Below are 57,671 nucleotides of genomic sequence, written 5' to 3'. Positions count from 1 at the left end.
TCGAGCACACGCTGCGGGAGGACCGCAGCCTCGGCTCGCTCGCCGTCGCGATCGGCGCCCTCGCCGTGATCATCACGACGGTGTCGCTGTCGTGGCGGTTCGGGATGCGCATCCTGCAGAAGGCCAACACGACCGAGGCGCACCGCTGGCGGGTGCGGGTCGCCGCCTGCGGGCTCCAGCCGGTGGCCAGGGACGTCGACCTCAAGTCCGGCGAGGTCCTGACCATCGCCACCGAGGACGCCGACCAGACCGCCGACATCGTCGAAGTCGTGCCGATGCTGATCAGCTCGCTGGTCGCGATCGTCGTCGCGGCCGTCGCCCTCGGCCTCGCCGACTTCCGGCTCGGCCTGCTCGTGATCGTCGGGACCGTCGCGATCCTGTCGGTCCTGAGCGTCATGTCCAAGCGGATCGGGTCCAGCACACACGAACAGCAGGCCCGGGTGGCGCGGGCCGGCGCGAAGGTCGCCGACCTGATCACCGGCCTGCGCCCGCTGCACGGCTTCGGCGGCAACCACGCGGCGTTCGGCTCCTACCGCAAGGTCAGCACGGAGGCCAAGCACCAGGCGATCACCGTCGCCAAGGTCAACGGCGTCTACGCGGGCGCCGCCCTCGCCCTCAACGCGGTCCTCGCCGCCGCCGTGACCCTCACGGCGGGCTGGCTGGCCTTCTCCGGTCAGATCAACATCGGCGAACTCGTCATGGCCGTGGGCCTCGCGCAGTTCATCATGGAGCCGCTGAAGCTGTTCTCGGAGATGCCCAAGTACGTGATGGTCGCGCGGGCGTCTGCCGAGCGGATGGCGCTGGTCCTCAACGCGCCGCCGGTGACGACCCCGGGGCCCGGGCAGCCGGCCGCGGGCGGCGACCTGGAGGTGGACTGCGTCCGGCACGGGCCGCTGCGCAAGCTCAAGTTCCAGGTGCCCGCCGGTGAGTTCGTGGCGATCACCGCCTACCAGCCGCGCGCGGCGGCCGACCTCGCGGCGATCCTCGCCGTGAACGTCCCGCCGCACGCGTACGAAGGGGTGGTCCGGGTCAGCGGGCAGGAGCTCGCGGACCTGTCGGTCGAGTCGGTCCGCTCCCACATGCTGGTGAACCCCTACGACGGGGAGATCTTCGCGGGCACCCTGCGCTCGAACATCGACCCCTCGGGCACCAGCCGCACGGTCCCCGAGGCCGTCGAGGCGTCCATGCTGACCGACGTCGTCGCCCTGCACCGCGACGGCCTCGACTACGCCGTCCGCGACCGCGGCGCGAACCTCTCGGGCGGCCAGCGCCAGCGCCTGTCCCTGGCCCGCGCCCTCGCCGCCGACACCGACGTCCTCGTCCTGCACGACCCGACGACGGCCGTCGACGCGGTCACCGAACAGCTCATCGCCCGCAACGTCGCGAAGCTGCGCCGGGGCCGCACCACGCTCGTGATCACCAGCAGCCCGGCCCTCCTGGACGCGGCCGACCGGGTCCTGGTCCTCGACGACGGGGTCATCACCGCCGAGGACACGCACCGGAACCTGCTGGCGAGCGACGAGGCGTACTGCTCGGCCGTGGCGCGGTGAGCCTCCGGGCTCAGTGCCAGTCGCCGACCACCCGTGTGTTGTCGACGCCCGACAGGAAGTAGAAGTAGTACTCCCCGCCGCTCAGGTGGTAGGTGGGGGTCGCCTTGCCGCCGCAGGCGATTCTGACGACGTTTCCGACGGGCCGGTCGCGGCCCCAGGTGACGTGGTAGAGCTGCCCGGCCACGATGTCGCTGTTGCAGTAGGCGGACAGCGTGACCTGCTGCTTGTCGCCCTGTGGGCGGTGTGTCTTCGGTGAGTAGCCGTACGTGTTGAACCGGACCTCGAAGTCGACGGAAGCGGCGGCGTGGTGCGGCGCGGTCGCGGGTGCGGCTGGCTGCTGCCGGGCCTCACCCGCGTGGGCCGGGGCGCCGGTGAGGCCCACGGCGAGGAGTGCTGTGGCGGCGGCGAGGAGAGTGCGCATGGGGAGGTCTCCGTTTTCTCTCTGGCGGAGTGTGGGAGCGCGGAAAGCGGGGGCGGGGCCGTGTCAGGCGCCGTCGGCGACGATGTGCGTGTTGTCGACGCCGGAGATGAAGTGGAAGTAGTAGAAGCCGCCCCGCAGTTGGTAGTTGAGGGTCTTGGGGGCCCGGTTGCAGGGGACGGAGAAGGCGCGGCCGACCGCGGGGTCGACCCCGGTCGTCGAGTGGTAGAGCTGCCCGACCAGGGCGTCGCTGTCGCAGTCCGCCTTGAGGGTGTAGCGGTGGGCTCCGAACTGGATGCTCAGGGTCGGTGAGGAGGCCTGTCCGTTGAACCACATGTCGAAGAGGACGCTCTTGGCGTGCCGGTGCGGGGCCCGGTCCGGGACCAAGGGCGCGGACGTCGATGCCGACGGGGTGGTGGGGGCGGAGGCGGCGGTCGGGGTGGCGAGGGCGGAGGCGGCTGCCGGGGTGGCGGGTCCGGTCGCCAACGCGGCCAGTGCGGCGACGGCTGCGGCGTATCGGTGCATGTGTGTCATGCCTTCCTGATGGGGTCGACGGGGGCTCGCGGGACCTGTGCAGCTGCCCCGCTCGAATCTCGTACGCGAGTTCGCCCAGGCGATCCTGCGGCTCTCGGAACGGTCGGCGGGGCAGGCGGAACGGTCGTGTGAGGAAGGCAGGCGCAGGTTCACTCGAACGGCTCTTCGTCGGCCCCCGTGCCGGCGAAGGCGTCTGCGCCTGCCTTCGGTTCGCCCCGTCCGGCCATGCCGCCGACGGGGCGTGACCAGAGTCTGCGGCGGGCCGCCCGACGCTCACAACCGCATCCCGTCCGCTTCCCGGAAGTCGGGATCCCAAGGGCTCTGACCTGCTGGGACACAGATGTCCCGGGACGGCCGGACTCCTGAGCGCGTGCCCAGGGCCGACCCTCCGGACAGGCCCTGCGCGCGTGCCCGGGGCCGTCCCCCTGACAGGTCCTAGGCGAGTGCCCAGGCGACATCCCGCAGCAGGGCCTGCCGCCACCCCGCACGGTCGTGGTCCGACGCCGACCGTGAGACCCGCACGGTCGCACCGGACTGTTCGGTCAGGGTCTCGACCACCTCGCAGTGGGGCAGCATCCGGGCCTCGTGTTCTCCCACGTCGAAGGCGACCCGGAGACCGGACAGGTCGGGGTGCTCCCGTAGTCGCGCGGCGATGGCACCCCCGACCGGTCCGCCCAGCGGGTCCGTCCGGTCCATCGCCTCGGGCGTCCACCAGAACGACGACGACTGGACGGCGATCCGGGACACCAGGTCAGGGAACTCCAGCGCCGCGTACATCGCGCTCAGCCCGCCGAGGCTCTGCCCGGCGACCACGAGCCGGTCCGGGTCGGCCGGTACGTCGGCCTCCGCGACCAGCGGAAGGAGTTCGTGCCGGACCGCCTCCCACAGCTCGGGGCGGCACACGAACTCGGCCTCCCTGTCCTTGGCGGGGAGGAAGACGAGGGTGGCCGGAGGCAGGTCGCCGTCGGCGGCGGCCGCGTCGAACGCGCTCATGGCCGGGTGCAGGTACAGCCAGTCGTCCCCGTCGAGCAGCAGCACCACGGGGCCGCCGCCGCCCACCGGGTGGACCCGCACGGTGCGTCGCCCGCCGAGCCGTTCGCTCGCCCAGCGGATCCGGGTGCGCGGGACGGGCAGGACGTCATCGGCGCCGATGACGGGCCAGTGCGGCTGGGCCGGGGCGTCCGGGGTCGCGGCGATGGACCGGTCGCCGCCCGCGCCGACCGGGTTCAAGGGGTCGGCGTACGCGACGTCGCCCGCGAGGAACCGGTAGGTCACCCGCAGCCGCGCGGGCATCCGCACCTGGGCGTACCAGCAGTCCGTGGTGCCCCAGCGGCGCAGGGGCACGGGCTTCGACCAGCTCTCGAAGTCGACGGTCGCCGCGGATCCGCGCCACAGGAACAGGGTGTCCCAGCCGCCGTCGGCGGCGGGTATCGACGCGGGTGTCCCCGCCGCCGCCCAGAACGCGTCGGTGCCGGGTACGCCGGACAGCCCGAACTCGGCGAAGGCCGGGGCCACTTCGGCACGCATGAAGGTCTCCTTGCGTAAGGGGAGAGGGAGAAGGGAGAGCTGAACCTGCCCTGATTAGGTGAGCCTAACTTCAGGGTGGCCGTCCCTTCCAGCCCCGATCCCGCTGCCGGAAGGGCCCGCGATGGCGGCCGTTGGGAATCAAGGGTGCCGGGCGCCCGGCACCTGGGAGCGGGCAGGCGCGCGGGCGTCCGGACGCCCGCGCGAGAGGCTGGCCGGAATTCGCCTTGCGGCGATCGCGGGACCCCGTTTCACCAACCCGTAAGGTTAGGCTAACCTTCGGGCGTGCATGTTGGTGAAGAGACCGCCGAGGCCACGCGCCCCCAGGGTCATGAACTGCTCGCCACGGGCGTCACCGTGGCGTACGAGGGCGTCGATGTCGTACACGACGCCTCCATGACGCTGCGCCCGGGCGAAGTGACCGTCCTGGTGGGGCCGAACGGCAGCGGGAAGTCGACGCTGCTGCGCACGCTCGCCCGGCTGCAGCGACCCCGGACCGCCCGAATCGTCATCGACGGAGACACCGACGGCCTCGCCCTCGGCCTCCGTGAGTTCTCGCGCCACGTCGCCCTGCTCACGCAGGGGCGCCCCACGCCCAGCGGGCTCACCGTCCGGGACGTCGTGGAATTCGGCCGCTACCCGTACCGGGGCCGCTGGGGCAAGGCCGACCCGGGCGGCCGGGCCGCGGTGGACCGCGCGCTCGCCCTGACCGGTGTCGCGGACCTCGCCGAACGCGGCGCCGAGCACCTCTCCGGAGGGCAGCTCCAGCGCGTCTGGCTGGCCGGCTGCCTCGCCCAGGAGACCGGCGTCCTCCTGCTCGACGAGCCGACCAACCACCTCGACCTCCGCTACCAGGTCGAACTCCTCGACCTCATGCGGGACCTGGCGGACGACCACGGCATCGCCGTCGGCGCCGTCCTGCACGACCTCGACCAGGCCGCCGCCGTCGCCGACCGCGTCGTCCTGCTCGACGCGGGGCGGGTCATCGCCGACGGCGACCCCGAAGACGTACTGACGCCGCAGCGGCTGACCGACACCTACGGCATCCGCATCGACGTCGAGACCGATCCGCTCACCGGTCGCCTGCGCACCCGCGCCATCGGCCGCCACCACTCGCGAAGCGAAAGGCTCAGCACCACCTCATGAAGCGCCTCCTGATCACCGCGGCGGCCGCCACCGCCGCGGCCCTCACCCTGTCCGCCTGCGGCACCACCGAGTCCGCCGACGACGAAGCGAAGAAGGGCGCCGAGACCCTCACGCTCACCGACGCCACCGGCGCGAAGGTGAAGCTGAACGGCCCCGCCAAGAAGGTCGTCGGCACCGAGTGGAACGCTGTCGAGAGCCTGATATCCCTCGGTGTCGACCCGGCCGGCGTGTCCGACGTCAAGGGCTACAAGGCCTGGGGCAGCGCCGTCCCGCTGAAGAACGACCCCAAGGACATCGGCACCCGTGGCGAGCCGAGCATGGACACCATCGCGTCCCTGAAGCCCGACCTCATCCTCGCCACCACCGACCTGCCCGCCGCCGCCGTGAAGCAGATGCGCGAGGTCGCCCCGGTCCTGACGGTCAAGGCCAGCGACGCCGCCGACCCGATCGGCCAGATGACGAAGAACCTCGACCTCATCGCCGAGGCCACCGGCACCACCGAGCAGGCCGAGAAGCTCAAGAAGGACTTCGAGGCGAAGCTCGCCGCGGGCAAGAAGAAGATCGCCGCCTCCGGTCACGGCGGCGCGAAGTACGCCTTCGCCGACGGCTACGTCACCGGCAACCAGACCTCGATCCGGCCGTACACCAGCGGCTCGCTCATCGGCGCCGTCAACGAGAAGCTCGGCCTGAAGAACGACTGGAAGGTCAAGGGCGACAAGGTCTACGGCCTCGGCACCACCGACGTCGAGGGCCTCACCAAGCTCGACGAGGACGTGGAGTTCGCCTACATCGGCAACGACGACGACAAGGGCAGCAACCCGTTCGCCGGTGTCCTGAAGAAGGACAAGGTCTGGACGTCGCTGCCGTTCGTGAAGAAGGGCAACGTGCACCGGCTGCCCGACGGCATCTGGATGTTCGGCGGTCCTGAGTCGATGAACCAGTACGTCGACTCCGTCGTCGACGCCCTGAAGAAGTAACGCCATGGCCGTCACCGCGACCACCCCCGCCACCCGTCCGTCGACAGTCGCGTCACGTACGGGCGCGGCCGCGGTGACGGCCGCACTGGTCCTCCTCGTCGCCGCCCTCGCGGTCGTGGACATCACTCAGGGCACGGCCTCGGTCGGCGCCCCCGAGGTCTGGAAGGCGCTCACCGGCCGGGCCGAGGCGGGCGACTCGTCCGTCGTCATCGCCTCCCGGCTGCCCCGCATGACCGCGGGCCTGCTCGTCGGCGCCGTCCTCGGCATGGCGGGCGCCGCCCTCCAGGCGGTCAGCCGCAACGTCCTCGCCTCGCCCGACACCCTCGCCGTGAACGCGGGCTCCTACCTCGCCCTCGGCATCGCCGCCGCCACCGGCGTCTCGCTGCCGCTGCTCGCCTCCTCCGGCGTCGCTTTCGTCGGCGGCCTCGCCGCGGCCGCCGTCGTCCTCGGTCTCTCCGGCCTCGGCGCCGGAACGGTCCGGCTCGTCCTGGCCGGCAGCGCCCTCACCTTCGGCCTCACCGCCGTCACCTCGGGCCTGCTCCTGCTGTTCCCCCAGGAGACGGAAGGCCTCTTCAAGTGGAACCAGGGGAGCATCGCGCAGAACGGCTTCGACGGCGTGCTCCAGATGGCACCCATCGCCGCCGTCGGCCTCGTCGGCCTCGTGCTGCTCGCCCGCCGGGTCGACGCCCTCGCCCTCGGCGACGACGCGGCGCGCGGTGTCGGCGTCCCCGTGCGCTCCACCCGCGTCACCGCCGTCGTGCTCGCCGCGCTCCTCTCCACGGCCGCCGTCACCCTCGCCGGACCCATCGGCTTCGTCGGCCTGTGCGCCCCCGCCCTCGTCCGCCCTCTCGCCCGCAGGTTCCGCGCCTTCACCAAGTCGCGTGCGCGGCTTCCGTTCGCGGGCCTCACCGGCGCGGCCCTGGTACTCGGCTCCGACGTGCTCCTGCGGGCCGTCGTGCCGTCGGACACCGCGGTCGCCGTACCGACCGGCGTCGTCACCAGCCTGGTCGGCGCGGTCTTCCTGATCGTCATGGCCGCGCGGACCCGGGACACCGCCGGAGCCATGCCGACCGAGCGGCTGCGCATCCGGAGCCGGACCACCTTCGTCGTCACCACTGCCGTCCTCGTGCTCGCGCTCGTCGGCGTGACGATCGCCGCCGTGCTCATCGGCGACAGCAAGCTGCTCCTGGGCGACGTGGCGAACTGGGCGCAGGGCCGCTCGGGCCAGGCCATCACCTTCGTCCTCGACACCCGCGTGCCCCGTGTCACCGCCGCCCTCCTCGCGGGCGCGGCGCTCGCCCTCGCCGGGACCCTCATCCAGGCCGTGACCCGCAACCCCCTCGCCGAACCGAGCGTCCTCGGCGTCACGAACGGCGCCGCGGTCGGCGCCGTCCTGCTCGTGACGACGGTCCCCGCGGCCGGGTCGTGGAGCATCACCGCCGGCGCCTTCGCGGGCGCCGCGCTCAGCTCGGTCCTCGTCTTCGGCCTCGCGGCGCGCGGCGGGTTCCAGCAGAACCGTCTCGTCCTCGTCGGCTTCGGTGTCGCCACCGGATCGGCGGCCGTCATCAGCCTGCTCATCATCCTCACCGACCCGTTCAACGCCACGAAGGCACTCACCTGGCTTTCGGGCTCGACCTACGGGCGGAGCTTCACCGACGTCGTACCACTCGCGATCGTCCTCGCGGTGGGCCTGGCCGTCGCGGTCATGCGCCGCACCGAACTCGACCTCGTCTCCCTCGACGAGGACACCCCGCGGCTGCTCGGCCTCAACCTGAGCCGCGGCCGCCTCGGCCTCCTCGTCCTCAGCGTCCTGCTGAGCGCCACCGCCGTGGCCGCCGCGGGCACGATCGGCTTCGTCGGCCTCGTCGCCCCGCACGCCGCCCGGGCCCTCGTGGGCCGCCAGCACGTCCGGGTGGTTCCGGTCGCCGTGCTCCTCGGCGCCGTCCTCGTCTGCACGGCCGACCTGGTGGGCCGCACGGTGATCGCACCGGCGCAGCTCGGGGCCGGGCTGATGACCGCGGTGATCGGTACGCCGTACTTCCTCTATCTGCTGGTACGGAGTCGGCGGTAGGGCGGGTACGCAGGGCCGAGGCCCGGCAGAGCACGGCTGAGCCGGGGCGCCCTTTCGGGCGCCCCGGCTCACTCCGTCATCGGGCGAGGGTTCAGGCGAGGTCCGCCACCGGTGGTGTGCCGGGGCGCGGCACCCCCGCGCGGGGGTGGGGCGCGTACTGGGCGGCCTGGGTGCGGAACATCGCGGCGTAGCGGCCGTCCGCCGCCATCAGGTCGGTGTGGCTGCCGGATTCCACCAGGCGGCCCTGGCTGAGGACGTGGATGGTGTCGGCGTGCCGGACGCCGGACATGCGGTGGGTGACGAGGACGACGGCGCGGCGGGGGCCGGCCAGTCGGCGGATGTGGTCGAAGGCTTCGATCTCGGCTTCGGGGTCCAGGGCTGAGGTCGGTTCGTCGACGATCAGGAGGCCGTCGGCAGGGGAGGTCTCGGTGCGCCAATGGGCGCGGGCGAGGCCGACCTTCTGCCATTCGCCGCCGCTGATCTCGGAGGCGCCGCGGAACATCCGGGCAAGCAGGGTCCGGGTCCCGTGGGGGAGCTTGGCGACGACCGGTGTCGCCCCCGCGTAGTCGAGTGTGCTGCCCAACTGCTCGGCGGAGGGCGCCTGATGGGGGCGGCCGAGGCGGACGTTCATCGCGGCGGTGACCGGCCAGCGCTCGAAGTCCTGGGTGAGGAGGGTGACGCGTTCGAAGACGTCGAAGCGGTCCAGGTCGCTCAGGGGCAGCTCGCCCCAGCGCACGGAGCCGGTCTGCGGCAGCAGCAGGCCCGCGAGGACCTTCATCAGGGTGGACTTGCCGGACCCGTTCTCGCCGACGACGGCAACGACCGAGCCCATCGGGACGTGCAGCGACACCCCGTCAAGGGCGGGTTCGTCCCGGTCGGGATAGCGGTAGGTGACGTTGTCCAGGGCGACCCCGGCGACGGCGTCCGGCACGGCCCGGCCGCCCCGGGGGATGGCGTGCCGCGCGGCCTCCTCCAGGAACCGTTCGTGGTCGCGGACGTACAGGCTCTCCTCGTGCAGTTGGTTCACGTTCATCACGAGCGAGCCGAGGCTCGCGGAGCCCGAGCGCACCGCGATCACGGCCGTGCCCGCCACCGCCAGTTCCATGTGCCCGGCGACGATGAGCCAGAGCATCACCCCGTACGTACTGGCCATGGCGAGGCCCGAAAGGGCGGCCGCCACCAGCTCGGTGAGCGCCTTGCCGTCGGCGAGGCGCCGCTGTTCGGTCTCCGCGCTCTCGGCCATGCCCCGGTAGCGGTCGAGGAGGAACGGGCCGACGCGGTGGAGGCGTACCTCCTGCGCCGCCGTGCGTTCCGTCAGGAGGTTGCCCAGCAGCCTGCTGGCGCGCAGGTGTTCCACCCACGTCATCACCGACGCGTACCGCTCCTGCGCCACCCGCATCGCACCCCACCCGCGCGGGGCCGCGATCAGCAACAGCAGCGGAAGCAGCGCGGGGTGCAGCACGGCCAGCACACCGGCCGTGGCGATGAGGCTGATGGTGCCGTTCAGCGCGGCCACGCAGGCGCTGATCATGCGCCGGGCCGAGGAAGCCCCCTGCTGGGCCACATCGATCAGCCGCCGGAACTCCGGATCCTCGATCGCCTCCAACTCCACCTCCGTGGCCGCCGCCAGATACTCCGTCGTCGCCACCCGCTCCACCAGCGGCTCAAGCCGCCCGGCCCGGGACGTCGACCAGCCCGCGAACCCGGCCCTGGCCACCGCCACCCCGGCCACCACGGCGAGCGCGGGCAGCGCGGAACGCAGCCGGTCCACCGGATCGCCCGCCCCGAGCAGCGCGTGCATGACGGCGTTCACCGCGAGCAGGCTCGCCGCGGCGGCGACGCCCTGCCCGATCTCGCTGGTCCCCACGCCCAGCAGTGACGACCGGTCGGCCCGCCACGCCCGCCGCAGCGTGCCGCGCACCAGGCGGGGCATCGCCCGGATCGCGGTGACCATCGTCAGGTCGAGCCGCGCCCGCTCGTGCTCGGACCAGCCCATGTCGTACCGCAGGGGTCCGCCGAACAGCTCCTCCTCCGCCCGGGACACCACCGGATCGGCCATGCGTACGCGTCCGAAGAACCGCTTCACGCCGCGCCACCCCGCTCCGTCGCCGGTGCGGTGGCCGCTTCGTCCGGCGGGGTGACCGCCTCGTCCGGCGCCGTGATCTCCTCGTAAAGAGTCGTGCCCGAGGCGAAGTTGGCGAGGACGGTACGGGTGTAGGGGTGGCAGTCGGACGGCGCGTTGCCGGGCTGCACCCACACCAGGCCCGTGTGTTTGTCCGGCTCCGCGTTCCGCGGCTCGCCCTGCCATCGGCGCGCGGTGAACGCCACGCCCATCGAGCGCTCTCCGGCCCCGTTCAGGTAGTGCACGAGCTGGCAGAACTCCGCATCCGCCGGGGCGACTTGTGCCCCGGTCTCCTCGACGAGTTCCCGCAACGCGGCCTGCTTGGCGAACTCGCCCTCCTCCAGGTGTCCGCCGACCACCGTGAGCAGCCCCGGCGAGTGAGTGGACGACATCCGGTGGCGGACGGTGAGCACGCGTCCGTCGCTGCGCTGCAACAGCAGCATGACGTGGGTGACGTGCCGGTACCGCCCGCTCGCACGGCCGCCGTCGTCGGCTGGGGTCTTCGTGTCGGTCATGCCCACCACCTCGGTGACGGTCGTGCTGCGCGGACGGCGCGGCGGGCAGCGTCAACCCGCTGCACGGGGCGTGTGTCACGGGGCCGGGGATTGTCGAACAAGCACGGGTCGGTGGCAGGGGCAGGAAGGGTATTCACGAGGTCTCCTCGGGAGCGGGGTCAGGGAAGTGTCCGGAGAACGTGCCTGATCAGCCGTGCGTCACGCCGACGGGCGGACGAACCGTCGCCGAAACGTTCGAGGGGGCGGCGCCGGGCCTGCGCCGTCTCGGAGGGCGGGGAATCGAACCACTCGTGCGTGGCTGTTCACTCGTCGGGGGTATTGCCCCACCCGGGAGCGCGGCGCTCCAGCGGGGTGCACGGTGCGGTGTCGACGAGGCGCGCGGCCGTGCCCCCGCATGTGCGCTTTCGGCCATGGCTTGCGTGCGGTGGCCCCGTAGAGATGCGCCACCTCACCCACCGCCGTCGCCGACCTCACGCAGCGGATCCCCGAGTCCGCCACCGGCCCGGCGGGCGACCTGCGCGACCAGAACCTCGCGAGCCACGCGGGGAAGAACCCGGAACGGCTCGTCCTCACCGGCCAGGACGTCCGCTCCGCCGGTGACATCCCGGTGCGGGTGATCCAGCACGGCAAGCGGTACCTCGCGAAGGTGCCCACGTACGGGCCGGGACTCGAGGAGGACTGGGCCGAGGGCCAGCAGGAGTGGCAGGCGGTGTCCCGCAACAGCGAAGGGATCGGAGCCCGCGACAGCGGGCACGCCCGCTACGCCGACGAGCCCGAGGTCGCCGTCAGGGCCATCGAGCGCGTCGTCGCGCAGGCCGCCGAGCAGGACGGGGAACGGGCCACCGCACAGCCCAGCGAACAGTCGATCGCACAGGCCGGCCAGCACACCACCCGACGGGCCAGTGAACAGGCCACCAACCGGGTCGGCGCACAGGTCACCCGCTGACCGGTCCCGACCCGCCGCGCGGAAAATCCTTACCGCCGCCGCCGGAAACAGCGGACACTCCTCCCATGGCTGACATGGGGCAGTTCCGGGAAGCGGTCACCGCGTGGGCGGCCGGTGGCCCCGGCGACCCCGCGCGCGAGCTGGCCGAGGACCTCGCCGTCCGTTCGGTCGTGCTGCTCGAAGGGCCGAGCGACGCCGAAGCGGTCAACGCGCTGGCCGCCCGCCGGGGCCGGAACCTGGCGGCCGAGGGGGTCTGCGTCCTGTCGATGGGCGGGGCGATGAGCGTCGGGCGCTTCGCCCGGCTCCTCGGGCCACCCGGCCTGGGCCTGCGCCTGACCGGACTGTGCGACGAGGCGGAGCGGCCCTATTACGACCGCGGCCTGGAGCGGGCCGGAGCGGCCGAGGAGGAGGTCTTCGTCTGCGCGGCGGACCTGGAGGACGAGCTGATCCGCGCGCTGGGCGTGCCACGGGTCGAGGAACTGGTCCGCGAGGAGGGCGACCTGCGCGCCCTGCAGACCCTCCAGCGCCAGCCCGCCCAGCAGGGCCGCACCGCACACCAGCAGGTGCGGCGCTTCTTCGGCTCGAAGGGGGGACGCAAGGTCCGCTACGGCCGCGTCCTCGTCGAGGCGCTCGATCCCGACCGCGTACCCGCCCCGCTCGACGGCCTCCTCGCCGGTCTCTGACCGCTGTACGCCAGCCGTCCGGCACGCGGTCGTCAGGCGCCGCGATCCGGCGTGAACACGCGCGTGACCAGCTCCCGGCGGCTGCGCACCCCGGTCTTGGCGAAGATCGACTTGGGGCCGTCGAGCCGCGGAAGCCGAGTTCGCCGAGCCAGTGGTGGGCCGGGCCGGTCGCCGACTCCACGCGCCGGTTCTCGTCGAACAGGAGCAGCCCGGGCCAGAACCTCGCCGTACCGCTGCCGCTCCTGCCGCGCACCACCGCGCCCCGGAAGCCGCCGCCGAGCACCGCGGCGAGGTCGTGGGCGAAGTCCTGCTCGTCCTCGGTGAAGTCGGCCGGGGCCTCGCGGAAGAACGCGAAGTTGCCCCAACAGGTGCCGTCCACGACGCAGGACGTGCGGAGTTCGCCGGTGACGTTGTTCGGACGCAGGAGCTCGCGGTAGCGCAGGCTCCGCTCCGGCCGGCCGCCGGTGGCCGTGCTGAGGACACCGCTGTGGCGACCGGCGCGGGCGAGCGCGACGAAGGAGTTGAAGTCGTCGGGCAGATACGCGAGGGCCGCGACCTCGGCGTCCGGGGCCTGCGGCATGTTCTCGAGGTGGAAACCCGTCTCGATGAGCGTCGCCGGATCCATGGTGTGCCAGCAGTCCGCGTCGTGCTCGACCTGACCCCGGTGTACGCGCCCTGAGCGCCTGCGTCTTGGGGGCTTGGAGGACTTGGCGTCGACTCCCGGTAGCCGCATGGCTTGAAATCGCCCCTAAGCGGAACCGGTCTCTGAGTCAGTGAAGAGGCTCAAGTGTCGTGTGGTGTACAAGTGAAGAGTGTGAAGTGGAAGCGTGGGACAGCGTTCGAAGATGATCGAGGATGGCTGATACGCGCTGCATCCCGGCCAGTTCGTTCCGCATCCCTCTCATGGGAAGCCGTACCCGCCTCTCGGCGGAGTCGGGCGCCCCGGTCTCCTGACGCTGCCCTCGCCGTGGTGCGGACGGGGCCGAGTGACCCAACAGGCCTGGTGGCGGGGCAAGTCGGCGGGCCGGAGCGAAGTGCCTCGGCGTCGACGGTCGAACCTTCCGTCCGGCCTGGCCGGAACGTTATGGTCCGTGGTGTTGCCAACTACCACAGTGGCCACAGAAGGAGCGTGCCTGCATGGCTGTCCCGGGGAACCCGTCCGCCTCTCTGGCCACATCAGACATGACTGCCGCTCAGGCCGCAGTTGCCTCTCGGGCCACGGCCCTCTCCGGGGCCACGGCGGACACGACCGTCGCGGCCCGGTTCGAGCAGTGGGCGGACGCCACCCCGGACGCGGCCGCCGTGGTCGGCGGGACCGGCACACCCCTGTCGTACGGCGAGTTGGACACGGCGGCCAACCGGCTCGCCCAGGTCCTGCGCGCGCACGGAGTCGGCCAGGAGTCCGTCGTCGCCGTGGCGCTGCCGCGCTCGGCCGCGTACGTCGTCACCGTCCTCGCCGTCCTCAAGGCCGGAGGGCTCTACCTCCCTCTTGACACCGAACACCCCGGCGAGCGCCTCCGGTTCCTCCTCGACGACGCGGCCCCCGCCCTCCTCGTCACCGACGCCCGCACCACGGCCGACCTGCCCGAACACGGCACGCCCCGCCTCGTCCTGGACGCGCCCGGCACGGCGGCGGACCTCGCCGCGGCCTCCGTGGCACGGCCCGCGCGCCGCACGCGGCCGGACCAGCTCGCGCACGTGATGTACACCTCCGGCTCCACGGGCCTGCCCAAGGGCGTCGCCCTCACCCACCGGGGCGTCGTGGGCCTCGCCGCCGACCCCGCCTTCGCGGCCGGGCACCACGAGCGGCTCCTGATGCACAACACCGTGGCCTTCGACGCCTCCACGTACGACCTGTGGATACCGCTCCTCGGCGGTGGCACCGTCGTGCTCGCCCCGCCCGGACGCATCGACGCGCGCGTGCTCGCGGCGGCCGTCGCCGACCACGGCGTGACCATGGTGGTCCTGACCGCGGCGCTGTTCGCGCTGATCGCCGACGACGACCCGACGGCCTTCGCCGGGCTGCGCGAGGTGTGCGCCGCCGGGGAGGCCCTGTCCCCGGCCGCGGTGACGCGCGTCCTGCGCGCCTGCCCCGGCCTGACCGTGGTGAACGGGTACGGGCCCACCGAGGCGACCGTCGCCACCACCTTCCACCCCATGACCGCGGCCGACCACCTCGGCGACGTGGTGCCGATCGGCCGGCCGCTGGTCGCCCTGCGCGCGCACGTCCTGGACGCGGCGCTCGCCCCGGTGCCGGACGGCGAGCCCGGCGAGCTGTACCTGGAGGGCGAGGGCCTGGCCCGCGGCTACGCGGGGCGCCACGCCCTGACCGCCGAACGCTTCGTGGCCTGCCCCTTCGGCGACCGCCCCGGCAGCCGCATGTACCGCACGGGTGACCTGGTCTCCCGCGCGCCCGACGGCTGTTACACCTTCCACGGCCGCACCGACGACCAGGTCAAGATCCGCGGCTTCCGGATCGAGCCCGGCGAGATCGAGGCCGCCCTCGGCCGGCACCCCGGAGTGGCCCGCGCCGCGGTCGTCCTGCGGGAGGACCGCGCGGGCGAACGGCACCTGGTGGCGTACGTCGTGCCGGAGCCCGACCGGGCGGACGAGGAAGAGGGGCCGAGCCTTCGCGCGGAGTCCGGGCCGGGAATCGTCGAGGCGTGGGAGCGGGTCTACGACGAGGTCTACGCCGCCCCCGACACGGCCTGGGGCGAGGACTTCACCGGCTGGAACTCCCGCGCCACGGGCGAGCCCATCGACGTGGCCGAGATGCGGGAGTGGCGGGCCGCGGCGGTGCGACGCATCATGTCCTGGGAGCCGCGCCGGATCCTTGAAATCGGCGCCGGATCCGGCCTGTTGGCGTCCCGCCTGCTGCCCCGCGTCGAGGAGTACTGGGCCACGGACCTCTCCGCCCGTGCCGTCGACCGCCTGGCCCGCGAGGCCGAGCGGGCCGGGTTCGGGGACCGGACCACGCTGCGCCACCAGAGCGCCGACGACGTGCGCGGCCTGCCGGAGGGCCACTTCGACACGGTGGTCCTCAACTCCGTCGCCCAGTACTTCCCGGGTGCCGCCTATCTGGACCGGGTCCTCGCCGGGGCCTTCGCGCTGCTCGCGCCGGGCGGGCGGATCGTGGTCGGGGACGTACGCAACGCGGACACGCTGCCGCTGTTCCACGCCGGGGCGCGGCACGCCCAGGAACCGGACGGTCCGGGCGCCGAGCCGTCGGCGGTGCGGGTGGCCGTGGCCCGCGCGATCCTCACCGATCCCGAACTCGCCCTGCACCCCGACTGGTTCGCCCGCTGGGCCGAGCGCCACGGCGCCGCGGGAGTGGACGTCCGCCTCAAGGACGGCGCCGCCCACAACGAGCTGACCCGCCACCGCTACGAAGTCGTTCTGCACAAGCCCGGCGTGACCACCGAGGACGTCAGCGGTGCCCCCGTGCTGGAGTGGGGCCGACACGTCACCGATCTGCGCGCGGTCGAGCAGCGGGTGCGCGAAGGCGACGGGCGCGTCCTGCGCGTGACCGGTGTCCCCAACGCACGCCTGCGCGACGAGGCCGCCCTGGCTGTCGGTGCCCGCCTCCTTCCACGGCGGTCCGCGGCTGACGCGGTGCCGGGCCCGCAGCGGGCTGTGCCGGCTCCGCAGGGGTCGACGTCGGACCCGCAGCAGACGGCACGGGATCCGCAGCAGAAGGCGCTGGACCCGCAGCAGACGGCACGGGATCCGCAGCACATGGCGCTGGACCCGCAGCACACGGCGTTGGACCCGCAACAGCTTGCCGACTGGGCCGCGGATCGGGGCTGGAGCGCCGCGGTGACCTGGTCGCGTACCGGCGACTGCTTCGACGCGCTGGTCTTCACCGACGGCACGGCCGAAGGCCGCGCCCTCACCGGCACCTACCTCCCGTCCGGCCGTCCCGACGCGGCGGCGACCAACGCCCCGGCCGCCGCCGCCCGGATCAACGCCCTGGCCGGATCGCTCCGCGACCACCTCAAGGAGCGGCTGCCCGCCCACCTCGTCCCCGCTGCCGTCCTGGCCGTCGCCGAGCTGCCCCTGAACGCCAACGGCAAGCTGGACCGGCGCGCCCTGCCCGCACCGGACTTCGCCGCCCAGTCCACCGGCCGCGCCCCGCGCACGCCCCGCGAGGCGCTGCTGTGCGGCTTGTTCGCCGAGGTCCTCGGCCTGGAGCGGGTCGGCGTCGACGACGACTTCTTCGCCCTGGGCGGCCACTCGCTGCTCGCGACGAAGCTCATCAGCCGTCTGCGCGCGAGACTCGGGACCGAGGTCGAGCTGCGCACCGTCTTCGCCCACCCCACCGCCGCCGGACTGGCCCCGCACCTGGACGGTTCCGCCCGCGCCCGCACCCCGCTCACCCCGGGCGCCGAGCGGCCCGAGCGGCTGCCGTTGTCGCCCGCCCAGCGGCGCCTGTGGTTCCTCCAGCAGTACGAGGCCTCGCCCACGTACAACATGCCGTTCGTCCTCCACCTGACCGGCGCGCTCGACGTCGGGGCGCTGGAGTCGGCCCTGCACGACGTCATCGCCCGGCACGAGACGCTGCGCACGGTGTTCCCCCAGGCCGACGGCGAGCCGTACCAGCACGTCCTGGACGCCGACGAGGTCGGCCGGAGCCACCGGGTCACGCTCACGGCGCGGCAGGTGGACGGCGAGGCCGCGCTGGCGGACTGCCTCACCGCGGCCGCCCGCAGCGCGTTCGACCTGGCGGCGGACATCCCCGTGCAGGCGCGGCTGTTCCGCACCGGCGCCGACGCGCACGTCCTCGCCCTGGTGATCCACCACATCGCCGGGGACGGCTGGTCCCTGGCCCCGCTGGCCCGCGACCTGACCGCCGCCTACCGCGCCCGGGCGGCGCACACCGCGCCCGACTGGGCGCCGCTGCCCGTGAGTTACGCGGACTACACGCTGTGGCAGCGCGAGCTGCTCGGCGACGAGACGGACCCGCAGAGCCTGTTCGGCGAGCAGTACGCCTACTGGGCCGAGCAGCTCGCCGGGCTGCCGGAGACAACGACCCTCCCCGGCGACCGACCGCGCCCGGCCGATCTCGACTACAGCGGCGACGTGCTCCGCCGCGCCTTCCCGCCCGAACTGCACCGAGGTGTCGTCGAGTTGGCGCGCTCCGCCGACGCGACGCCGTTCATGGTGCTGCAGGCCACCATGGCCGCCCTGTTGACCCGGCTCGGCGCGGGGGAGGACATCGCGGTCGGCAGCGGCATCGCGGGCCGCACCGACGAGAATCTCAAGGACCTCGTCGGCCTGTTCGTGAACACCCTGGTGCTGCGCACCGACACCTCCGGCGACCCCACCTTCGCCGACCTCCTCGCCCAGGTCCGCGAGACCAGCCTCGCCGCCTACACGCACCAGGACATCCCCTTCGACGCCCTGGTGGAGAAGCTCAACCCGCAGCGCTCCACCTCCCACCACCCGCTGTTCCAGATCGCGTTGGTGCTCCAGAACAACGAGGAAGCCGTCTACGAGCTGCCCGGCCTGCGCGCCGACGTCGACGACCGGGGCACCGGCACGGCCCGCTACGACGTGATGCTCAGCCTGACGGAGACGTTCACGGAGACCTCCGGGGGCGGCACCGGCCCCGGAGGCATCGCCCTGACGGCCGAGTACTCCACCGAGCTGTACGACGCGGCGACGATCGAGACCCTGATCACCCGCTGGGAGCGCCTGCTCACCGCGGCCGTCGCCGACCCCGATCGGCACATCGGCGAGGTCGACCTGCTCACCGCCGCCGAGCACCGCGACCTGACCGCGCTCACTTTCGAGCCCGCCGTCGAGCAGGCCACGTTCCCCGAGCTGTTCGCGGCCCGGGTGCGGCAGGACCCGGACGCCCTCGCCGTGGAGTCCGACGAAGCCGTGTGGTCGTACGCGGAGTTGGACGCGCGGGCCAACCGGATCGCGCACTGGCTGCTCGGCCGGGGCGTCGGGCCCGAGAGCCTGGTGGCCCTGGCCATGCCGCGCCGTGCCGACCAGGTCGCGCTCGCGCTCGGCGTGCTGAAGGCGGGCGCGGCCCACCTTCCCCTCGACCTGGAGTATCCGGCGGACCGGATCACGTACATGGTCAAGGACGCGGCTCCGGCGGTGATCCTGACGACGCGGGACGCCCTCGGCGAGCTGCCGCCGGGTCTGCCCGTGGACGTGCTCGCCGTCGACACTGAGGAAGTCGAGGCCGCCTGGCGGCAGGCCCCGGACCGCGCGCCGCGCGTTGCCCTCGCTCCGGCCCACCCGGCGTACGTGATCTACACGTCCGGCTCGACGGGCCGCCCCAAGGGCGTGACCGTCACCCACGCCGGTCTGGCCGCGCTCAGTGCCACCATCCGTGAGCGCCTGGCCGTCGAACCCGCCTCCCGCGTCCTGCAGGTGGCCTCGCCGAGCTTCGACGCGGCGTTCTGGGAGCTGGTGCAGTCCCTGACCAGCGGGGCGGCGCTCGTGGTGCCCCGGCAGCGGCGCCTGGTCGGAGACGACCTGCACCAGGTCCTCGCGGAGCGGGCGATCACCCATGTGACGCTGCCGCCGAGCGTCGTCGCCACCCTGCCCGATGAGGCCCCGCAGACGCTCGGCGCGCTGCGGGTGCTGACCGTCGCGGGCGAGTCCTGTCCGCCGGGGCTCGCCGCGCGGTGGAGCGCGGGGCGGCGGTTCGTCAATGCCTACGGCCCGACCGAGACCACCGTCTGCGCCACCATGAGCGCGCCCCTCACGGGCGCCGCGGCCCCCATCGGCACCGCCGTGGCCGACGCCCGGGTCCGCGTGCTCGACGACCGCCTCGCCCCGGTGCCGCCCGGCGCCCCCGGCGAGGCCTATGTCACGGGCCCCTCCCTGGCCCGCGGCTACCACGACCGCACCGGCCTGACCGCCGCACGCTTCGTCGCCGACCCCTACGGCCCGCCCGGAGCCCGCATGTACCGCACCGGCGACCTCGTACGGCAGCTTCCCGACGGCCAGTTGACGTACCTCGGCCGCGCCGACGACCAGGTCAAGATCCACGGCATGCGCATCGAACCCGGCGAGATCGAGGCGGTCCTCGCCGACCACCCGTCCGTGGCGCGGGCGGTCGTCACGGTGCACGCGGCAGACGACGACAAGCGCCTGGTGGCGTACGTCGTGCCGGACCTGGACGGCGCCCAGCAGGTGGCGGAGGCCGAGCGGCAGGTCGACGAATGGGAGCAGATCTACGACGACGTCTACTCGGCGCCCACCACGCAGTGGGGCGAGGACTTCACCGGCTGGAACTCCAGCTACACCGGTGAGCCGATCGACCTGGACGAGATACGCGACTGGCGGGACGCCGCGGTGCGGCAGATCACCTGTTGGCGGCCGGACCGGGTGCTCGAACTGGGCGTGGGCGCGGGGCTGCTGATGGCGCACGTCCTGCCGCACGTCGAGGAGTACTGGGCGACCGACCTGTCCTCGCAGGTGATCGGGCGGCTGACGCGGGAGGTGGCCGACGCCGGGTTCGCGGACAAGGTCACGCTGCGCCATCAGCACGCGGACGACGTGAGCGGGCTTCCGGTGGACCACTTCGAGCTGGTGGTCCTGAACTCGGTGATCCAGTACTTCCCGCACACCGCGTATCTGGACCAGGTCCTCGCCCAGGCCTTCACGCTGCTGAAGCCGGGCGGGCGCATCCTGGTGGGCGACGTGCGCAACGCCGGGTCGCTGCACCTGTTCGCCTCCGGGGTGCACGACACCCAGAACGCCAAGCACCAGGCCGTCGCGCCGTCGGCGGCGCGGGCCGCCATCGCGCGGGCCATGCTCACCGAGCCCGAACTGGTCCTCGACCCGGAGTGGTTCCACCAGTGGGCCGCCCGCCACGGCGCGGCGGGCGTCGACATCCGCCTGAAGACCGGCGCGGCGCACAACGAACTCACCCGCCACCGCTACGAGGTCGTCCTGCACAAGCCCGGCACCCCCGTCGAGGACGTCAGCGACGCCCCGACCGTCACCTGGGGCCACCAGGTCACCGACCTGCGGGGCCTGGAAGCCCTCGTGCGCGCACAGGACGGGCACGCGCTGCGCGTGACCGGGATCCCCAACGCCCGCGTCGTCGGCGAGGTCGCCCTGGCCGTCGACGCCGAGCTGATGGAGGCCCCGGCCGGGCACCCGGCGCTGGATCCGGAGCAGGTGCGGGGCTGGGCCGAGGCGCTCGGCTGGAGCGCCTTGTCGACCTGGGCGGACGCGGGCGACCGGTTCGAGGCGCTGATCCTCACCGACGCCCCCGTGACCGGCCGCGCCCTGACCGGCGTGTACCTGCCCTCCGGGCGGGGGGACAAGCGGCTGGCCAGTGACCCGGCCGCGGCGACCCAGATCGGCGTGCTGGTCGGCTCGCTGCGCGGCTACCTGCAAGAGCGCCTGCCCGCGCACCTGGTGCCCGCCTCCGTGGTGGCGATCGCCGCTGTGCCGCTGAGCGCCAACGGCAAGCTGGACCGGCGGGCCCTGCCCGCGCCGGACTTCGCCCCGCAGGCGGGCAGCCGCGAGCCCCGCACGCTCCAGGAAGAGCTGCTGTGTGACCTTTTCGCCGACATCCTCGACGTCGAACGCGTCGGCATCGACGACGACTTCTTCGCCCTCGGCGGCCACTCGCTCCTCGCCACGAAGCTGATCAGCCGCATCCGTGCCGCCCTCGGCGCGGAGGTCGAGCTGCGGGTGTTCTTCGCGCACCCCAGCGTGGCCGCGCTCGTCCCGCACCTGGCGGACGGCGCGCGCACCCGGGCCCCGCTGACCCGCCTCGACGGACGCCCCGAACGCCCGCCGCTCTCCTTCGCCCAGCAACGCCTCTGGTTCCTCCACCAGTTCGAGGGCCCCTCGCCCACGTACAACATGGCGTTCGTCCTCCGCCTGGACGGTGAACTGGACGTCCAGGCACTGGAGTCGGCGCTGCACGACGTGATCGCCCGGCACGAGACCCTGCGCACCGTGTTCCCAGAGGGCGAGGACGGCAGGCCGTACCAGCACGTGCTCGCGCCGGAGAAGGCGCGGCCGCCGCTGACGGTGCGGGCGGTGCCCGGCGCCGATGAACTCGACCGTGCCGTCACCGCCGGAGCCCGCCACGTCTTCGACCTGGCGGCCGACGTCCCCGTGCACCCGAGCCTGTTCCGCACGGGTGACGACGCCCACGTCCTGGCCCTGGTGATCCACCACATCGCCGGGGACGGCTGGTCCATGGCGCCGCTGGCCCGTGATCTCGCCACGGCCTACACGGCCCGCAGCGCGGGCGGCGCGCCCGACTGGGCGCCGCTGCCGGTGAGTTACGCGGACTACGCGCTGTGGCAGCGCGAGCTGCTCGGCGAACCCGCCGACCCCGAGAGCCTGTTCAGCGAGCAGAGCGCCTACTGGGCGGACCAGCTCGCCGGGCTGCCCGAGACGACGACCCTCCCCGGCGACCGCCCGCGCCCGGCCGCCCTCACCTACACCGGCGAACTGCTCACCTCCTCCTTCGGCCCCGAACTCCACCGGGGCATCGTCGAGTTGGCGCGCTCCGCCGACGCCACGCCGTTCATGGTGCTGCAGGCCACCATGGCCGCCCTGCTGACCCGGCTCGGCGCGGGGGAGGACATCGCGGTCGGCAGCGGCATCGCGGGCCGCACCGACGAGAACCTGCAGGACCTCGTCGGCCTGTTCGTGAACACCCTCGTGCTGCGCACCGACACCTCCGGCGACCCCACCTTCGCCGAACTGCTCACCCAGGTCCGCACGTCGAGCCTCGCCGCATACACCCACCAGGACGTCCCCTTCGAGGCCCTGGTGGAGAAGCTCAACCCGGAGCGGTCCACCTCCCACCACCCCCTGTTCCAGATCGCGTTGGTCCTCCAGAACAACGAGGAGGGCCGCTTCGCACTGCCCGGCCTCCGCGTCGGCGTCGAGTACGCGAGCACCGGCACGGCCCGCTACGACCTGCTGTTCAGCCTCAACGAGACCTTCGAGGACCGGCGGCCCACGGGCATCCAGGTCGGCGTGGAGTACTCCACCGAACTGTTCGACGCGGCCACCGTCGAGACCCTGATCGCCCGCTGGGAACGGCTCCTCACCACCGCTGTCACCCATCCCTCGCACCGCATCAGCTACGCCGACCTGCTCACCGGTCAGGAGCGCGGCGAACTCCTCGCCGCCGAACGGGTGCAGGCCCCGCTCCAGGTCGAGCAGGCCACGTTCCCGGAGCTGTTCGCGGCCCGGGTGCGGCAGGACCCGGACGCCCTCGCCGTGGAGTCCGACGAAGCCGTGTGGTCGTACGCGGAGTTGGACGCGCGGGCCAACCGGATCGCGCACTGGCTGCTCGGCCGGGGCGTCGGCGTCGAGAGCCTGGTGGGCGTGGCCATGCCGCGCTGCGCGGACCAGGTCGCCGTGGCCCTCGGCGTGCTGAAGGCGGGGGCCGCCTACCTTCCCCTCGACCTGGAGTATCCGGCCGACCGGATCGCGTACATGGTCGAGGACGCGGCCCCGGCAGCGATCCTGACCACCGCGGACTGCCTCGCGGAGCTGCCGCAGGGGCTCCCCGTGGACGTGCTCGCCGTCGACGGCGAGGAGACCCGGACGGCCTGGGGACAGGCCCCGGACACCGAGCCGAAGGTCCCGGTCGCGCTGGCCCACCCGGCGTACGTGATCTACACGTCCGGCTCGACGGGCCGCCCCAAGGGCGTGACCGTCACCCACGCCGGTCTGGCCGCGCTGAGCGCCACGAAGCGCGAGCGGCTCGCGATCGAGCCCTGCTCGCGCATCCTGCAGGTGGCGTCGCCGAGCTTCGACGCCGCGTTCGTCGAGCTGGTGCAGGCCTTCACCACCGGGGCCGCCCTGATCGTGCCGCGCCAGCGGCGCCTCGTGGGCGACGAGCTGTTCCAGACGCTCGCGGAGCGCAACGTCTCGCACGCGACGCTGCCGCCGAGCGTCGTCGCCACCCTCCCGGAGACGGCCCCGAAGACCCTGACCTCACTGAAGGCGCTGACCGTCGCGGGCGAGGCCTGCCCGCCGGGCCTCGTCACCGCGTGGGCGCCGGGCCGGTGCTTCGTCAACGCCTACGGCCCGACCGAGACCACCGTCTGCGCCACGCTCAGCGCCCCGCTGACGACCGGCCCCGCCCCCATCGGCACGGCGGCCCTCGACGTCCGGGTCCGCGTCCTCGACGAACGCCTCGCCCCCGCCCCCCAGGGCACCCCGGGCGAGCTGTACGTGGCCGGGCCCAGCCTGGCGCGCGGCTACCGCAACCGCCCCGCCCTCACCGCCGAGCGGTTCGTCGCCGACCCGTACGGCCCGCCCGGCGCCCGGATGTACCGCACCGGCGACCTCGTACGCCGCCTGCCCGACGGCCAGTTGGAGTACCTGGGCCGAGGCGACGACCAGATCAAGGTCCGCGGCCTGCGCATCGAGCCCGCCGAGATCGAAGCCGTCCTCACCCGGCACCCCGGCGTCGCCCGCGCCGTCGTCGTGGTGCGCGCGAACCGGGGGACGGCGCAGCTCGTCGGCTACGTCGTGCCCACCGCCGGCGGGGTGCGGGTCAAGGAGCTCCGCCGGTACGCCGCCGCGCGGCTGCCCGAGTTCATGGTGCCCACCGCGTTCGTCCTCCTCGACGCGCTGCCCCTGACCCCCAACGGCAAGCTCGACAAGGCCGCCCTGCCCCGGCCGGACAGCGCCGAAGGCACCGCCTACCGCGAGCCCGGCACCGCGACCGAACGGCTCCTGGCCGCCGCCTTCGCGGCCGTCCTCGGCCTCGAACGCGTCGGTGTGGACGACGACTTCTTCGCCATCGGCGGCGACAGCATCCGCTCCGTCCAGGTCGTCTCCCGCGCCCGCACGCACGGCATCGCCCTGACGACCCGGCAGGTCTTCGAACACCGCACCGTCGCCCACCTCGCGGCGATCGCGACCGAACCGGCAGAGACCGGAGAGGCCGGGACCGTCGCCCCCGAACCCGAGCGTGCCGACGGGCCACTGGTCGCGGTGGAGCCGGGCGACCGCGAGGCATGGCAGCGGGCCTATCCCGGCCTCGCCGACGTCTGGCCCGTGACGGCGGCACAGTCCGGGCTGCTCTTCGAGAGCAGCCTCGCCGACGTCTCGTACGACGCCTACCACGTGCACTTCGTGCTGCGCCTCGGCGGCGCCGTCGACGCCGAGCGGATGCGGACCGCGGCCCAGGCGCTGCTGGACCGGCACGCCGCCCTGCGCACCGCCTTCACGACCGGCGCGGCGGGCGAACAGGTCCAGCTCGTCGTCGAGGGCGTACCACTGCCCTGGCACGTCGTGGACCTGCGCGGCCTCGACACCGCCGACGTTGAAACCGCCGTCGAAGGGCTCATCGCCGCGGACCGCGCCGCCCCCTTCGACCCCGCGGAGCCGCCGCTGCTGCGGATGACGCTGGCCCACACCGGCCCGGAGCGCGCCGAGTTGCTGCTCTCCGCCCACCACGTCCTGTTCGACGGCTGGTCCATGCCGCTGCTCGTGTCGGACCTGCTGCACCTGTACGCAGCCGACGGCGACGCCGCGGGGCTGCCGACCGTCCGCCCGTACCGGGACTTCCTCGGCTGGCTGGCGGGGCAGGACCAGGAGGCGGCCGCACGCGCCTGGGCGCGCGAACTCGACGGGATCAGCGAGCCGACGCTCCTGGCCGGGCCCGCCCCGGCCACCGCCGTCGAGCGGAGCGACCCCGGCCACGTGGAACTGCGCGTGCCGCCCCGCACGCTGCGCGCACTCCAGGACCGGGCGGCCGACCTCGGCCTCACCCTCAACACGCTCCTGCAGGGCGCCTGGGGACTGCTCCTCGGCCGGCTCACCGGACGCCAGGACGTGCTGTTCGGCACCACCGTCTCCGGGCGGCCGCCGCAGGTTCCGGGCGTCGGCGAGATGGTCGGCCTGTTCGTCAACGGCCTTCCCGTACGGGTGCGGTACGCGCCCCAGGACACGCTCGCGCAGGTCCTCACCGCGCTCCAGGAGCGCCAGGCCGTCCTCCTGGACCACCATCACCACGGCCTCAGCGACATCCAGAAGCGGACCGGGCTCGGCACCCTCTTCGACACGATGCTCGTCTTCGAGTCCATACCGGTCGACCGGCCCCGACTCGCCTCCGCGCTCGCGGCGGCCGGGGTCAACGTCACCGGCACCCGGGCGATCTCCGGCACCCACTACCCGCTGACCGTGATCGCGGAGCCGGACCTGCGGATGGACTTCCAGTACCGCGACGGCACCTTCGACCGGGCCGCCGTCGAAGCGATCACCGCCCGCCTCGCCCGCATCCTCGACCAGATCGCCGCCGACCCGGACACCCCGCTCGCCCGCCTCGACCTCCTGCTCGACGCCGAACGCGAGCTGCTGCTCGACCGGGCGAACGGCACCGCCGTCGACGTACCGGACTGGACCGTCCCCCGACTCGTGGCCGAGCGCGCCGCCGAGTGCCCGCACGCCACCGCCGTGACCGGGGGCGAGGTCTCCCTGACGTACGCCGAACTGGGCGCGCGGACCCGGCGGCTCGCCCGCGAACTCGTCGCCCGGGGCGCGGGCCCCGAGACCGTGGTGGGCCTGGCCCTGCCCCGCACCACGGACCTCGTCGTCGGCATGCTCGCCGTCCTGGAGGCGGGCGCGGCCTATCTGCCCATCGACCCCGCCTACCCCAGTGCCCGCCTCGCCCACATCCTGGCCGACGGCCGCTGCGCCCTCGTCCTGACCAGCACCGCCACCGCCCACGTACTCCCCCCTGACGACGACGTCCCCCACCTGTGCGTCGAGGACGTCGACTTCGCCGCACCCGGGCCGGACGTGGCGTCCGAGGTGACGCGGCCCGACAACGCCGCGTACGTGATGTACACGTCCGGCTCCACCGGCACCCCCAAGGGCGTCACGCTCACGCACCGTGCCCTCGTCAACGGCGCGCTGCGCCTGGCCGACGCCACCGGGGTCACCGCCGACACCCGCACCCTGGCCGCGACGTCCGTCAACTTCGACGTGTCCGTCTTCGAGATCCTCACCACCCTCGCCGCGGGCGGCACCGTCGAGGTCGTCCGCGACGTCCTCACGGTCGGCGAGCGCGGCGGCTGGAGCGGCGGCCTCCTCAGCGCCGTGCCGTCGGTCCTGGCGGAACTCCTCGACCAGCTCGACGACGGGGCGCTGCGCGCCGACTCCGTCGTCCTGGCCGGAGAGGCGCTGCCCGCCGCGCTCGTCCAGCGGGTGCGCCGGGCGGTGCCGGGTGCGCGCGTCGTCAACGCGTACGGGCAGACCGAGTCGTTCTACGCGACGACGTTCACGGCGGAGGGGCGAGTTGCCGAGAAGCGTCTTTCCGGGCGCGGGCCTGCCGCCGAACGCCCCACCAGCGAGGGCGCTGCCGAGGAACGCCGCACCGGCCTTGGAGAGGAACGCCCCACCGGCGAGGCCCTTGCCGACGAGCGACCGGCGGACACGGGCGCCACGCCCATCGGCACCCCGCTCGGCAACATGCGCGCCCACGTCCTCAGCCCCGCCCTCACGCCGCTGCCGCCCGGCGCGATCGGCGAACTGTACGTGGCGGGCCACGTCGCCCGCGGCTACCACGGCCGGGCCGCCCTGACCGCGGAGCGGTTCGTAGCCGACCCCTACGGGCCGCCCGGTGCCCGCATGTACCGCACCGGCGACCTCGCCCGCTGGACCCCCGACGGGCAACTCGTGTACGCGGGCCGCGCCGACGACCAGACCAAGATCCGCGGCATCCGCGTCGAGCCCGCCGAGATCGAGGCGGCCCTCACCCAGCACCCGAGCGTCGCCCAGGCCGCCGTCGTGGTCAGCGCGGAGCACGGCGCTCCGCACCTGCTCGCCTGCGTGGTCCCCGTCGACCTGGCCGTGGGCGGGCCGTCCGACGGGCAGTTGCGCGCGTTCCTCGGCGAGCGCCTGCCGACGTACCTCGTGCCCTCGCTCTTCCTGACCCTGGATCGGCTCCCGCTCGCCCCGAACGGCAAGCTCGACCGTGCCGCCCTCGTCGAGCGGGCGCACGCCGAAGGGCCCGTCCAGGTCAACCGCGCCAACCCGCGCGACCACGCCGAATGGGCCCTCTACCAACTGTGGCGGCGGCTCCTGCTCACCGCCGATATCGGCATCCGGGACAGCTTCTTCGACGTCGGCGGCACCTCCATCTCGGCCATCAAGCTCTCCCACGCCATCCGCGAGGAACTCGGCGCGGAGGTCTCGGTCCGCGACGTCCTGCTCCACCCGACCATCGAGGAGCAGGCCGAACGGCTGCGCGGCGGTGCCTCCGGCGCCCCGCCCAGCGACCTCATCTCCTTCCGCGCGGGCGACGGCCACGCGCGCGTGCTCTGCGTCCACCCGGCGGGCGGCACCGCGTTCTGCTACCTCTCGCTGGCCAAGGAACTCCCCGACACCGTCGGCGTGTACGGCATCCAGTCGCCCGGCCTGCACCCCGGCGAGTCGTTCCTGCCGACGGTCGAGGAGATGGCCGAGGCGTACGAGAAGCTGGCCGAGCCGCTCCTCGACGGCGCCCCGCTGGTCGTGGTGGGGCTGTCGTTCGGCGGCCTGGTCGCCCACGAGCTGGGCCGCCGCCTCGCCGCCGCGGGCCACACCCGCCTGAGCGTCGTGCTCCTCGACGCGCCCGGCACGGAGGACACCGAAGCGCGCGCCGCCGTCGGCCCGGTCGGCATGGCGGACTTCCGCGACAAGCTCGTCAAGTTCAACGGCATGTACCCCGGCATCGAGGACGACCAGATCGAGCGGTACTTCGACGTCTACAACAACAACCGGGGCGCCATCGCCGCCTACGCCCCGCCGCCTACCCCGGCCAGGACCGTCTTCGTGCAGGCCGCCGAGGAGGAGGCGCCCGAGGCCTACCGCAAGGAGGTACGGGAGTTCTGGGGACGGCGCGCGGGCGGCGGCTACCTCGTCGAGCCACTGCCCTGCGACCACTGGGAGATGCTGGAGAGCGACGAGGTGCGGCAGGTGGCGGCACTCGTACGGTCCGAGCTGGGCCTTGCTCGCGGGGGCGAGGAGGGGGAGTAGCAGCGGGGAGCAGGGGAGCAGGGGAGCAGGGGAGCAGGGGAGCAGGGGAGCAGGGGAGCAGGGGGGGGCAGGGGGGCGGACGGCGTTCCGTACCGCCCCCCCCTCGAGCCGGGTTCCTCGGGCGGGGGAGCGGTGCGGTGGCGGCCGGACGGGTGGCTCGGGTGGCGCCGATGCTCCCGGCGGACGCGTGCGCCGGGAGCCCGCTCAGCGCGGCGTCGCGTCCGGCCAGGAGTCGGCGTTGATCGTGGTGGCCACCACCCGCACCTGCGGGGTCCGGACGATGCCGTAGTGCGTGGCGTCCAGCACGTCGCAGGAAGCGAGCCGAGGCAACTCCGCCCGCCAGGAAAGCCGTTGCGCGTCCGGCGCGCCCATGGGCGGCAGCCCGGCCACCGCGCGGCCCGCGAGCCACACGCGCGTGGGCGTGCCGGTCAGCCGGGGCAGTTCGTGCCGCGCCAGGCCCGCCACGTTGGCGCGGCAGCAGCGGGCGAGGCGCTCCGCGTACGCCGTCGCCCGCGGGCTCGCCGGACCCCCGGCGTCACCCTGGCCCAGCTCGTGCGCGAACACCGCCTCGAACTGCGTCTCGTCGTACGCCTGGAAGTGCCGCGCGGCACCCGGAGGCGGCGGGTCGAGCAGATACAGCCGCGTGGCCGGCAGCCCGGCCGCCTCCGCCTGCGCGGCCATGGCGTGCGCCACCCAGGCGCCGAACGACCAGCCCCCGAGCCGCCACTGCCACGCGTCGTGCGGGAAGCGGGCCTGGAGCGCCGCGTGATAGCGGCGGGCCCGGTCGGAGATCGACCAGCCGGGCAGGTCCGCCCGCCGCAGCGCGGGGTCGGCGATCAGGCAGACCGTGAGGTGCGGGGCGAGTTCGGAGACCAGGGCGCGGTACGCCTGGATGTCGCCGCCGACGGGGTGGACAAGGCAGATCAGGTCGCGGCCGGTGCCCTGCTGCCAGACCTCTACGGAGACGAGCTGATCGTCGGCGGCGACTTGCGCTGCGGCTGCCTGATCCGCTGTCTGTGTCGTCTGACCTGCTGTCTGTGCCACCTGCCCCGCCGTCGGCGCTGTCTGCTCCGGTGCTGGTGCTGGTGCTGGTGCTGGTGCTGGTGCTGGTGCCGGTGCCGGTGTCGCCCGCCGGGTGGCGCCGGTGACATGGGAGCCCACCTCGTTGAGGCTGACCCGGTGGCTCAGCTCGGACAGCTCCACGTCGACTCCGTAGTGCTCCGCCACCTTGGCGATCAGGTCGAGCATCATGAGGGAATCGGCGCCGTGGTCGTACAGCGAGGCGGCCGGGTCGATGTCGTCCAGGCCGAGCAGGGACCGGGCCCAGCCGCCGAGCCGGGCGGCGACCTGATCGGGCTCCTGCCCCGCACGGTGACCAGCGCCCTGACGGGCGTTCAGGCCAGGGCTCTGACCAGCGGTCGGGCCTGGCGGAACGGTGTCTTCGTGCCGTACCCCCGGCCGGGTGCCCGCGGGCGCGACGTAGAAGTCACGTGCCCGCCCGATGTCGGTGGTGGACACCAGGAGCTGCGGCAGGCCCAGCGTCAACGCCCTGGCGAACAGCCGCTGCCCTTCCTTCGCCGCCAGGCCGACCGCGAGATGCGCCTGGTGCCGGGGGTCGGACCGCAGGGCGTCGCGGGCCATGCCGACCTCGCTCCAGATGTCCCAGCCGATCCCGAGGCGCGCCGTGGTCTCGGCTTCTCCGGAGCGGTGGCGGGCGAAGCCGTCGAGGAGACCGGCCGCGGCGGCGTAGTCGAACTGGCCGATGCCTCCGAAGTGCGCGGCCATCGACGAGCAGTACACGGCGAAGTCCGGCTGGTGGCGCTCGATCAGACGCTCCGTCAGGAGCGCGCCCCGCAGTTTGGCCGCCGTGACCCGCCGCATCGCGGCGCCGTCGCGGCGCGCGATCAGCCCGCCGCCCGCCTCGCCCGCGGCGTGCACCACGCCGCCGATCCGTCCGGCGCGTGCCTCGATCCGCTCCAGGACCACCTGGGTCGGTTCCGTCGCCAGGTCGGCCTCGACCAGCTCGACGCGGTCCGCCCACGGCGTCAGGTCGGCGGGGAGCCGGGGGTGCCGGGACGTGAGGACGACCCGGCAGTCGGACCGCGTGAGCAGCCAGGCCGCGAGGGCGACGCCGATCCCCCCGGTGCCGCCGAGGATCACATGGGTGCCGGCCCCGGCCGACGGTATGCCGGGTTCCGTGGCGTCGGGCGCTTCGGCCGCGGGCACGGGAAGCAGCGCCTGCCGCCACCAGTAGCCCTGGCGCAGTGCGAGCCGCCGGGGCAGGCCCGTCGAGGCGTCGGCCTCGGCAAGGAGCGCGGCCAGGGCGGCGGTCCAGTCGCCCGGGTCCCCGGAGGGCAGGTCCAGCCAGCGGCCGTCGACGCCACACTCCTGCGGTGCCACTTCGCCGGCGCCCGCGAGCAGCCCCAACTCCGGCCGCAGCACGTCACCTTCGACCGGCTGGGCGCGGTACGACAGCCACCAGGGGCGCAGGCGCAGCGAGTCCGGCAGGTCCGCCGCCGCCCGGAGCAGGGCCGCCGGGGTGTCCAGGCAGGCCCCATGGGCGCGGTCGAGGGTGTCGTCGCCGACGGGCCCGGTGACGGCGAGCGGCAGCGCGTGCAGCCAGTCGATGTCCAGGGGGCCTGCTGGTCCGGAGGGTGCTGACGGCCCGGACGGCCCGGACGGCGCGGACGGTCCCGCCTCGGTCAGCGCGGTGAGCAACTGCCGCAGTGAGCCGGGGTCGGTGGGATCCACCTCGTACACGCCGTCCGCGAGGCGGGCGAAGGCGCGGCCCGCACTGACCCGGACCACCCGCTCGTACACGTCCGCGAAGGGGCGCAGTGCCTCGGACGGCATCGGGTCGGCGGTCAGCGCCACCAGTGTCGCGGAGGTGCGCGGACCGGCGGGCGTGCGGGCGCGGCTGAGGCGTATCCAGTGCGGCTGGTGCAGCCAGTCGGCTTCGGGCAGCCGCTGCGGCCAGTCGGCCTCCGGCCGGCGCGGGCCGGCGCTCGGGGGAGCGGTCCTTGTGGGGGCGGCGCGTGGGAAGTCGTACTCGGCGAGGTCGAAGGCGGGTGGGGGGAAGTCCCAGGGGGCCTGGGCGGGTCCCGTGGGCCAAGGGACGGCCCGGCCCGCCAGCCAGGCGTCGACGAGTTCCGTGGCCGTGCGGTCCCCGGCGGTGCGGGGGCCTTCCTGGGCCGTCGTGTCGATGCCGGGTGCTTCGACGGCGGACAGCGTACGCAGCCACGCCACGGCGGCCCCGGCGTCGGCGCAGACCGCCGCGGCCCGTCGGTGCCGTGCCGGTCGCCCGGCCTGCAGATGGCGCAGGACGTGGTCGTACGCCTCGGGCCGGGCCTCCAGATAGTCGGCGATGCGGGCGGCGTCGGCGCGCAGCCCGGCCGCGCTGCTGCCCGACAGCACCAGGCAGGGCACGACGGGACGGTGCGACGCGGGGCCGACCGACACCGGGGGCTCGTGCGACCTCGCAGCCCCGCCCGGCGCCGGTTCCCCGTCCGCTTCGAGGACGAGGTGCGCGTTGGTGCCACCGATGCCGAAGCTGCTCACGGCCGCCACCCGGGGGCGCCCGGCGGGCCAGGGGCGCGCCTCGGTCGGAATGCAGAAGGGGGCCGCGTCGGCGCCGAGTCGGGGGTTGAGCCGGTGGAAGTCGACGTTGGGCGGAATCACTTCGTGGTGCAGGGCGAGGGCGGCCCGTACGAGACCGACCACGCCCGCCGCGGCGCCGAGATGACCGATCTGGCTCTTCACCGAGGTCAGCGCGCAGCCGTCCGAGCCGATCGTGTCGCTCGCGCCGCCCGAACCGCCCGCGCCGCCATCCACGACGCCTGTGCCGTCTGCGCCGCCCGAGCCATCTGCGCCGTCCGAGCCGCTCGCGTCGCCCGAGGCACCCACGCTCGCCTCCGACACCCCGAACGCCTGCCGCAGCGCCCCGAGTTCCACCGGGTCACCCAGTTGCGTACCCGTGCCGTGCGCCTCGACATAGCCCACCTCGGCGCCGTCACGCCCACTGCGGCGCAGTGCGCCACGAATCACCTCGCGCTGCCCGGCGAGCGACGGCGCGCTGTAACTGAGCTTCCCCGAGCCGTCGTTGTTGAGGGCCGAGCCGGTGATCACCGCGTACACGGTGTCGCCGTCGCGGCGCGCGGAGCGCAGCGGCTTGAGGACGACCACGCCGACGCCGCTCGCCCCGACGGTCCCGCTGGAGTCGTCGCTGAACGGCCGGCAGTGCCCGTCCTTGGAGAAGATGTGCTGCGGACGGTAGGTGTAGCCGTCGGTGAGGAGCGTGTCGACGAGCACCCCGCCCGCGAGCATCACCTCGGCGTCGCCCTGGCGGAGCAGCCCGGCCGCGACGTGCACCGCCACCAGCGAACTGGCGCACGCTGCCTGCACGGTGAAGGCAGGTCCCGACAGGTCCAGGTGGTAGGCCACCTTGGTGGTGAGGAAGTCCTTGTCGTGGTGGAGCGCCATCTGGAAGCTGTCGGGCACCTGCTCAGGATCGCCCTCGCGGAGCAGCGCCTGGAAGTAGGTGTTCTCGCCGCACCCGGCGACGAGCCCGACGCGCCGTGCGCCCGGGTCGGTGATCCCGGCGTGCGCGAGCGCCTGGACGGAACTCATCATGAGATGCCGCTGCTGCGGATCCATCAGCCGGGCCTCCTGTCGGCTGATGCCGAAGTGCTCCGGATCGAAGGACAGCAGGCCCGACATCTGGCTGCGCGCGCCGACCAGTCCTTCGGCGGCGTCGAAGTGCTCGATGCCGCGGGCCCCGGTACGCACCAGGTCCCAGAAGGCCGCGAGGTCGTCGGCGCCGGGCAGCCGGACCGCCATGCCGATGACGGCGATGGGCTCGTCGACGGCGGAGGCGACATCGGGGACAGGTGCAGAGGCAGAGGCGGGCAGGGGCCCGGTGGGTTCCGGAGCGGGAAGCGCGGACTCCAGGAACGCGGCCAGCCGCCGCACCGTCACGTGCTCGAACAGATCGGGGATGGTGAACCGCAGCTCCGGCTCCGCGGTGCACCGCAGATGGAACCGCATCAGGTCCAGGCTGGACGCCCCGGCGTCGAAGAAGCGCTGCTCGGGCCCGACGGGCCGCCCGACCACCTCCTGGAACAGCTCGCTGAGCCGGGCCTCGTACGCCGAGAGAACCGGCCCGGCGCCGCTGCCGGAGTGCCGCAGTTCCTCGCCGGGAGCGGTGAGCGCCGCCCGCCGGTCCAGCTTGCCGCTCGGCGTGAGCGGCAGTGCCCGCACGCGCCGGAAGCGGTCGACGTGTATGTACGAGGGCAGCAGCGGCGCCAGATGCCGGGACAGCGCGTCCGCGGTGAGCCCCCGTGGCGCCGCCGCACTGCCCGAGCCGTCCACGCCGTCCACGCCGTCCGTGCGCGCGCCCTCGGCCGATCCCGTGCCCGAGGCCCCGTCCCGCACCTGCACGCAAGCGACAAGCGCGTCCGCGTCCCGTACGACCACGGCGTTCACGACGTCCGGATGCCGCAGCAGCGCCGCCTCGACCTGCCCGAGTTCCAGGCGGTGGCCGCTCACCTTGATCTGCTGGTCGTCGCGGCCCAGGTAGTGCAGCAGCCCGTCCGCGTCGAAGCGGGCGATGTCACCGCTGCGGTAGAACGTGCCGAGGCCGGGCACGTCGACGAAGCGCTCCGCGTTCAGCGCGGGGTCGCCCAGGTAGCAGGGCGCCGCCATGGGGCCGCCGATGAGGAGGCGGCCGGGGCGTCCCGGCGGCAGGGCCTCGTCGGCGTCGTCGACGACCCGCAGCCAGGCGCCCGCGATCGGCCGCCCGATGGCCGGACGCTCCGGCCAGCCCGCCGGGTCCCCGTCCAGACACAGCGCGCTGACCACGTGCGTCTCGGTCGGCCCGTAGTGGTTGAAGAGGCGTGCGCCGGGCAGTCCGGCGAACCAGCGGCGAATGGCGTCCGTGCACAGCAACTGCTCACCGGCGGTGATGACGTCACGCAGCCGCGAGGGGTAGCGGCCGAGGCGGACAGCGTGTTCGGCGAGGACCTGGAGTGCCACGTACGGCAGGTGGAGGCGCTCGATCCCGTCCGCTTCGAGCCGGTCGAGGAGCGCGGGCGCGTCCTGGCGCAGACCGGGGCGCATGAGATGGAGCAGGCCGCCCCCGCACAGCGTGCCGAAGATCTCCTGGAAGGAGACGTCGAAGGACAGCATGGCGAACTGCTGCGTGACCGCGGGCGCCGCGAGACCACCGGACTCCCGCTGCCACTGGAGCAGATTGCACAGCGTCCGGTCGGGCACCCGCACGCCCTTGGGGACGCCCGTGGAGCCGGACGTGAACAGGGTGTACAGCGGCTGCCGTCCGTCATGCGGCGCGAACGCGCCGACGGTGGTCGGCGCCGGGTCCGGGAGCACGACCGGTCGGCGCGGCAGCCCGGCCGGGGCGAACGCGTCGAGCGTGGGCGCCCCGTCCGGCGGCACCAGCACGCACAGCGGCTCCACCTGGTCCAGGATCTGCCGCAGCAGCGCGGGCGGGTACGAGGGGTCGAGGGGCACGATGGTCAGGTTCAGCCGGGCCAGCGCAAGGAGCGCCACCACGTGTTCGGGCGAGGCGTCGAGGTACAGGGCGACGTGACGGGGGCCGTCGTCGTCCGGCGGTGACGGGTGCTCGCGCCGCAGCTCGGTGGCCAACGCGGCGGCATGCGCGTCAAGTTCGGCGTAGGTGAACGTGCGGTCCGCCGACGCCAGCGCCGGCGCGTCGGGGGTCCGGCGGACCTGATCGGCGAAGCCCTCGGCGACGGTGGTGAAGTCCGGTCGCGTCGGGGCGGCGCGGCCGGGTTCGGGCAGCTCGCGGCGGTGGGGCGCCACCAGCTCGGCGAGGGTGGGGTCGGCTCCGGCGGCCAGCAGGTCGAGGGCGCGGCGGAACAGCACGTCGAGGGCGGCCACTTCGTCGGCGTCGAAGTACCGGGCGTCGTACTCCCACAGGCAGTCGACGCTCGCGCCGTGCTCCACCACCGACAGGGTCAGCGGACACTTCGCCTCGCTCGGCGTCGGCCACTCGGGCCGTGCCGTGCAACCGGGCAGCGCGAGCGCGCCGAAGTCGGTGTTCTCCAGGACGAAGAGGAAGTCGAACGGCGCCTGCCCGGCGCCCGCCTCCCGGTCGGCCAGGACGTCGGCGAGGGCGACGTCCTGCCGGTCGAGCACCGCCTGCGCGGTGTCGGCGTGCCGCCGCAACTGGGCGCGCAGCCGCTCGCGCGGTGCCAGTTCCAGCGGCAGCAGCAACGTGTTCGCGAACATGCCGACGCTCGCCTCGAACTCCTGCACCGGCCGTCCGGCGACCGGCCCGGCGATCCGGGGAGCGGTGCGACCGGTCACCCCGTACAGGCTCCAGGCGTACACGCCCAGGAGGAGTGCGAAGCGGGTGAGGCCGAGGTCGGCGCAGAGCCGGTCGAGGGCGGCGCGGCGGCCCGCGTCCAGCGTGGTGCGCAGCAGGCGGCCGTCGGGGGTGGGCCCGGCGGCGCGGACCGGCTCCAGGGGGGTCGACTCGCTCGCCGACGCGGCGTAGTACCGGCCCAGTTCGGAGCGCTGGGCTCGGTACGCGTCGTGCGTGAACCAGGTGGCCTGCCAGGTGGCGTGGTCGAGGGGGGTCGGGACCGGCGAGGCATCCGGGGGCGCGGTGGGCAGTGCGGTCAGGGCGGGCAGGTGCCCCGCCGCGGCCTGCGGCTCACCGCTCGCCACCTGCGCGTACTCGGCGTACACCGCCGACAACTCGCCGAACAGCACGTTCAGCGACCAGCCGTCGACGGCTATGTGGTGCGCGAGCAGCAGGAGTTCGCCGCCGCCTGGGGACGGCAGCCAGCACGCGCGCAGGAGCCGGGGCACGGCCAGGTCGAACGGGGCGGCGAAGAAGTCGTCGGTGAAGGCGCGGCGGCCGCCTTCGGAGCGGAGCGCTTCGTCCGTGGGCTCGGCCCAGGGGTCGTAGGCGTCGCGCACCACCTGCCGCAGCCCGGCGGGCGTGGACTCGAAGGCGGTACGCAGCGCCGGGTGCCGTGCCACGAGGGCGCGCAGGGCGTGGCGGAGCGCCGAGGTGTCGACGGCGCCGTCGAGGCGGAAGGCCAGCGGCACGTGGTAGGCGCGGGAGTCCGGTTGCCGCTGCTGGAGCAGCCACAGGCGCTGCTGCTCGGAGGTGGCCGGTGCGAAGGCGGCTCCCGCGGGGGCGGCAACCGGCGGGTAGGGCACGCCGTCCCCGGCCCGGCCCGCCTCGATCGCGGCGGCGAGCCCGGCGAAGTCGGCGCGCAGGACGAGGGCTTGAGGCAGGTCAAGGCCCCAGCGCCGCCGCACATCGAAGCGCAGCCGCAGCGCCTTCAGCGAGTCGCCGCCGCTCGCCACCCACCGGTCACCGGGCCGGAGATCGCCGACGCCCAGGATCCGGCCGGCCAGCGCCAGCACTTCGCGCTGCGGGCCGGTGACGGGCCCCGCGTCCTCGGGACGTCCGTCACCGGCGGCGGTCCAGGGAGCGTCGGCCCGTCGCAGCAGAGCGGACTTGTCGACCTTGCCGTTGGCGTTGAGCGGCAACTCGTCCACCCGGTAGGCGCGGTGGGGGCGCATGTACGCGGGCAGGCTCGCGGCCAGATGGCGGTCGAAGTCGTCGTACGACAGGTCCGCGCCGAGCACCAGATAGGCCAGGAGCTCATTGACGCCGTCCGGGTCGCGGCGGGTGCAGACGTACGCCTGGCGCACCGCCGGGTGGGCCACGATCTGCCGCTCCAGCTCGCCCGGCTCGACGCGGAAGCCACGCACTTTGACCTGGCGGTCGACGCGCTCGACGTACTCGACGCGGCCGTCGGCGTCGACGCGCACCAAGTCGCCGGTGCGGTAATGGCGGTCGGGTCCGGAGTCGGCTCCGGCAGCGTGCGAGGGGAGGCTCACGAAGCGGCGCTCGGTCTCCTCCGGCAGGTTGCGGTACCCGGCCGCGAGCGCCTCGCCGGACAGATACAGCTCGCCCACCTCGCCCGGTTCGGCGGCGCGGGTGCCGTCGACGACCGCGAGTGCCCCGGTGCCCGGCAGCGGGAGCCCGATCGGGATCACCTCGCTGTCCAGGTCGCGGGGGATCGGGTGGCAGAGGGCGAACGTGGTGGCTTCGGTGGGGCCGTAGACGTTGTGGAGCCGGGTGGGGCTGTCGGGGTTGTCGCGGAACCAGCGTTGGATCAGCCGCGCGTTGAGCTGCTCGCCGCCCACCAGGACCTGGCCGATGCCGGAGAAGCAGTGCGGCACCTTGTCGACGATCGCGTTGAACAGCGCCACGGTGATGAACAGGACGTCGACGCGCAGCCGTTCCAGCTCGGCCGCGAGGACGTCGGGGGTCTGCACCGTCTCGTCGCGCAGGATCACACACCGGCCGCCCGTCAGGAGTGGTACCCACACCTCGAAACTGATCGCGTCGAAGGCCGGGTTGGACAGGCAGGCGAAGCGCGCGCCCTCGTCAAGGCGCAGATAGCCGGGGCGCGCCAGGCGGAGGATTCCGGCGTCCCGCACCTCGACGCCCTTGGGGCGGCCGGTGCTGCCGGAGGTGTAGAAGATGAAGGAGACGCCGGTGCTGTCCTTGACAGCGTTGTCGGGCGGGGCGGTGTCACCGTCGGCTTTGCCGGGCGCACCGGCCTTGCCGGACGCGCCAAGCTCGCCGAGCACACGAGCCTCGCCGGGCGCGCCCTGGAGCAGTGCGGACACGTCGAACGGCCGTACCGCCTCGGGCAGTTCGTCGAGAGTGGCGGCGCCGCGCACCACCGCCGCGCAGGCCGAGTCCGTCAGGATGTGGCGTCGGCGCTCGGGCGGGCTCTGGGCGTCGAGCGGAACGACGGTCGCGCCGAGCCGCAGGACGCCGAGCATGGCGCAGACCAGCTCCCACGAGCGCGGCAGGCAGACGGCGACGGCCTGCCCCGGCCGCAGTCCGTGGTGGCGCAGCGCGTCGGCGACCGCCGCGCTCGCCGCGTCGAGCTCCGCGTACGTGAGGGTCTGCTCGCCGTCGACGAGCGCGACGGCATCGGGGCGGCGACGGGCCTGCGCGAGGACGGTCGTGGCCAGATTTTGGTTTGTGGACAAGCTGAACTCTTCCGCTCTCGGGGCTTATTCACAGAGGTGACTTGAATAGGCGCGGGATTTCGCTCAGCAGGGTCGGTCGGGCCCCGGAGAAGTTACACATTGCAATCCAAGAGCGAATGGCCGGCCGCTTCGTCACACTGGGTGTATTCACCGTGCACAGATGTGACATGACGTGTCGTGAGGAGGCTCGGCATGCCGTGTGACCTGCTGTAGAGCGTGCTTACCTCCGAGTAGAGCGTGAATACGTCCAGACAGTCGAAGGAGCCGCCACCGCCATACGAAACAAAGCGATGGGTAAATCGTCTGTCGATGAGGCCGTCCGCTGTGATGATTGATCAGGGCGTATGCGTCTGTCAATGGGAGAGTTGTCCGCGCTGTCCGGGCCGCCGTTGTCCGCGCAGGAGACGCATGCGCCGACGGTGGCGCTCCCGCTCGTGTCTCGTAAAGGATTCTCGACGAGCTGGTCAACTCGCCCGTGAACGGGCCTGGTCCGGGCAACCTCTTGCGGTGCGACTACGTGGGGGTGGGCGGCATGCGACAGCACGACGCAGAGCAGGGGAAGCGGTGCAGGGTGGCCGACGTGAAGGATTTGACTCCGTGCGAAGGGCCGCTCATGGCGGTCACGGCCCTGACCGCCTATGGCAAGGAGATGACCGGCTGCGTGGCGCACGGCGCGCGACAGCTCGCCAGTCTGCCGCAGGCGAGGTCGCACCCGCTGTGCTGCCTGTCGCCGTGGGCCGTGGGGGCCTGCGCGCGGGCGGCGACACTCCCGCCGTTCGTGTGGGAGGTCGGCTGCTGACGAGGGTGGGGGCGGGGGTAGAGGGCGGGGGCGGCGGCACGGTACGGCGTCATCCGGACGCACCCTGTACGGCCGCCGCCACATGCTCCCGGAACCAACGGTGCCCCGGATCCATCGAGTTGCGGGGGTGCCAGGCCATTCCGAGGTCGACGGGGGCCAGGTCGAGTGGGATGGGGAACGTACGCAGTCCGAGGGCCGCGGTCGGGTCGGGGAGCCAGTCGGCCAGGGTGAGGGCGACGAGGTCGGTGGCCCGGGCGAGGAGCATGGCGCTCGTGTGGCCGGGGACGACGACGGCGACACGGCGGCGCAGCCCGCGTTCCGCGAGGGCGTGGTCGATGGGGCCGAGGCGCTTGCCGTGCCGGGAGATGCCGATGTGGTCGGCGGCGGCGAAACGGCGGGCGTCGATCCGTTTCTGGAACAGGGGGTGGCCGCTGCGGGCGACCCCCACCAGCGGCCGCCGGACGAGGCTTTGGGTACGGATCTCCGGGGCCAGGTGCCCGAGAACGCCGAGCTCGACGTCCACCGCGCCCTCCCGCAGCGCGGGGCCGCCCTCCAGCGCCTCGGGCAGGAAGACCACGTCCACGTCCGGCGCCTCCGCGCGGACCCGCTCGGACAGCGGACCCGCGAGCCCCGCCAGGAGCAGGTCGGTGGCCTGCACGGTGAAGGTGCGCTGCAGATGGACGGCCTCGAACCCGGCCCCCGGCCGCAGCACGTCGTCGCAGCCCCGCAGCAACGCGGCGACCTCGTCGCGGAGTTCGACGGCCCTGGGCGTGGGGACCAGGCCCTGCCCCGCCCGGACCAGGAGCGGATCGCCGACGGCGCGACGGAGCCGGGCCAGGGTGCGGCTGGTGGCCGCGGGGGAGGTGCCGAGGCGCTCGGCGGCGCGGGTCACGCTGTTCTCCTGGAGCAGGGCATCCAGGACGCGGAGCAGATTGAGATCCATGAATGGCTCCTGAGCTGCATATTTACGTCTGAGTCAACAATTGGATGCTGATTCTTGCATTGCCGGGCAGCCCCGCGTGCTCGGAGGGTGGACGCAGGCCCACGAGAACGCGGGCCGCCCCACGAGCGCCTTGCGCAAGGAGTCAGTCATGCAGGAGTCCCCACGGGCCGGTCGCGCAGGCGATGTGCTGGCCGTGGTCTGCCAGAGCGGGCCGTCGGTGTCGTTCTTCGACGCCGCGTCCGACCAGTACCTCGGCTCGGTCGAAACCCTCGCCCAGCCCCACGAGTTGTGCTTCGACCCGAAGCGGCGACTGCTGTGGTGCACGATGACGTACCACTCGGGCTTCTACCACGCGAACTCCGGCCGCCGGACCGAGCTGACCGTCATCGACCCCGACACCCGCAGCGTCGTCGAGGTCGTCGACCTCGCCCCCGAACACGCCCCGCACGGCCTCGCGTTGGACGCGGAGCGCGGCCGTCTGTACGTCACCGTGGAGGGCGCGAAGGACCGCCCCGGCGGCGTCGTCGTCATCGACACACGGACCCGCCGCCCCCTCGGCAGGATCGACACCGACGCCCCCGGCTCGCACTGGCTGGCCATCGACGCGGCCGGAACGACTGCGTACGTCGCCAACAAGGAGGCGCCGTACGTCTCGGTCCTCGACCTGGAACGGGAAACCCTCACCGCGCGCGTCGAGGTGCCGGGCAGCGAAGGGGTCGCAGTCGCGGCCGACGGCACGCACGCCTTCGTCGCCGCGCCGCACGGCGGCTCCTTCTCCGCGGAGGGCGTGACACCCCCGGGGATCAGGGTGATCGACACCCGGACGACGGCCGTCGTCGACACCCTCCTCCTGGAGAACGCCGCCATGCCCCTCCACCTCACCTCGACGGGGAAGCTGCTCGCGGGCGAGGTGGGCACGGAGCGCGACCGGGCGGCCGGAACGAGCCGCAGGGCGCCCGGCCGCCTCACGGTCTTCGCCGCCGACACCCGCATGCGGCTCGGCGAGGTCGAGGTGGGGCTCGTCCCGCTGACCATCACGTCGTCGCCCGACGGCCGGATCGCGTACGTGGCCTGTTACGCCTCGTCCACCGTCGACATCGTCGACCTGGAGGCGCTGCGGCCCCTGACCCGCCTGCGGCACCCGGCTTTCGGGGATTCGGGTGCGCATGGCTTGGCGTACATCCCGCGGCGGGCGTGAGAGACGTCCTGCCCGAGCCGCGCCCCGGGCCCGGCCCGCCCGCATCCGGCGTGCCCTGTTCCGCCTCCCGATCCCGCACCGGCCGCGCCCCAGCGCCGGTCCATCCCCACCCGCACATCCAGAAAGGCCCCACCATGATCGTCATCACCGCCCCCACCAGCACCATCGGCCGTCGGCTCGTCCACGACCTGCTCGACCGCGGGGCGCCCCTGCGCCTCGTCGCCCGTGACCCCGCGCGGCTCGCACCCGAAGTGCGGGAGCGCGCCGAGGTGATCGAGGGCTCGCACGGCGACGCCGACGTCATCGACCGGGCCTGCGAGGGCGCCGAGGCGGTCTTCTGGCTCGCCCCGGACGACGGGGGCGCGCCGAGCGCCGAGACCGTCTACGTCGACTTCACCCGCCCCGCCTGCGAGGCCTTCGCCCGTCACGGGGTACGCCGGGTGGTGGCCATCACCGCGCTCGGCCGTGGCACGCCGCAGGTGGACCACGCGGGCCTGGTCACGTCCTCACTGGCGATGTGCGATCTGATCGCCGCCTCGGGCGTCGCCCTCCGGGCCGTGGCCTGCCCGTCGTTCATGCACAACCTGCTGCACCACGTCGGCTCGATCAACGAGCAGGACGCGTTCTTCATGATGATCGCCCCGGATCTGAAGGCCCCCACCGTCGCCACCCGCGACATCGCCGCGACCGCCGCGGAACTGCTGCTCGACGACACCTGGAAGGGCTCCGGCCAGGTCGCCTGTCTCGGCCCCGAGGACCTGTCGCCCACCGACATGGCGCGGATCGTCTCCGAGGTGATCGGCAGGGAGATCCACTACCGGCAGGTCCCGGGCCCGGCCCTCAAGGCGCGCATGACCGGCTTCGGCATGACCGACGCGATGGCGCAAGGGATGGTGGACATGTTCGAGGCCAAGAACCGCGGCCTCGACAACGCCGAGCCGCGCACCCCGGAATCGACCACGCCGACCACGTTCCGGCAGTGGTGCGAGGAGGTCCTCAAGCCCGCCTTGACGAACTGATCGACCCTGCGCGGGCGTTGGCGCATGAGGAAGCCGGGGCCCGGGACGCCGTGGACATGGACGTTGCGGACGTGGACATCGTGGACCTGGGCATCGGGTCCAGGACGGATGCCGGAAGCGGGCCGCCGTGGATAGGCTTCGACAGTGGTCAACTCCTCCATAGCCCCTGACGAACTGGTGCTTCGCGTCGCGCGGTCGCATGCCCGGGTGCTCGAACTGGCCGGTCGACTCGACGATCAGCGCAAGGGCGGGGCCTCCGCCCTGCCCGGCTGGACCCGCGGGCACGTCCTCCAACACCTCGCCGACAACGCCCGCGCCTTCGAGGCGCAGGCGCTGGCCGCGCTGCGGGGTGAACTCGTCGACATGTACGACGGCGGGCAGGAGGGGCGCGACCGGTCCATCGAGGAAGGGGCCGGCAGGCCCGTGGTCGAGCTGTGCGAGGAACTGAAGCTCGCGCAGGGGGCGTTGGAGGACGCGTGGGGCCGGCTGACGGAGGCGGACTGGCAGCGCACGGTCCGGTTCCGCCACGCCGGCGTGCTGGACACCGCCCTCGCGCGGTGGCGGGAGGCCGAGATCCACGCGGTCGATCTCGCGGTCGGCTACCGCCCCCGGGACTGGCCGCGTGACTTCGCCGTGCACGTCCTGGACTTCCTGTCCGCTCGCGCCCCGGTCGGCACGCGGCTGCTCCTGCGGGCCACCGACGACGAGTTCACCCAAGCCCTGGGCGCGGGCACGACAGTCGAGGTCTCCGGAGCGGTGCGTGACCTCGCGGCCTGGATGTCCGGCCGCGAGACCGACGGCCACCTGGACACGACAGGCCCCGACTTGCCGGAGCTGGGGCCATGGCCGCCCGACCCCGCGGACTGAGAGCATCCGCATCCCTGCCGGGAGGTCACCGGCAGAATCGGGAGGCCACGGGCGGAGACCCCTTGCTATGGTGCGCCGATGCCAACGATCAAGCAGGTCCAAGTGACGTTCGACTGTGCCGAACCCGAGCGCGTCGGCCGATTCTGGTGCGAGGTGCTGGGGTACGTCGCACCGTCGCCACCGGAGGGGTTCGCCACGTGGGACGAGTACAACCAGTCCCTGCCTCCCGAGAAGCGGGACTCCTGGTTCGCGGCCAGCGACCCCTCGGGCGCGGGCCCGCGCCTGTACTTCCAGCGCGTGCCCGAAGGCAAGGTCGCCAAGAACCGGGTGCATCTCGACGTGCGGGCGGGCACCGGCCTCGTGGGGGAGGAGCGCCTGGCCGTCCTCGAGGCGGAATGCGCGCGCCTGGTCGCGCTCGGGGCGGTACGAGGGCGCGTGCTGCTCGCCGACGAGGAGAACGAGTCATGCATCAACATGCAGGACATCGAGGGCAACGAGTTCTGTCTCGACTGACCACCCTGACCGTATGGTTGGGCAGACGGGCCGGGCAGTCTTCACGAGCGCCTGGAGCAGCGGGAAGAGGAAGGCGCTGATTGATGACTGCTCACCGGTCGGATGAGGGGTCGTCCCCGCGGGCCGCCTTACGAAGCCAAGATCCGGAGCACCACTTACCGGCCGCGGCGAGCGACCGGAGGCCGACCGGAGGCGGCGGGTGCCCGGCCGACCGGTCGACACCCGCGGTGCTGCCCCCGTCGCTGCGCACGTGGCTCGGCCTGATCGCGGCCCTGGCCGCGCTGGTGGTCGTCACGGTCGGGGTCCTGTACGCAGGTCACAGCGAACCCGGCGCGGTGGACAGGTGGATCATCGATCCGACGGCGGACAGCGTGCGGCCGCCGTGGCGGAACGTCGCTCTCGCCATTGACTTCTGGGGCGAGCCCGCCGGAGCGGCGCTCCTGGTCGTGGCCGCCGTGACGGGCTGCCTGCTCCAGCGCCGACCGCGCGCGGCGGTGCTCGTCGTGGTCGGCCCCGGCCTGGCCGTGGTGACCACGACGCTGCTCAAGCACGTGGTGGGACGCACCATCCACGGCGCCGACAACCTGTCCTACCCGAGCGGGCACACCGCCTTCCTCACCGCGCTCGCCCTCACCCTCGCGCTGCTCGCGACCGGCCTGCGCGGACTCGGCAGGACGGCCGGCACGCTCCTCGTGCCGGCCGCCGCGCTGGTCGCCGGTGCCGCCATGGGCTGGGCGCAGGTCGCCCTGGTGGCGCACTACCCGACCGACGTCCTCGGCGGCTGGTGCACCGCGCTGGTGGTGGTACCGGCGGCAGCGTGGCTGGTCGACCGGACGGCCGACCGACTGGAGGGTCGGACGGCCGCCGATCAGCGGACGCGCGGCTGACGTCCCGTCACGCCAGGCGCCGGAACACCGGCTTCACCGGCCGTCCGGCCAGCCACGGGGTCGGATCGCTCGCGTCCAGCGCCTTCCGGTACACCGCGCACGCCTGGGCCACCACATCGACCGTGTGGTCGATGTCGGCGTCGTCGAGCGCGCTGCTCACCACGAACGACGGGGCGAGCACCCCGCCCGCGAGGAGGTGGCGCAGGAACAGGGTGCGGTACTCCTGCGACGGCTGCCGGTTCCCGTCGAGGGTCCCGAAGACCAGGTTGCTGGCCCGGCCCCGGACCACGACGTGGTCGCCGACACCCATGCTGGCCGCGGCGTCGCGGACACCGGCGGCCAACCGCTCGCCGAGTGCGTGCAGGCGCGCGGTGACGCCCTCCTCGACGTACACGGTCTGCACGGCCATCGCCGCCGCCAGCGAGTGCGTCTCCGCGCCGTGCGTGGTGGACAGCAGGAACACCCGCTCGCCGGAGTGCCGAAGGCCGCCCCGCTCCATCAGCTCGCGGCGCCCGGCGAGCGCGGAGACGGCGAACCCGTTGCCCAGCGCCTTGCCGAACGTGGACAGGTCGGGCACCACGCCGTACAGGCCCTGGGCGCCCGCCTCGGACCAGCGGAAGCCCGTGATCATCTCGTCGAAAACCAGGACGCAGCCGTGCCGGTCGGCCAACTCCCGCAGACCGGCGAGATATCCGGGCGGAGGCTCCGTGTGGGCGGCGGGTTCGAGGATGAGGCAGGCCACCTCGTCCCGGTACCGGGACAGCAACTCCTCCGTGGCGGCCAGGTCCCCGTACGGGAACGCCACGGTCAGCTCGTTGGTCGCCGCCGGGATGCCCGCGGACATCGGCGTCGTACCGATGAACCAGTCGTCGACGGAGAAGAACGGATGGTCGCCGCAGAGGGCCACCCGCGGGCGCCCGGTGACGGCACGCGCGAGGCGCACCGCGGCGGTGGTGGCGTCGGAGCCGTTCTTCGCGAACTTCACCATCTCGGCGGTCGGCACGGTCGCCAGGAAGCGCTCCGCGGCCTCGACCTCCACGAAGGACGGCCGCACGAAGTTGCTGCCCCGGTCGAGTTCCCGCCGCACCGCCTCGAGCACACGGGGGTGGGCGTGACCGAGGCTGACCGACCTCAGCCCCGAGCCGTACTCGATGTAGCGGTTGCCGTCGATGTCCCACACATGGGCGCCGTGGCCGTGGCTGATGACCGGCGCCAGGTCCTCGGGGTACTGGTCGTCGCCTTTGGCGTACGTGTGCGCGCCCCCGGGGACCATGGCGTGCAACCGCTCGTTCGCCTGCCGCGAGCGGGGCAGTCGGAACTCTTCGGTGTCCAAGCGGACTTCACCCTTCCGTGTGCTTCAGGACCTCGGCGAGGCTCGGTGCCTCGCGGTCCCGCTGGGAGATCGATGTGACCGGCAGCGGCCAGGGGACGGCGAGCTCCGGGTCGTCGAACGCGATCGTCACGTCCTCGGCGGGATCGTGCGGCCGGTCGATCCGGTACGAGGTGTCGGCGATCTCGGTCAGCGCCTGGAAGCCGTGCGCGCACCCCGCCGGGATGTACAGGGTCACCTGCGTGTCGCCGGACAGTTCGAAGGAGGCCACGTTGCGGTACGTCGGCGAGTCCGGCCGCAGGTCCACGACGACGTCGAAGATCTTCCCGTACGAGCACCGCACGAGCTTGGCCTCGCCCGCCCCGGAGCGCAGGTGCAGGCCGCGCAGCACGCCCCGGACCGAGCGGGACACGCTGTCCTGGATGAAGGCGTCCGGGTCGAGGCCCACCGAGCGGATCACGTCGGCGTCGAAGGTGCGGCAGAAGAAGCCGCGCTCGTCGGCGTACGGCGTCGGCTCGAAGAGGTACGCGCCGGCGATCGCCGGGACTTCGGTCGCTTTCATGGTGTCTCCCGCAGGGCAGTCGCTTTGGCGTGGGCGCGGTCGGCCGCCGGGAACAGGGCCGTGGTGAGGGCGGTGAACTGGTGCTTGAGGCGCCCGGCGGCGTCGTGGTTGCGCCCGGTGAGGGTCCGCCGCAGCTCCGCCGAACGCTGCTCGAGAGCCCGGAACTGTTCGAGCAGCCGGTCGGCGTCGACCTCGCGCGCCGGATGGCAGTACGCGCCAAGGCCCATCTGAGCCATGAGCACGTCGCTCTTGGCCGCGTAGCTGAGCGCGAGCGTCGGAGTGCCGACCTTCAGCGCGCAGATCAGGTTGTGGTACCGGGTCGCCACCACGGCGTCGGCACCCGCCATCTCCTTCATGAGGTCGGCGAGCGAGGCCGTCTTGGCCGCGGTGACCAGCGGCGAGTCCACCGCGTCGAGGATCGCGGCGACCACCGACGCGTCGCACTCGTCGCCGGTGACGAGACGGACCGGCCTGCCGTCCGCGACGAGCGCACGGACGAAGCGCGTCGTCCCGTCCAGGTAGCGCCGGTGGATCTCCTCGGCCCGGGCGCGGTCGTCGTTGCCGCCATGGAAGTCCATGACGCCGAGGCACACCGGACCCGGCGGGCCCGAGGGCGTGCTCGCCGACGGCGTCGGCAGGGCGAAGGCGAGGTCCGGGTAGACCTCGTCACGCGAGGTGTCCACGCCCATGTCCCGCAGCGCGTCGCGGGACGGGGCGTCCCGGTACGACCGGTACGCGGCAAGGCGCGCCGACCAGCGCACCAGGGCCCGGGTCGGCCGGTCGCGGATCGCGGCGGCGCCGACGCCGACCAGCGCGACCCGGGTGCGAAGCAGCCGCCCGGACGCGCAGAGCAGGAACAGCGAGTACGGGAAGCCCCAGGGCCGCAGGGGCAGCGTGGCCTCCAGGACGCCCATGCCCGGCACGATCACCACGTCATGGCGGCGCACCCAGGCGGCGGTGCGGAAGACGTCGACGAGTTTGCCGAGGCCCTTGCCCGCGATCGCCCCCGCACGCGACGCGGTCCGGTACTCCCCGCGGTACCAGTGCAGCCGCGTCGCGGGGATCCCGTACCGGGCCGCGACGACCTCGGGCCCGCCGCACAGGGCGTCCACGACCGCCTCCGGATGGTCGGCGCGGAGGTACCCGAGGACGGCTTCGAGCGACCCGTCGTTGCCGAGGTTGCCGGAGCCGAGCAGGCCGAACACCCCGACGCGCACCGGGGTTCCGTGCGCGGACCTCACGCCTTCCTCCCCTCGCGTCCCGCCACGATGGCGTCGACGGAGACGGTGAGCCGGGCCGGGTCGACCGGGGCGCGGTCCTCGACCCGCTCACCGGTGCCCGGCCGGGCCCGGCTGGTCGCCCACGCCGCCAGGTGGCGGTAGCACGCGCGCCGGTCGGCCGAGGACAGCGGCGCCCGCCGGATCGCCGAGACGAAGCCCCAGACGTACTCGGCGAGCAGCCGGGGCGTCGGGTGCAGCGGGCCCGCCCGGCGCGGGTCCAGGTTGACGCACCGGGACCGCTTGGAGGGGTTCGCCCGCTCGGCCCGTGTGGGGTGGTCGCGGCGGAAGTACATCAGCTCCGGCACCTGGTGGAAGGGCCCGTGCAGACCGATCTCGGCGACGAACGTGCGGTCCGCGTGGTGGTAGCTGTCGTGCGGCTTCACGCGGCGCAGCACGTCGGCCCGCATCACGCCGTAGAAGTCGTCGCCGCCGGGCTCGAACAGCATGCTGCGGAAGCGCTCCGGCGCACGCGGCGAGTCGGTGGCGAGCGTGTACTCGTACGGGACCTTCACCTGGCCGTCCTCGTCGATGACCGCCTGGTCGGCGTGCGCGAGGATCACGTCAGGACGCTCGTCGAGCGCCTGCACACAGCGCCGCAGCAGGTCCCGGGCGTACAGGTCGTCGTGCGAGGCCCACTTGAACAGCTCGCCGCGGCACTGGGTGAACACGTAGTTGTGGTTCGGCGCGGCGCCGATGTTCCGGGTCAGGCGGAGGTACCGGATGCGCGGGTCCTTCTCGGCGTACCGGCGGCAGATGTCCTGGGTCCCGTCGGTCGAGGCGTTGTCGGAGATGACCAGCTCGAAGTCCTCGTAGGTCTGGCCGAGCAGGGCGTCGAGCGCCTCGGCGAGGTACTCCTCGCCGTTGTACACGGGCAGGCCGATGCTCAGCCGGGGTTGGGCGGTCATTGCGTCCTCACTTCGGGGATGGGATTGCGGTGGTGCTCGCGCAGGGCCGACCGCAGCTGCAGCCACCACACGGCCGAGGCGCAGAAGGTCGCGGCGGCGACGCCCCAGGCCGAGCCGAGCGCGCCGCCCGCGGCCGCCCCGCCGAGCCCGCCGCCGACGTAGCAGGCGGAGGCGAACAGCTGGGCGCGCAGGCTGCGCCGGGCCGCGGCGAGCGCGCGCAGGCCGGCCGCCGCGCCGATGCCGAGGCCGGAGCCCGCGACACCGAGCACGGCGGGCACGATGAGTTCTGATGCGGAGCGCCAGACGTCGCCGAGCACGTGCTCGCCGGCTCCGTCCGGCACCAGGAGCAGTGCCACGCCCCAGAGCAGCGCGGCGGCGGCGAGGCCGCCGGACAGCATGAGGCAGAACGTGGCCAGGCGGTGCGGGGCCTGCCGCAGCACCCGCGCCGCCTCCGGGACCGTGACGAGCGAAAGCCCCATCAGCAGGGCGAGGAACGGGCCGAGCAGGAGCTCCGCGCCCCGGACCACGCCCACCGCGCTGACCCCGACGATCGCGCCGAGCCCGTACGCCCGCAGCTGGGACGCGCCGCTGACACCGACGTTCTCGACCAGGTACCGGTAGCCGAGGTCGCGCTGCTCGCGCAGCCACGCGCGCGCCTTGTCGGGGCGGGGCCGGATGCCGGACTGGAGGCAGCCGTACCCGGCGGCCACCGCGGCTGCCGCGCCCCAGGCGAGGACGAAGGCCTCCACGCTGCCCACGCGGCCCGCCACCAGCAGGGCGGGGACGAGCGCGACGGCTCCCAGGAGGTCGTTGACGCACGCTTTCCGTCCGGTGCCCGCGGCGAAGAACGAGTACCGCCAGGCGTCCTGCAGGAGCAGCCCGGGCAGCACCACGCCGAGAGCGGCGAACGCGGGCCCCACGCGTCCGCCGAGGCTCAGGCCGACCACCAGGCACACCGCGCCGATGGCACCGCCGACGCCGAGCGCGGTACCGGACGACCGGGCCGCTGCCGCGCGCCAGGGAGCGTCCGGCACACCGCTGAAGCGCACCACCAACGGGTCGGTGGCAAGCCCGCGCGAGACGCTGAGCACCACGCCGTAGGTCACCCAGGCCAGGCTGAACACGCCGAACGCGGCAAGCCCGAGGGAGCGGGCCACATAGATCCCCACCGCGAAGTTGGTCATGCTGCAGACCGCCTGGTCGGCCAGTCCCCAGGACAGCCGTCCTGCCATGGCCCGCTTGGCGGTGCGCTTCTCCCCGTCGGTGGTGGTCATCGGTGTCATGCCTTGATCAGCCCGGCACCGTGCAGGGCGTCGGCCGCGCCGGCGACCGTGTCGAACGGCAGCCCGGCCCGCTCGGCGACGTCGAGCAGACTGTGCTCGCCGTCGGAGAGGCTGAGCACCCACAGCATGGCCATCTGGGCCTGCTGCGCGTCGCTGCGCCCGCCGAGCGACTCGTACAACCCCCGCCTGCCCAGCTGCGGTTCGCCGTAGGGGCTGAGGTTGACGTAGCTCCGGTTGCGGTCGAGGACGGCGAACGCCTCGCGGCAGACGGCGAGGGTGTCCGCCATCGCCTCCGGGGAGACGAAGTCCGGGTTGTCCGCCGAGGTGTGGTACTCGGGGTAGCCCGCGTACGGGGTCCGGCTGAGCGAGCCCACGCCGAGGTTGAACCCGGGCGAGCAGTACTGCCGCTCGTCGTAGCCGTACGGAGTGAACTCGGTGACGCGGTGCGGGCGTTCGGACGCGGTGAGGACGTGCCGCAGGACCCGGTCGATCTCCGCGTCGCCGCGTCTGCTCTGCTTGTACGTCAGCTGTCCCGAGTCGCCCGCGCAGGCGAGCACGAGCCCGTGCTTGACCTGGTCGATCCGCTCCGCGTTGCGGGCCAGCCAGGTGATCGCCCCGATGGTGCCGGGCGCGTAGACGAACCGGTAGGTGTAGTACGGCGTTTCCTCCGCGAGCGCCCTGGCCAGGAACGTCGCCACCGCGACGCCGGCCAGGTTGTCGTTGGCCAGCGACGGGTGGCAGACGTGGCAGGAGACGATCACCTCGTCGGGGACCTGACCGGGGACCACGTGCTCGGCGTAGGTGAGGTGACCGTCCGTGAGCGTGGAGTCGACACGCACCTCGTAGTCGCCGTCGGGCAGCGCGTCCAAGGTCTCCTGGGCCAGGCAGAAGCCCCACTCCGGCTTGTAGTAGCTGGTGCGGTACGGCACCCAGCTCGGGTGGTCCGGCAGGGTGTGCAGGTGTCCGCGCAGCTCGGACAGCGGCATCGTCTCGTGCACCGGCACGCTGTAGCCGAGCACGTGCAGGCTGGACGCGGCGAAGTCGACGACCCGGTTGCCGTCGCTGTCGGCGATGTACGCGTCGCGGATGTTCCACTCCTGCGGCACGGTCCAGTCGAGCACCTGCGTCCCGGTCGGCACCTCGTGCACCTGGAGCGGTACGTACTCGCCGACGATGTCCAGGGTGGCGCGCACACCGTCGCCGGTGATGCTCCGGCACAGCGGGTACAGCCGCTCCACCAGGGCGTGCATCCGCGCGCCCGCCGACGTCATCGGCTCCACCGCAGGGTGTCGTCGACGGCACCGGCGTCGGACGCGGCGCGCAGCACGGCGAGGCGGGTGAAGCGCCGCTCGAAGTCCTCCCGGGTCAGCCCGAACTTCTTGTAGGCATCCGCGAGTTCGAGCGCTCCCCGCTTCACCGTCCACTCACAGTCGAAGCCGGGGATCGCGTCCCGGAACCGGGAGAAGTCCACGCGGTAGGACCGCGGGTCGGCGCCGGTCTCCCCGGTGATCACCACCTTCGAGCCGGACACCGCCTCGGCGACCTGCTCGGCGATCTCGGCGACCGTGACGTTGTTGACCTCGCTGCCGATGTTGAACGCCCGGTCGTGCACCGCCTCGCGCGGCGCGGTCAGCGCGGCCGTGAAGGCCCGGGCGATGTCGGCGGCGTGCACGAGCGGGCGCCACGGGGTGCCGTCGGACATCACCAGGACCTCGCCGGACAGGAGCGCGTGGCCCACCAGGTTGTTCAGCACGATGTCGGCGCGAAGGCGGGGCGAGTAGCCGAAGGCGGTGGCGTTGCGCATGTACACCGGGCTGAAGTCGCCGTCGGCCAGCGCGTGCAGGTCGTCCTCGACGCGCACCTTGGACTCCGCGTACGGCGTCACCGGGCGCAGCGGGGCGTCCTCGGCGACCAGGTCGTCACCGCCCGCGGCGCCGTAGACCGAGCAGGTGGACGCGTACAGGAAGCGTCGCACTCCGGCGTCGCGGGCCAGCCGGGCGAGGCGCACGGACGCGTGGTGGTTGATGTCGTAGGTGAGCTCCGGGGCGAGGGATCCCAGCGGGTCGTTGGACAGCGCGGCCAGGTGGATCACGGCGTCCACCCCGGCCACGTGGTCGGCCGTGACGTCGCGCAGGTCCACCCGGGGCCCGGGCGGGTCCGCGGGGGCCGGGCCGAGGACGCAGTCGGCGAACAGGCCGGAGTCGAGGCCGACGACCTCGTGCCCGGCGGCCGTCAGAACCGGGGCCATGACGGTGCCCAGGTAGCCCTGGTGTCCGGTGAGCAGTACGCGCAAGTTTCAGTCCCCCAGATCGAGCGTGATTTTGGTCGCGGCGAACGCCTCGGCGTAGCGCGCGTGGCATTCGATGCCGCGGATCCGCGCGAGGCCGAGGAAGGCCTCGCGGTCGTACCAGGGCCGGTGCCGCTGCGAGGGGTAGTGCTCCTGCAGCAGCCGGACCTTCTCTTCGGCGATCTCCGGCGACAGCGGCTGGTACGCCGACGGACGGCCGAGGTCGCCGTCCCACTTGACGATCTCGTAGCCGAGCACCAGGTGGTCGCGGAACGCGGTGGTCATCAGCTTCGCCAGGCCGCGGTGGTCCTGGTGCGCGTCCTCGGTGCGGGGCGCGAGCACCAGGTCCGGCTCGGTCCGCGTCCGCAGCTCCTCGACCGCTGCCTTGGCCTCCTCCCAGCGCGCCGGCATCCGGCCGTCGGGCAGCTTGAGCACCGTCAGGTCGAGTTCGGCACCGGGGCAGAAGGCGGCGAGCGCGGCCTGTTCCTCCTGCTCCCGCTCGCTGCCGCCGCCGGAGAGCACCAGCGCGTCGACGCGGAGTCCCGGCCGCGCGCGGCACATCGCGAGCAGCGTGCCGCCCGCGCCGATGGCGATGTCGTCGCAGTGCGCGCCCACCGCGACAATCCGGTCCAGGCGGTGCCCGGCCCCGAGCCGGATCACACGCTCACCCCCACGCCGTCGCGCTCCCACACGGCCCACGGGCGGTCGCCCCGGGCGTAGGCGCCGTCGAGCGCGGCGCGCTCCTTCACGGTGTCGGTCGGCTTCCAGAAGCCGCGGTGCTGGTGCGCCACCAGACGGCCCTGCTTGGCCAGTCGGGCGCAGCCGTCGGCGACCAGGTCCCCGTTCTCCGGTATGTGGTCGAAGACCTCCTGGCGGAGCACGAAGTAGCCGCCGTTCTCCCACAGCGGCATGTCGCTCACCGCGGTGATGCCCCCCACCAGACCGTCCTCGCCGAGCTCCACACAGTGGAACGACGACTGCGGCGGCACCACCATCATCGAGGCCCCGGCGTCACGCCGGGAGAACCGCTCGATCATCTCCGGCAGCGGGGCGTCGGTGAGCACGTCGGCGTAGTTGGCGAGGAACATCTCGTCGCCGTCCAGGTGCTGCCGCACCCGGCGAAGGCGCTCCCCGATCGGCGACTCGATGCCGGTCTGCGCGAACGTGATCGTCCAGTCGGATATGTCGGTGGAGAGCAGCTCGGTCCGGCCGCCCCGCAGCACGAAGTCGTTGGACGTCGTCTCCTCGTAGTTGAGGAAGAAGTCCTTGATGTGATGGGCCCCGTACCCGAGGCACAGGACGAACTCCTTGTGGCCGAAGTGCGCGTAGTAGCGCATGACGTGCCAGATCAGCGGTCTCGGGCCGACCATCGCCATCGGCTTGGGCACGTCGTCCGCGGCGCCGCTGCGCATCCGCATCCCGTAACCGCCGCAGAACAGGACGACCTTCATGCTGTGACCTCTTTCACGACGCCGACCTCGACAATGCTCAGTTCCGGGATGGGGAAGACGAGGCGGCCGCCCCACTCGTGGACGAAGGACAACTGCTCGGTCAGTTCGGCCCGCAGGTTCCACGGCAGGACGAGCACGTAGTCGGGCTTGTCGGCGGCGATCTGCTCGGGCGGCAGGATCGGGACGCGCGTGCCCGGGGTGAACCTGCCGTGCTTGTAGGGGTTGCGGTCGACCGTGTACGCGAGCAGGTCGGGCCGGATGCCGCAGTGGTTGAGCAGGGTGTTGCCCTTGCCGGGGGCGCCGTAGCCGACGACCGTCTGGCCGCGCTCGGCCGCCTCGATGAGGAACTTCAGGAGATCCCGGCGCACCTTGGCGACCCGGGCGGAGAACTCGGTGTACCCGGACAGTTCCTGAAGGCCGGCGGCCTTCTCCCGGGCGAGCACGTCGGCCACCTGCCGCGAGGGCTCACCGGCCACCTCGGCCGGCCGGGCCCACAGCCGGATGGAGCCGCCGTGCGTGGGCAGCAACTCGACGTCCACGAGGGCGAGTCCACCGCTCGCGAGGGCCCGGATCGCGGACGCGACCGTGTAGTACTGGAAGTGCTCGTGGTAGATCGTGTCGTACTGGTTCTCCTCGATCAGCGTCAGCAGGTGCTGCACCTCGATGGAGACCCAGCCGTCGTCGGCGACCAGGGCGCGCAGCCCCTGGGTGAACCCGACCACGTCGGGGATGTGCGCGTACACGTTGTTGGCCACGACCAGGTCCGCGGGACCGTGCTCGGCGCGGACGGCCGCGCCGGTGTCCGGGGACAGGAACTCCGTGAGCGTGGGTACGCCCGCCTCCCGCGCCGCGGCACCGACGTTCACCGACGGCTCGATGCCGAGGCAGCGGATGTCCCGGGCCACCACGTGCTTCAGGAGATACCCGTCGTTGCTCGCCACCTCGACCACGAAGGCGTCGGGGCCGAGCCCCACCCGCGCCGCGGCGTCGGCGACGAACCCGCGCGCGTGCTCCACCCAGGAGGTGGAGAAGGAGGAGAAGTACGCGTACTCCTCGAACGTCTCCTCCGGCGTGATCAGCGGCGGGATCTGCGCGAGCCAGCACTCGGTGCAGACCCGCAGGTGCAGCGGGTACGCCGGTTCCGGCTTGTCCAACTGGTCCGCGGCGAGAAAGCTCTCGCACGGCGGCGTCGCCCCCAGATCGACGACGCTGGCCAGCGCCGTCGAGCCGCAGAGTCGGCATCCTGTCATCTACTTCCCCCCATCTCTGCCCGCGCGGGTGCCCCGCAGCGAGCCCGTGTTTCCGTTGCCTGCCGGCGGCGTGCTGTGCCCGCCGCCTGACCGCCCCGCGATCGCGGTGCGGTACCCCTCCTCCAGGCGCTCCAGACCGACGGCCGGGCTGAAGTTCCCCTCGTATCGGCGCCGGGCCGCCTGTCCCATCTCCCGGTTGCGGTCCTGCTCGGTCGCGATCCGGCGGATGCGCAACGCGAGCGAGGAGGCATCGCCCGGCTGGTGGAGCAACCCGGTCACCCCGTCCTCGACGAGCTCGACGAAGGCACCGTGAGCGGCGGCGACGGCCGGGACCCCCGCCGCCATCGCCTCCGCCACCACCAGGCCGAACGTCTCCATCGCCATCGACGGCGCCACCACCGCGACCGACCGCGCGACGACCTTCCGGCACTCCTCGGGGTCGCACAGGCCGACGTACCGCACGTCGTCCCGCCCCGCCGCCCAGTCGGCCACCTCCCGCTCCAGCGGCCCCGCCCCGGCGAGCACGAGCGGCACACCCACCCCGCCGCCCGCGGCGACCTCGTCCCACGCGGTCATGAGCAGCCGCACGCCCTTGGCCTCCGCGAGACGGCCCAGGAAGAGCAGATGCTCGCCGGGGCCCGTCCGGCGGGTGCCCGGGTCGGGGACGAAGTTGTGCTTCACCGCGAGCCGTTCGGCCGGCATGCCGGACCGCACCAGGACGTCGCGCTGCGCCGCGGAAATGCAGAAGAACCGCTCCACGCCGGTCCACCACCGCCGCCGGTTCACCGTCATGCTGACCGCGAGCGGCACGGTCGCGAGCCGGGAGTCGCGGTAGCAGCCGTGCCGGACGGCGGGCACCGGCACCTTCGACCCGACGCACTCGGTGCACGCCTTGCCGTCCCGGTGCAGCGTCCCGGGCGGGCAGACCTGCGTGTAGTTGTGCAGCGTGGCGACGACCGGCACGCCGACGTCGGCGCAGGCGGCAAGGACCGCGGGGGACAGGAGCGGGAAGACGTTGTGGACGTGCACCACGTCCGGCCGATCGGCGCGCAGCCGGGCGGCGAGCCGCGAGCGGACCGCCGGATTCCACGGTACGAGGAGCGGCACCGCGACCTTGCCGAGCAGGGAGCGGGCGGCGATGTCGTCGCTGCGCCGCTCGAACACGTCGACCCGGTGGCCGGCCGCGCGCAGCAGTCCCGCCTCCTCGTCGACGACCCTGTTCTCGCCGCTCGGCTGCGCCGAGGAGTAGCGGTTGTGCACCACTAGTACGTGCATCTGATGCATGCTCAAGGTCACCTCCTGGCCCATCGCGGGACACGTCGTCGGGGGACTGCGGTAGTGGAGAGGGGCGTGGCCGCGGCGGCGGGCACCGCGAGCAGCGAGGCGGCCAGGCCCAGATGCAGCAGATACGGCGAGGCGTCGCCGAGTCCGGCCTCGGTGTACGACGAGATCGCGCAGTAGCTGATCAGGAAGATCGCGCAGGCCCTCGGGAGCGACGGCGGCCGCAGCAGCGCGACGCCGCCGAGGACGGCGATGAGCGCCGACACGATGGTGACGCCGATCAGGCCCTGCTCGTGGTAGACGGCCAGCCAGCTGTTGTCGATCGGCAGCCCGCCGAAGGACTTGTCGCTCAGGCCGACGCCGAACACCTTCTCCCCGGTCGTCCGGGGCGCCGCGAGCAGGGCGTCCCAGACCTTGGCCCGCCCGGTGAGGTTGGACAGGTTCTCCTGGCTCTGTCCGCGCAGGTACCAGGACTGCAGCGCGGAGCTGAACGCCACCGCGGCCACCGTGGCGATCAGCACCGTCCAGGCGAAGAAGCGCCGGGCGGCGGCGCTGGTCAGGACGAGCGAGCTGATCGCGAGGACGAGGCCGATGAGCATGCCGAGCGTGGCCGTGCGGGTGTGGGTCAGCGCGAGCAGGACGAGGGACGGGACGATGATCACCACCGCGCTGGTCCTGTCGGCCTCGCGGCCGAGCAGGAGCAGCACGGTGAGCCCGATGATCACCGCGGCGTACTGTCCGATCTGCGGCGGGGTGAGCGGCCACAGCGCGCCGACCAGACGCCCGCCGTAGTACTCGGGCATGGCCGTGCCCGGCGAGACGACCAGGCCCGCGGCCACCGACACGAGCACCGCGAAGTACATCCGGATGTGGTACCGCACGAACGTCACGTCGCCGTTCCACCAGCGGCTGAGCAGCCACAGCGTGCCGACGAAGAGCGCGAGCCGGGCGCAGCGGAACAGCGCGCCGTACCCCACCTCCAGGTTCGCGCTGGAGATCACGCTGGGCACGAGCAGCAGGGTGAGCAGGAGCACGAAGGCGCTGGGCCGGACGCGCAGCCGGAGATTGAGCGCGAGCGCCAGCGTGAACGCGGCGACCAGTGCCCCCATGGTGGCCATCTGGATGAGGGAGCGGGGCAGCGTGACGACGGTCTTCGCCCCGGCGGAGCCGAGCGTGTTCAGGGCAAGGAGCGCCCAGACGATCCCGACGGCCTTCGGCGTGCCCGCGGGGCGCGCTTCGACGCCGGGCCGTGTGCCCGTCAGATCCGGTGCGCCCGGC

At 73.3% G+C, this 57,671-nt stretch carries 34 protein-coding genes (2 of these 34 cut by a window edge); 14 read left to right on the top strand and 20 right to left on the bottom strand.

Annotation, left to right across the window (positions count from 1 at the left end):
- Positions 1–1,550: the 3' portion of an ABC transporter ATP-binding protein gene (locus ACZ6BG_RS30295; RefSeq protein ID WP_469007416.1), read on the top strand. The gene continues 154 nt to the left of window position 1, outside the view; only the last 1,550 of its 1,704 coding nucleotides appear in the window; its start codon lies off the left edge, out of view; the stop codon is at positions 1,548–1,550.
- Positions 1,551–1,560: 10 nt separating this feature from the next.
- Here ACZ6BG_RS30295 and ACZ6BG_RS30290 read toward each other — a convergent pair whose 3' ends face one another.
- The 3 genes from ACZ6BG_RS30290 to ACZ6BG_RS30280 form a co-directional block, all read right to left on the bottom strand.
- Positions 1,561–1,971, bottom strand: coding sequence for a hypothetical protein (locus ACZ6BG_RS30290; protein WP_469007415.1), 411 nt, complete (start codon positions 1,969–1,971; stop codon positions 1,561–1,563).
- A 63-nt stretch (positions 1,972–2,034) separates the two neighbouring features.
- On the bottom strand, positions 2,035–2,502 hold the full coding sequence (locus ACZ6BG_RS30285; protein WP_469007414.1) for a hypothetical protein: 468 nt from the start codon (positions 2,500–2,502) through the stop codon (positions 2,035–2,037).
- 435 nt (positions 2,503–2,937) lie between these two features.
- Positions 2,938–4,029, bottom strand: coding sequence for an alpha/beta hydrolase-fold protein (locus ACZ6BG_RS30280; RefSeq protein ID WP_469007413.1), 1,092 nt, complete (start codon positions 4,027–4,029; stop codon positions 2,938–2,940).
- A 282-nt stretch (positions 4,030–4,311) separates the two neighbouring features.
- Between ACZ6BG_RS30280 and ACZ6BG_RS30275 the strand changes: the two genes are divergently transcribed.
- From ACZ6BG_RS30275 to ACZ6BG_RS30265, 3 genes are read left to right on the top strand one after another with little or no spacing between them, the layout of a single operon-like run.
- Complete coding sequence (locus ACZ6BG_RS30275) at positions 4,312–5,172, top strand: ABC transporter ATP-binding protein (protein ID WP_469007412.1); 861 nt, start codon at positions 4,312–4,314, stop codon at positions 5,170–5,172.
- Positions 5,169–6,149 (top strand): ABC transporter substrate-binding protein, encoded by a 981-nt coding sequence (locus ACZ6BG_RS30270; RefSeq protein ID WP_469007411.1) that lies wholly within the window; start codon positions 5,169–5,171, stop codon positions 6,147–6,149. Before ACZ6BG_RS30275 ends, ACZ6BG_RS30270 begins: the two co-directional genes overlap by 4 nt.
- 4 nt (positions 6,150–6,153) lie before the next feature.
- Positions 6,154–8,220, top strand: coding sequence for an iron ABC transporter permease (locus ACZ6BG_RS30265; protein ID WP_469007410.1), 2,067 nt, complete (start codon positions 6,154–6,156; stop codon positions 8,218–8,220).
- 91 nt (positions 8,221–8,311) lie between these two features.
- Here the strand turns inward: ACZ6BG_RS30265 and ACZ6BG_RS30260 are convergent, their stop codons facing one another.
- The 3 genes from ACZ6BG_RS30260 to ACZ6BG_RS30250 form a co-directional block, all read right to left on the bottom strand.
- Positions 8,312–10,279, bottom strand: coding sequence for an ATP-binding cassette domain-containing protein (locus ACZ6BG_RS30260; RefSeq protein WP_469007680.1), 1,968 nt, complete (start codon positions 10,277–10,279; stop codon positions 8,312–8,314).
- A gap of 23 nt (positions 10,280–10,302) precedes the next feature.
- Complete coding sequence (locus tag ACZ6BG_RS30255) at positions 10,303–10,857, bottom strand: NUDIX domain-containing protein (protein WP_469007409.1); 555 nt, start codon at positions 10,855–10,857, stop codon at positions 10,303–10,305.
- 448 nt (positions 10,858–11,305) lie between these two features.
- A complete protein-coding gene (locus ACZ6BG_RS30250; RefSeq protein ID WP_469007408.1) occupies positions 11,306–11,482 on the bottom strand; it encodes a hypothetical protein in 177 nt (58 codons plus the stop codon).
- Between ACZ6BG_RS30250 and ACZ6BG_RS30245 the strand changes: the two genes are divergently transcribed.
- The 4 genes from ACZ6BG_RS30245 to ACZ6BG_RS30230 all read left to right on the top strand — a co-directional run bounded on the left by ACZ6BG_RS30245 (position 11,471) and on the right by ACZ6BG_RS30230 (position 28,470).
- Entirely contained in the window at positions 11,471–11,803 is a 333-nt protein-coding gene (locus ACZ6BG_RS30245; protein ID WP_469007407.1) for a hypothetical protein, read from the top strand. The genes ACZ6BG_RS30250 and ACZ6BG_RS30245 overlap by 12 nt on opposite strands.
- Before the next feature lie 65 nt (positions 11,804–11,868).
- Positions 11,869–12,486: a TOPRIM nucleotidyl transferase/hydrolase domain-containing protein gene (locus tag ACZ6BG_RS30240; RefSeq protein WP_469007406.1), complete on the top strand. Its 618-nt coding sequence runs from the start codon at positions 11,869–11,871 to the stop codon at positions 12,484–12,486.
- A gap of 295 nt (positions 12,487–12,781) precedes the next feature.
- The gene (locus ACZ6BG_RS30235) at positions 12,782–13,165 is read left to right on the top strand and encodes a hypothetical protein (RefSeq protein WP_469007405.1); all 384 of its coding nucleotides are present in this window, start codon (positions 12,782–12,784) and stop codon (positions 13,163–13,165) included.
- Between the two features lie 503 nt (positions 13,166–13,668).
- Positions 13,669–28,470: an amino acid adenylation domain-containing protein gene (locus tag ACZ6BG_RS30230; RefSeq protein WP_469007402.1), complete on the top strand. Its 14,802-nt coding sequence runs from the start codon at positions 13,669–13,671 to the stop codon at positions 28,468–28,470.
- A 204-nt stretch (positions 28,471–28,674) separates the two neighbouring features.
- On the opposite strand, the gene ACZ6BG_RS30225 is transcribed toward ACZ6BG_RS30230, so the two are convergent.
- Positions 28,675–38,538 carry an amino acid adenylation domain-containing protein gene (locus ACZ6BG_RS30225; protein ID WP_469007400.1) on the bottom strand — a complete coding sequence of 3,288 codons (9,864 nt, stop codon included), beginning with the start codon at positions 38,536–38,538 and terminating at the stop codon, positions 28,675–28,677.
- A gap of 613 nt (positions 38,539–39,151) precedes the next feature.
- On the opposite strand from ACZ6BG_RS30225, the gene ACZ6BG_RS30220 reads away from it, so the two are divergent.
- Complete coding sequence (locus tag ACZ6BG_RS30220; protein ID WP_469007398.1) at positions 39,152–39,337, top strand: hypothetical protein; 186 nt, start codon at positions 39,152–39,154, stop codon at positions 39,335–39,337.
- A 49-nt stretch (positions 39,338–39,386) separates the two neighbouring features.
- On the opposite strand, the gene ACZ6BG_RS30215 is transcribed toward ACZ6BG_RS30220, so the two are convergent.
- Positions 39,387–40,280, bottom strand: coding sequence for a LysR family transcriptional regulator (locus tag ACZ6BG_RS30215; protein WP_469007394.1), 894 nt, complete (start codon positions 40,278–40,280; stop codon positions 39,387–39,389).
- Positions 40,281–40,428: 148 nt separating this feature from the next.
- Between ACZ6BG_RS30215 and ACZ6BG_RS30210 the strand changes: the two genes are divergently transcribed.
- The 5 genes from ACZ6BG_RS30210 (at position 40,429) to ACZ6BG_RS30190 (ending at position 44,764) form a co-directional block, all read left to right on the top strand.
- Positions 40,429–41,478, top strand: a complete 1,050-nt coding sequence (locus ACZ6BG_RS30210; protein WP_469007393.1) for a YncE family protein — start codon at positions 40,429–40,431, stop codon at positions 41,476–41,478.
- A 134-nt stretch (positions 41,479–41,612) separates the two neighbouring features.
- The gene (locus ACZ6BG_RS30205; protein WP_469007391.1) at positions 41,613–42,497 is read left to right on the top strand and encodes an NAD(P)H-binding protein; all 885 of its coding nucleotides are present in this window, start codon (positions 41,613–41,615) and stop codon (positions 42,495–42,497) included.
- 144 nt (positions 42,498–42,641) lie between these two features.
- Complete coding sequence (locus ACZ6BG_RS30200; protein WP_469007389.1) at positions 42,642–43,364, top strand: maleylpyruvate isomerase family mycothiol-dependent enzyme; 723 nt, start codon at positions 42,642–42,644, stop codon at positions 43,362–43,364.
- A 78-nt stretch (positions 43,365–43,442) separates the two neighbouring features.
- Complete coding sequence (locus ACZ6BG_RS30195; protein ID WP_469007386.1) at positions 43,443–43,877, top strand: VOC family protein; 435 nt, start codon at positions 43,443–43,445, stop codon at positions 43,875–43,877.
- Between the two features lie 227 nt (positions 43,878–44,104).
- Entirely contained in the window at positions 44,105–44,764 is a 660-nt protein-coding gene (locus ACZ6BG_RS30190; protein WP_469007382.1) for a phosphatase PAP2 family protein, read from the top strand.
- 7 nt (positions 44,765–44,771) lie between these two features.
- Here ACZ6BG_RS30190 and ACZ6BG_RS30185 read toward each other — a convergent pair whose 3' ends face one another.
- The 12 genes in view from ACZ6BG_RS30185 to ACZ6BG_RS30130 are tightly spaced (at most 17 nt apart) and all read right to left on the bottom strand, a layout consistent with a single transcriptional unit that may run on beyond the window.
- Positions 44,772–46,097: a glutamate-1-semialdehyde 2,1-aminomutase gene (locus ACZ6BG_RS30185; protein WP_469007379.1), complete on the bottom strand. Its 1,326-nt coding sequence runs from the start codon at positions 46,095–46,097 to the stop codon at positions 44,772–44,774.
- 7 nt (positions 46,098–46,104) lie between these two features.
- Positions 46,105–46,656, bottom strand: coding sequence for a dTDP-4-dehydrorhamnose 3,5-epimerase (gene rfbC, locus ACZ6BG_RS30180; RefSeq protein ID WP_469007374.1), 552 nt, complete (start codon positions 46,654–46,656; stop codon positions 46,105–46,107).
- Entirely contained in the window at positions 46,653–47,897 is a 1,245-nt protein-coding gene (locus ACZ6BG_RS30175; protein ID WP_469007372.1) for a polysaccharide pyruvyl transferase family protein, read from the bottom strand. Before ACZ6BG_RS30175 ends, rfbC begins: the two co-directional genes overlap by 4 nt.
- Entirely contained in the window at positions 47,894–48,841 is a 948-nt protein-coding gene (locus ACZ6BG_RS30170) for a glycosyltransferase family 2 protein (RefSeq protein ID WP_469007370.1), read from the bottom strand. The genes ACZ6BG_RS30175 and ACZ6BG_RS30170 overlap by 4 nt, the downstream gene beginning before the upstream one ends.
- Positions 48,838–50,124 carry a hypothetical protein gene (locus ACZ6BG_RS30165; RefSeq protein ID WP_469007368.1) on the bottom strand — a complete coding sequence of 429 codons (1,287 nt, stop codon included), beginning with the start codon at positions 50,122–50,124 and terminating at the stop codon, positions 48,838–48,840. Before ACZ6BG_RS30165 ends, ACZ6BG_RS30170 begins: the two co-directional genes overlap by 4 nt.
- A complete protein-coding gene (locus ACZ6BG_RS30160) occupies positions 50,121–51,395 on the bottom strand; it encodes a DUF4910 domain-containing protein (protein ID WP_469007365.1) in 1,275 nt (424 codons plus the stop codon). Before ACZ6BG_RS30160 ends, ACZ6BG_RS30165 begins: the two co-directional genes overlap by 4 nt.
- A complete protein-coding gene (locus ACZ6BG_RS30155; protein ID WP_469007362.1) occupies positions 51,392–52,417 on the bottom strand; it encodes an NAD-dependent epimerase/dehydratase family protein in 1,026 nt (341 codons plus the stop codon). Before ACZ6BG_RS30155 ends, ACZ6BG_RS30160 begins: the two co-directional genes overlap by 4 nt.
- Before the next feature lie 3 nt (positions 52,418–52,420).
- Entirely contained in the window at positions 52,421–53,071 is a 651-nt protein-coding gene (locus ACZ6BG_RS30150; protein WP_469007358.1) for a PIG-L deacetylase family protein, read from the bottom strand.
- Positions 53,068–53,862: a glycosyltransferase family protein gene (locus tag ACZ6BG_RS30145; protein WP_469007356.1), complete on the bottom strand. Its 795-nt coding sequence runs from the start codon at positions 53,860–53,862 to the stop codon at positions 53,068–53,070. Before ACZ6BG_RS30145 ends, ACZ6BG_RS30150 begins: the two co-directional genes overlap by 4 nt.
- Positions 53,859–55,112 (bottom strand): methyltransferase domain-containing protein, encoded by a 1,254-nt coding sequence (locus ACZ6BG_RS30140; RefSeq protein WP_469007354.1) that lies wholly within the window; start codon positions 55,110–55,112, stop codon positions 53,859–53,861. Before ACZ6BG_RS30140 ends, ACZ6BG_RS30145 begins: the two co-directional genes overlap by 4 nt.
- Entirely contained in the window at positions 55,113–56,387 is a 1,275-nt protein-coding gene (locus ACZ6BG_RS30135) for a glycosyltransferase (protein ID WP_469007679.1), read from the bottom strand.
- Between the two features lie 17 nt (positions 56,388–56,404).
- A protein-coding gene (locus ACZ6BG_RS30130; RefSeq protein ID WP_469007351.1) for an O-antigen ligase domain-containing protein crosses the window boundary here: on the bottom strand, positions 56,405–57,671 show its 3' portion. It continues 29 nt past the right edge of the window; the window shows 1,267 of its 1,296 coding nt (coding positions 30–1,296); the start codon falls outside the window, past its right edge; it ends in the stop codon at positions 56,405–56,407.

It is taken from the genome of Streptomyces sp. NPDC041205 (assembly GCF_055591765.1).
Note: the sequence above shows the minus strand (reverse complement) of the source record. Positions and strands in the feature narration are given on the sequence as shown.

Coding starts and splice junctions, on each gene's coding strand:
- ACZ6BG_RS30290 (WP_469007415.1), bottom strand. CDS start 1,971: ATGCGCACTCTCCTCGCCGCCGCCACAGCACTCCTCGCCGTGGGCCTC.
- ACZ6BG_RS30285 (WP_469007414.1), bottom strand. CDS start 2,502: ATGACACACATGCACCGATACGCCGCAGCCGTCGCCGCACTGGCCGCG.
- ACZ6BG_RS30280 (WP_469007413.1), bottom strand. CDS start 4,029: ATGCGTGCCGAAGTGGCCCCGGCCTTCGCCGAGTTCGGGCTGTCCGGC.
- ACZ6BG_RS30270 (WP_469007411.1), top strand. CDS start 5,169: ATGAAGCGCCTCCTGATCACCGCGGCGGCCGCCACCGCCGCGGCCCTC.
- ACZ6BG_RS30265 (WP_469007410.1), top strand. CDS start 6,154: ATGGCCGTCACCGCGACCACCCCCGCCACCCGTCCGTCGACAGTCGCG.
- ACZ6BG_RS30260 (WP_469007680.1), bottom strand. CDS start 10,279: ATGGCCGATCCGGTGGTGTCCCGGGCGGAGGAGGAGCTGTTCGGCGGA.
- ACZ6BG_RS30255 (WP_469007409.1), bottom strand. CDS start 10,857: ATGACCGACACGAAGACCCCAGCCGACGACGGCGGCCGTGCGAGCGGG.
- ACZ6BG_RS30240 (WP_469007406.1), top strand. CDS start 11,869: ATGGCTGACATGGGGCAGTTCCGGGAAGCGGTCACCGCGTGGGCGGCC.
- ACZ6BG_RS30230 (WP_469007402.1), top strand. CDS start 13,669: ATGACTGCCGCTCAGGCCGCAGTTGCCTCTCGGGCCACGGCCCTCTCC.
- ACZ6BG_RS30220 (WP_469007398.1), top strand. CDS start 39,152: ATGGCGGTCACGGCCCTGACCGCCTATGGCAAGGAGATGACCGGCTGC.
- ACZ6BG_RS30215 (WP_469007394.1), bottom strand. CDS start 40,280: ATGGATCTCAATCTGCTCCGCGTCCTGGATGCCCTGCTCCAGGAGAAC.
- ACZ6BG_RS30210 (WP_469007393.1), top strand. CDS start 40,429: ATGCAGGAGTCCCCACGGGCCGGTCGCGCAGGCGATGTGCTGGCCGTG.
- ACZ6BG_RS30205 (WP_469007391.1), top strand. CDS start 41,613: ATGATCGTCATCACCGCCCCCACCAGCACCATCGGCCGTCGGCTCGTC.
- ACZ6BG_RS30195 (WP_469007386.1), top strand. CDS start 43,443: ATGCCAACGATCAAGCAGGTCCAAGTGACGTTCGACTGTGCCGAACCC.
- rfbC (WP_469007374.1), bottom strand. CDS start 46,656: ATGAAAGCGACCGAAGTCCCGGCGATCGCCGGCGCGTACCTCTTCGAG.
- ACZ6BG_RS30170 (WP_469007370.1), bottom strand. CDS start 48,841: ATGACCGCCCAACCCCGGCTGAGCATCGGCCTGCCCGTGTACAACGGC.
- ACZ6BG_RS30165 (WP_469007368.1), bottom strand. CDS start 50,124: ATGACACCGATGACCACCACCGACGGGGAGAAGCGCACCGCCAAGCGG.
- ACZ6BG_RS30160 (WP_469007365.1), bottom strand. CDS start 51,395: ATGACGTCGGCGGGCGCGCGGATGCACGCCCTGGTGGAGCGGCTGTAC.
- ACZ6BG_RS30145 (WP_469007356.1), bottom strand. CDS start 53,862: ATGAAGGTCGTCCTGTTCTGCGGCGGTTACGGGATGCGGATGCGCAGC.
- ACZ6BG_RS30140 (WP_469007354.1), bottom strand. CDS start 55,112: ATGACAGGATGCCGACTCTGCGGCTCGACGGCGCTGGCCAGCGTCGTC.
- ACZ6BG_RS30135 (WP_469007679.1), bottom strand. CDS start 56,387: ATGCACGTACTAGTGGTGCACAACCGCTACTCCTCGGCGCAGCCGAGC.